The 56033-nt window shown below is 71.1% G+C and carries 54 protein-coding genes and 2 pseudogenes (2 of these 56 only partly in view); 31 read left to right on the forward strand and 25 right to left on the reverse strand.

The features are described 5' to 3' along the window. From NQ165_RS08655 to NQ165_RS08665, 3 genes are all read left to right on the forward strand, one after another. Positions 1–20, forward strand: the end of a protein-coding gene (locus tag NQ165_RS08655; RefSeq protein ID WP_257532631.1) for a glycine betaine/L-proline ABC transporter ATP-binding protein. It extends 1321 nt beyond the left edge of the window; only the last 20 of its 1341 coding nucleotides appear in the window; its start codon lies beyond the left edge, outside the window; the stop codon is at positions 18–20. Next, a complete protein-coding gene (locus tag NQ165_RS08660) occupies positions 17–901 on the forward strand; it encodes a proline/glycine betaine ABC transporter permease (RefSeq protein ID WP_257532633.1) in 885 nt (294 codons plus the stop codon). The genes NQ165_RS08655 and NQ165_RS08660 overlap by 4 nt, the downstream gene beginning before the upstream one ends. Before the next feature lie 128 nt (positions 902–1029). Next, positions 1030–1935 (forward strand): glycine betaine ABC transporter substrate-binding protein, encoded by a 906-nt coding sequence (locus NQ165_RS08665; RefSeq protein WP_257532635.1) that lies wholly within the window; start codon positions 1030–1032, stop codon positions 1933–1935. Between the two features lie 46 nt (positions 1936–1981). Here NQ165_RS08665 and NQ165_RS08670 read toward each other — a convergent pair whose 3' ends face one another. The 4 genes from NQ165_RS08670 to purL are packed head-to-tail and all read right to left on the reverse strand — an operon-like array spanning position 1982 to position 6151. Further along, positions 1982–2725, reverse strand: coding sequence for a hypothetical protein (locus NQ165_RS08670; RefSeq protein ID WP_257532638.1), 744 nt, complete (start codon positions 2723–2725; stop codon positions 1982–1984). Positions 2726–2734: 9 nt separating this feature from the next. Continuing rightward, positions 2735–3619 (reverse strand): hypothetical protein, encoded by an 885-nt coding sequence (locus tag NQ165_RS08675; RefSeq protein ID WP_257532639.1) that lies wholly within the window; start codon positions 3617–3619, stop codon positions 2735–2737. Positions 3620–3665: 46 nt separating this feature from the next. Continuing rightward, on the reverse strand, positions 3666–3797 hold the full coding sequence (locus NQ165_RS08680) for a hypothetical protein (RefSeq protein WP_257532640.1): 132 nt from the start codon (positions 3795–3797) through the stop codon (positions 3666–3668). Beyond that, positions 3794–6151: a phosphoribosylformylglycinamidine synthase subunit PurL gene (purL, locus tag NQ165_RS08685; RefSeq protein WP_257532643.1), complete on the reverse strand. Its 2358-nt coding sequence runs from the start codon at positions 6149–6151 to the stop codon at positions 3794–3796. The genes NQ165_RS08680 and purL overlap by 4 nt, the downstream gene beginning before the upstream one ends. Positions 6152–6300: 149 nt before the next feature. Here purL and NQ165_RS08690 point away from each other — a divergent pair, with 149 nt between their 5' ends. The 4 genes and pseudogenes from NQ165_RS08690 to NQ165_RS08705 all read left to right on the forward strand — a co-directional run bounded on the left by NQ165_RS08690 (position 6301) and on the right by NQ165_RS08705 (position 9129). Then, positions 6301–7248: a zinc-binding dehydrogenase gene (locus NQ165_RS08690; protein WP_257532645.1), complete on the forward strand. Its 948-nt coding sequence runs from the start codon at positions 6301–6303 to the stop codon at positions 7246–7248. Between the two features lie 174 nt (positions 7249–7422). After that, a complete protein-coding gene (locus NQ165_RS08695) occupies positions 7423–8016 on the forward strand; it encodes a fasciclin domain-containing protein (RefSeq protein ID WP_257532647.1) in 594 nt (197 codons plus the stop codon). A 120-nt stretch (positions 8017–8136) separates the two neighbouring features. Further along, positions 8137–8499, forward strand: a complete 363-nt coding sequence (locus NQ165_RS08700) for a metalloregulator ArsR/SmtB family transcription factor (protein ID WP_257532648.1) — start codon at positions 8137–8139, stop codon at positions 8497–8499. 1 nt (position 8500) lies between these two features. Beyond that, positions 8501–9129: pseudogene (locus NQ165_RS08705) on the forward strand (SRPBCC domain-containing protein). 43 nt (positions 9130–9172) lie between these two features. On the opposite strand, the gene sufU reads toward NQ165_RS08705, so the two are convergent. The 5 genes from sufU to NQ165_RS08730 form a co-directional block, all read right to left on the reverse strand. Then, a complete protein-coding gene (gene sufU / locus NQ165_RS08710) occupies positions 9173–9637 on the reverse strand; it encodes a Fe-S cluster assembly sulfur transfer protein SufU (RefSeq protein ID WP_257532650.1) in 465 nt (154 codons plus the stop codon). Next, on the reverse strand, positions 9634–10944 hold the full coding sequence (locus tag NQ165_RS08715) for an aminotransferase class V-fold PLP-dependent enzyme (protein ID WP_257532651.1): 1311 nt from the start codon (positions 10942–10944) through the stop codon (positions 9634–9636). The genes sufU and NQ165_RS08715 overlap by 4 nt, the downstream gene beginning before the upstream one ends. 249 nt (positions 10945–11193) lie before the next feature. Further along, complete coding sequence (locus NQ165_RS08720; protein WP_257532653.1) at positions 11194–12408, reverse strand: amidohydrolase; 1215 nt, start codon at positions 12406–12408, stop codon at positions 11194–11196. Between the two features lie 78 nt (positions 12409–12486). Further along, on the reverse strand, positions 12487–13545 hold the full coding sequence (locus tag NQ165_RS08725; RefSeq protein WP_257532655.1) for a LacI family DNA-binding transcriptional regulator: 1059 nt from the start codon (positions 13543–13545) through the stop codon (positions 12487–12489). Positions 13546–13570: 25 nt separating this feature from the next. After that, positions 13571–15253, reverse strand: coding sequence for a glycoside hydrolase family 13 protein (locus NQ165_RS08730; RefSeq protein WP_257532657.1), 1683 nt, complete (start codon positions 15251–15253; stop codon positions 13571–13573). 89 nt (positions 15254–15342) lie between these two features. On the opposite strand from NQ165_RS08730, the gene NQ165_RS08735 reads away from it, so the two are divergent. After that, the gene (locus tag NQ165_RS08735; RefSeq protein ID WP_257532659.1) at positions 15343–15870 is read left to right on the forward strand and encodes an adenine phosphoribosyltransferase; all 528 of its coding nucleotides are present in this window, start codon (positions 15343–15345) and stop codon (positions 15868–15870) included. A 78-nt stretch (positions 15871–15948) separates the two neighbouring features. On the opposite strand, the gene NQ165_RS08740 is transcribed toward NQ165_RS08735, so the two are convergent. Genes NQ165_RS08740 through purS form a run of 3 tightly spaced genes read right to left on the reverse strand, consistent with a single transcriptional unit; the run spans position 15949 to position 17886 of the window. Further along, positions 15949–16881 carry a 2-hydroxyacid dehydrogenase gene (locus NQ165_RS08740; protein WP_257532661.1) on the reverse strand — a complete coding sequence of 311 codons (933 nt, stop codon included), beginning with the start codon at positions 16879–16881 and terminating at the stop codon, positions 15949–15951. Positions 16882–16933: 52 nt separating this feature from the next. Next, positions 16934–17635 carry a phosphoribosylformylglycinamidine synthase subunit PurQ gene (gene purQ, locus NQ165_RS08745; protein WP_257532751.1) on the reverse strand — a complete coding sequence of 234 codons (702 nt, stop codon included), beginning with the start codon at positions 17633–17635 and terminating at the stop codon, positions 16934–16936. A 2-nt stretch (positions 17636–17637) separates the two neighbouring features. After that, positions 17638–17886, reverse strand: a complete 249-nt coding sequence (gene purS / locus NQ165_RS08750; protein WP_257532663.1) for a phosphoribosylformylglycinamidine synthase subunit PurS — start codon at positions 17884–17886, stop codon at positions 17638–17640. A gap of 255 nt (positions 17887–18141) precedes the next feature. On the opposite strand from purS, the gene NQ165_RS08755 reads away from it, so the two are divergent. The 5 genes from NQ165_RS08755 (at position 18142) to NQ165_RS08775 (ending at position 24005) form a co-directional block, all read left to right on the forward strand. Continuing rightward, on the forward strand, positions 18142–19413 hold the full coding sequence (locus NQ165_RS08755; RefSeq protein ID WP_257532665.1) for an ABC transporter substrate-binding protein: 1272 nt from the start codon (positions 18142–18144) through the stop codon (positions 19411–19413). Between the two features lie 83 nt (positions 19414–19496). Continuing rightward, a complete protein-coding gene (locus NQ165_RS08760; RefSeq protein ID WP_257532666.1) occupies positions 19497–20555 on the forward strand; it encodes a carbohydrate ABC transporter permease in 1059 nt (352 codons plus the stop codon). After that, positions 20552–21466, forward strand: a complete 915-nt coding sequence (locus NQ165_RS08765) for a carbohydrate ABC transporter permease (RefSeq protein ID WP_257532668.1) — start codon at positions 20552–20554, stop codon at positions 21464–21466. The genes NQ165_RS08760 and NQ165_RS08765 overlap by 4 nt, the downstream gene beginning before the upstream one ends. Positions 21467–21470: 4 nt before the next feature. Beyond that, positions 21471–22961 (forward strand): GH1 family beta-glucosidase, encoded by a 1491-nt coding sequence (locus NQ165_RS08770; protein ID WP_257532670.1) that lies wholly within the window; start codon positions 21471–21473, stop codon positions 22959–22961. Between the two features lie 21 nt (positions 22962–22982). Further along, positions 22983–24005, forward strand: coding sequence for a LacI family DNA-binding transcriptional regulator (locus NQ165_RS08775; protein WP_257532672.1), 1023 nt, complete (start codon positions 22983–22985; stop codon positions 24003–24005). Positions 24006–24178: 173 nt separating this feature from the next. On the opposite strand, the gene NQ165_RS08780 is transcribed toward NQ165_RS08775, so the two are convergent. Then, a complete protein-coding gene (locus NQ165_RS08780; RefSeq protein ID WP_257532674.1) occupies positions 24179–25522 on the reverse strand; it encodes a uracil-xanthine permease family protein in 1344 nt (447 codons plus the stop codon). Between the two features lie 81 nt (positions 25523–25603). Continuing rightward, complete coding sequence (locus NQ165_RS08785) at positions 25604–26533, reverse strand: phosphoribosylaminoimidazolesuccinocarboxamide synthase (protein WP_257532676.1); 930 nt, start codon at positions 26531–26533, stop codon at positions 25604–25606. A gap of 145 nt (positions 26534–26678) precedes the next feature. Here NQ165_RS08785 and NQ165_RS08790 point away from each other — a divergent pair, with 145 nt between their 5' ends. Both NQ165_RS08790 and NQ165_RS08795 read left to right on the forward strand, forming a co-directional pair. After that, positions 26679–26915: a glycosyltransferase gene (locus NQ165_RS08790; protein ID WP_257532678.1), complete on the forward strand. Its 237-nt coding sequence runs from the start codon at positions 26679–26681 to the stop codon at positions 26913–26915. Beyond that, positions 26915–27865, forward strand: a complete 951-nt coding sequence (locus NQ165_RS08795) for a glycosyltransferase (protein ID WP_257532680.1) — start codon at positions 26915–26917, stop codon at positions 27863–27865. The genes NQ165_RS08790 and NQ165_RS08795 overlap by 1 nt, the downstream gene beginning before the upstream one ends. A 17-nt stretch (positions 27866–27882) precedes the next feature. Here NQ165_RS08795 and NQ165_RS08800 read toward each other — a convergent pair whose 3' ends face one another. Then, positions 27883–29214, reverse strand: a complete 1332-nt coding sequence (locus NQ165_RS08800) for an HNH endonuclease signature motif containing protein (RefSeq protein ID WP_257532683.1) — start codon at positions 29212–29214, stop codon at positions 27883–27885. 266 nt (positions 29215–29480) lie between these two features. Here NQ165_RS08800 and NQ165_RS08805 point away from each other — a divergent pair, with 266 nt between their 5' ends. Then, positions 29481–30923 (forward strand): DHA2 family efflux MFS transporter permease subunit, encoded by a 1443-nt coding sequence (locus NQ165_RS08805; RefSeq protein WP_374940939.1) that lies wholly within the window; start codon positions 29481–29483, stop codon positions 30921–30923. Here the strand turns inward: NQ165_RS08805 and NQ165_RS08810 are convergent. After that, the gene (locus NQ165_RS08810; RefSeq protein WP_257532685.1) at positions 30920–31435 is read right to left on the reverse strand and encodes a nitroreductase family deazaflavin-dependent oxidoreductase; all 516 of its coding nucleotides are present in this window, start codon (positions 31433–31435) and stop codon (positions 30920–30922) included. The two genes, NQ165_RS08805 and NQ165_RS08810, sit on opposite strands and share 4 nt — an antisense overlap. A gap of 97 nt (positions 31436–31532) precedes the next feature. After that, the gene (purD, locus tag NQ165_RS08815) at positions 31533–32804 is read right to left on the reverse strand and encodes a phosphoribosylamine--glycine ligase (RefSeq protein WP_257532688.1); all 1272 of its coding nucleotides are present in this window, start codon (positions 32802–32804) and stop codon (positions 31533–31535) included. Positions 32805–32883: 79 nt separating this feature from the next. On the opposite strand from purD, the gene NQ165_RS08820 reads away from it, so the two are divergent. Together NQ165_RS08820 and NQ165_RS08825 are read left to right on the forward strand one after the other, a co-directional pair. Then, positions 32884–33240 (forward strand): sterol carrier family protein, encoded by a 357-nt coding sequence (locus NQ165_RS08820; RefSeq protein WP_257532689.1) that lies wholly within the window; start codon positions 32884–32886, stop codon positions 33238–33240. A gap of 40 nt (positions 33241–33280) precedes the next feature. Then, complete coding sequence (locus NQ165_RS08825) at positions 33281–33580, forward strand: potassium transporter Trk (RefSeq protein ID WP_257532691.1); 300 nt, start codon at positions 33281–33283, stop codon at positions 33578–33580. Between the two features lie 21 nt (positions 33581–33601). On the opposite strand, the gene NQ165_RS08830 is transcribed toward NQ165_RS08825, so the two are convergent. Next, entirely contained in the window at positions 33602–34210 is a 609-nt protein-coding gene (locus tag NQ165_RS08830) for a zinc-binding alcohol dehydrogenase (protein WP_257532694.1), read from the reverse strand. Between the two features lie 102 nt (positions 34211–34312). Here NQ165_RS08830 and purM point away from each other — a divergent pair, with 102 nt between their 5' ends. From purM to NQ165_RS08845, 3 genes are read left to right on the forward strand one after another with little or no spacing between them, the layout of a single operon-like run. Beyond that, on the forward strand, positions 34313–35431 hold the full coding sequence (gene purM / locus NQ165_RS08835; protein ID WP_257532696.1) for a phosphoribosylformylglycinamidine cyclo-ligase: 1119 nt from the start codon (positions 34313–34315) through the stop codon (positions 35429–35431). 6 nt (positions 35432–35437) lie between these two features. After that, entirely contained in the window at positions 35438–36898 is a 1461-nt protein-coding gene (purF, locus tag NQ165_RS08840) for an amidophosphoribosyltransferase (RefSeq protein WP_257532698.1), read from the forward strand. Beyond that, complete coding sequence (locus NQ165_RS08845; RefSeq protein WP_257532700.1) at positions 36895–38136, forward strand: MFS transporter; 1242 nt, start codon at positions 36895–36897, stop codon at positions 38134–38136. The genes purF and NQ165_RS08845 overlap by 4 nt, the downstream gene beginning before the upstream one ends. Positions 38137–38142: 6 nt before the next feature. Here NQ165_RS08845 and NQ165_RS08850 read toward each other — a convergent pair whose 3' ends face one another. Continuing rightward, complete coding sequence (locus tag NQ165_RS08850) at positions 38143–38325, reverse strand: DUF3073 domain-containing protein (RefSeq protein WP_257532703.1); 183 nt, start codon at positions 38323–38325, stop codon at positions 38143–38145. A gap of 142 nt (positions 38326–38467) precedes the next feature. Between NQ165_RS08850 and NQ165_RS08855 the strand changes: the two genes are divergently transcribed. Continuing rightward, positions 38468–38983 (forward strand): universal stress protein, encoded by a 516-nt coding sequence (locus tag NQ165_RS08855; protein ID WP_257532704.1) that lies wholly within the window; start codon positions 38468–38470, stop codon positions 38981–38983. On the opposite strand, the gene NQ165_RS08860 is transcribed toward NQ165_RS08855, so the two are convergent. Continuing rightward, positions 38984–39589, reverse strand: a complete 606-nt coding sequence (locus NQ165_RS08860) for a PadR family transcriptional regulator (protein ID WP_257532706.1) — start codon at positions 39587–39589, stop codon at positions 38984–38986. Next, the gene (locus NQ165_RS08865) at positions 39589–40557 is read right to left on the reverse strand and encodes a DUF4097 domain-containing protein (protein ID WP_257532708.1); all 969 of its coding nucleotides are present in this window, start codon (positions 40555–40557) and stop codon (positions 39589–39591) included. The genes NQ165_RS08860 and NQ165_RS08865 overlap by 1 nt, the downstream gene beginning before the upstream one ends. A 148-nt stretch (positions 40558–40705) precedes the next feature. Here NQ165_RS08865 and NQ165_RS08870 point away from each other — a divergent pair, with 148 nt between their 5' ends. Continuing rightward, positions 40706–41458 (forward strand): MerR family transcriptional regulator, encoded by a 753-nt coding sequence (locus NQ165_RS08870; RefSeq protein ID WP_257638599.1) that lies wholly within the window; start codon positions 40706–40708, stop codon positions 41456–41458. Positions 41459–41521: 63 nt separating this feature from the next. Here NQ165_RS08870 and NQ165_RS08875 read toward each other — a convergent pair whose 3' ends face one another. After that, positions 41522–41686, reverse strand: a complete 165-nt coding sequence (locus tag NQ165_RS08875) for a hypothetical protein (RefSeq protein ID WP_257532713.1) — start codon at positions 41684–41686, stop codon at positions 41522–41524. 218 nt (positions 41687–41904) lie between these two features. Between NQ165_RS08875 and NQ165_RS08880 the strand changes: the two genes are divergently transcribed. From NQ165_RS08880 to NQ165_RS08900, 5 genes and pseudogenes are all read left to right on the forward strand, one after another. Beyond that, positions 41905–42174 (forward strand): Rho termination factor N-terminal domain-containing protein, encoded by a 270-nt coding sequence (locus NQ165_RS08880; RefSeq protein ID WP_257532715.1) that lies wholly within the window; start codon positions 41905–41907, stop codon positions 42172–42174. Between the two features lie 2 nt (positions 42175–42176). Beyond that, on the forward strand, positions 42177–43148 hold the full coding sequence (locus NQ165_RS08885) for a DNA topoisomerase IB (RefSeq protein WP_257532717.1): 972 nt from the start codon (positions 42177–42179) through the stop codon (positions 43146–43148). Between the two features lie 9 nt (positions 43149–43157). Beyond that, positions 43158–43568, forward strand: a complete 411-nt coding sequence (locus tag NQ165_RS08890; protein WP_257532720.1) for a CrcB family protein — start codon at positions 43158–43160, stop codon at positions 43566–43568. Further along, positions 43565–43942, forward strand: a complete 378-nt coding sequence (locus NQ165_RS08895; protein ID WP_257532722.1) for a CrcB family protein — start codon at positions 43565–43567, stop codon at positions 43940–43942. Before NQ165_RS08890 ends, NQ165_RS08895 begins: the two co-directional genes overlap by 4 nt. A gap of 111 nt (positions 43943–44053) precedes the next feature. Next, positions 44054–47272, forward strand: a pseudogene (locus tag NQ165_RS08900) (efflux RND transporter permease subunit); the annotation flags it as partial. 960 nt (positions 47273–48232) lie between these two features. On the opposite strand, the gene NQ165_RS08905 reads toward NQ165_RS08900, so the two are convergent. Continuing rightward, a complete protein-coding gene (locus tag NQ165_RS08905; RefSeq protein ID WP_257532724.1) occupies positions 48233–49054 on the reverse strand; it encodes a galactose mutarotase in 822 nt (273 codons plus the stop codon). A 241-nt stretch (positions 49055–49295) separates the two neighbouring features. On the opposite strand from NQ165_RS08905, the gene NQ165_RS08910 reads away from it, so the two are divergent. Further along, a complete protein-coding gene (locus NQ165_RS08910) occupies positions 49296–51473 on the forward strand; it encodes a DEAD/DEAH box helicase (protein WP_257532726.1) in 2178 nt (725 codons plus the stop codon). 285 nt (positions 51474–51758) lie between these two features. Here NQ165_RS08910 and NQ165_RS08915 read toward each other — a convergent pair whose 3' ends face one another. Next, a complete protein-coding gene (locus NQ165_RS08915) occupies positions 51759–52817 on the reverse strand; it encodes an Rv2578c family radical SAM protein (RefSeq protein WP_257532728.1) in 1059 nt (352 codons plus the stop codon). A 263-nt stretch (positions 52818–53080) separates the two neighbouring features. Between NQ165_RS08915 and NQ165_RS08920 the strand changes: the two genes are divergently transcribed. After that, positions 53081–54013, forward strand: coding sequence for a M15 family metallopeptidase (locus NQ165_RS08920; protein ID WP_257532730.1), 933 nt, complete (start codon positions 53081–53083; stop codon positions 54011–54013). Positions 54014–54202: 189 nt separating this feature from the next. After that, positions 54203–55366: an acyl-CoA dehydrogenase family protein gene (locus tag NQ165_RS08925; protein WP_257532732.1), complete on the forward strand. Its 1164-nt coding sequence runs from the start codon at positions 54203–54205 to the stop codon at positions 55364–55366. A gap of 68 nt (positions 55367–55434) precedes the next feature. Here NQ165_RS08925 and NQ165_RS08930 read toward each other — a convergent pair whose 3' ends face one another. Next, on the reverse strand, positions 55435–56033 hold the 3' portion of the coding sequence (locus NQ165_RS08930) for an energy-coupling factor transporter transmembrane component T (RefSeq protein ID WP_257532734.1). The gene runs 211 nt beyond the window's last position; only the last 599 of its 810 coding nucleotides appear in the window; the start codon falls outside the window, past its right edge; its stop codon occupies positions 55435–55437.

Below are 56033 nucleotides of genomic sequence, written 5' to 3' on the forward strand. Positions count from 1 at the left end.
CGAAGGGGGCAGACCGATGATCGACCTGCGCCTTCCCCTCGGCGAGATCGCCGAGACCTTCGTCCGCTGGCTCATCGACACGTTCGGGTGGCTCTTCAACGGGCTGCGCTCCCTGTTCCTCGCCGTCTACGACGCGCTGGAGTGGACGCTGCAGACCCCGCCGTTCTGGGCTGTGATCATCGTGCTGGCGGCGCTCGCCTTCTGGGCGAAGGGCCCGTGGCTGGCCGCCGGCACCACCGTGGGGCTGCTCGTCATCGTCGGCGTCGACCAGTGGGACAACGCGATGCAGTCGCTCGCCCTCGTCATCGTCGCGTCGGTGATCGCGCTGGCCCTCGGCATACCGCTGGGCATCTGGGCCGCCCGCAGCGACACGGTCTCGACCGTGGTGCGACCGGTGCTGGACTTCCTGCAGACCATGCCCGCGTTCGTGTACCTCATCCCCGCGCTCATGCTCTTCCGCGTCGGCGTCGTGCCCGGCATCGTCGCGACGATCCTGTTCGCCCTCGCCCCCGGCGTGCGTCTGACCGAGCTCGGCATCCGCGGCGTCGACCGCGAGGTCGTCGAGGCCGGCCATGCCTTCGGCGCGTCGCCCGGCCGCATCCTGCGGCAGATTCAGCTGCCCCTGGCGCTGCCGAGCATCATGGCCGGCGTCAACCAGGTGATCATGCTGAGCCTGTCGATGGTGGTCATCGCCGGCATGGTCGGCGCGCGCGGCCTGGGCGGCGACGTGGTGCAGAGCCTGCAGAAGATCGACATCGCCCTCGGCGTCGAAGCCGGACTCTCGGTCGTGATCATCGCGATGATCCTCGACCGCATGACCTCCGCCCTCGCCGTGCGCGGCTCGAGCCGAGGCGCGCGCACCGCGCGCACGCGGCGGCCGCTGGCCGCGGCATCCGCCTGACGCCGCCGGGCCCTGGGCCCATCCGGCCCTGAGACTTGCGAGCTCATCACTCGCGGGGGGCGCGGAGACTCCGTGCCCGACCACAACGACCGCTTCGCGCACAGCATGCGAAGGGAGAGGAAGTCACGATGACCAAGAGAAACACGATCCTGGGGGCGCTCGCGCTCACGTCGGCCGCGGCCCTGACGCTCACCGGCTGCGCCGGCGGGTCCGACAGCACCGGCTCCGAAGGGGATGCCGCAGCAGACCGCCCCATCACGATCGCCGTCTTCAACGGCTGGGACGAGGGCATCGCCGCGTCCGAGCTGTGGAAGGCCGTGCTCGAGGAGCAGGGCTATGAGGTCGAGCTGGAGTACGCCGACCCCGCCGCCGTGTACAACGGCATCGCCAGCGGCGACTACGACGTGACGCTGGACACCTGGCTGCCGCTGACCCACGCCGACTACATCGAGGAGTACGGCGATGACATGGTCGACCTCGGCGCCTGGAACACCGAGGCGAAGCTGACCTTCGCCGTCAACGAGGACGCGCCGATCGACTCGATCGAGGAGCTCGCCGACAACGCCGACCTGTTCGGCAGCACGATCTACGGCATCGAGTCGGGCTCGGGTCTGGCGACCGTCACCGACTCGGCCGTCATCCCCGGGTACGGGCTCGAGGGCTTCGACCACGTGACGTCGTCGACCCCGGCCATGCTGACCGAGCTCGACACCGCGACGCGGGCGGGCGAGAACATCCTCGTGACGCTGTGGCGTCCGCACTGGGCGTACGACGCCTTCCCGATCAAGGACCTCGAGGACCCGAAGGGCCTGCTCGGCGACGCCGAGGGCATCCACTCCTTCGCGTCGACGTCGTTCGAGCAGGACTTCCCCGAGGTGTTCGCGTGGCTGAGCGCCTTCGAGATGGACAGCGAGACGCTGTACTCCCTCGAGAACGTGATGTTCAACGAGAACGACAGCGACGACTACGAGTCGATCGTCGCCGACTGGATGGCGGCGAACGAGGAGTACGTCTCCTCTCTCACCACGGAGTGAGCACCCGTGGCGCGCATCCTTTCACGGGGGTGCGCGCCACGATCACTCATGGGGCGTCGGGGGCGGGGGTGGAGCCGCGCGGGAGTTCCAGCGAGACCTTCGTCTTCAGCACGTCGATCGCCTCGTCCGACAGCGCGATCAAGCCGTTGAGCTCCTCGCGCACCCGCTTGTAGGCCGTCTGCCGTTCGGACGAGCTCGCGGCCTGATCCACCGCCACCGACAGCAGCTGCTGCGCCGTCGCGAGCCGCTTGCGCTCCCCTTCGGTGAACGAGGAGTCCCGCACCCGCCGCGCCTCGCGTTCGGCCAGGTCGAAGGCGACCTCGAACTCCGTCACCGCCGCGCGGTACTCGTTCAGCTCCTCCGCCGTGACCTTCGCCTTCGCCGACGGCGGCCGCAGCCGGTCGGCGGTCTTCTTCGCCCGCAGGAACGCCGCGGTCATCGGCTCCCGCCCGTCGCTCATCGTGGGAAACGCGATGAGCTTGGCCACATCGAGTTCGTACTCCAGCCACCGCTGCGTCACCGCGTCGTGCGCGGCGAAGAGCTGCTCCACCTGGCTCGGCTCGGGTGCCGGGCGCATGATCGCGGTGGGGACGGATGCCGTCGCCACCGGCCGCGCCCGCGCCGCGGCCTGCGCAGCCTTCAGCTCGCTCTTGGCGCGCAGCACCTCGAGCCGTCGCTTGTGCCGGCGCTTCGCCGCTTGCTCCCAGGCACGCCCGAGGCCGCCGAACACGCCCGCGAGCGGAAAGGCCAGCCACCAGTAGTTGCCGAGGAAGCGGAACAGTTCGTCCACGGTGTCATGCTAGCGGGGCGTTTCGCCGCCCGACGCCGGCCGCTCCCCTCCCGGAGAAGGGCGAGGGCTGCGGGAGGGCACCGGCCAGACCGGTGCCGAGCGCGATGCCGGAGCACCCGGGGTCGCACCATGAGTCGCGCCGGTCGCGCCGGTCGCGCCGACGGCCGGCCGCGTGCCCGATCCGGTCACCCCGGGTGCCGCCGACCGACCGCCGACCCCGGGCAGGTTCGCCCGCGCGGCCCGCTGCGCATCGCGCTCGGCGGTCGCGAACGCCGCCTCCAGCGCCCGCACCGCGCGGCGATAGGCCACGAACGTCTCCGGGCTCATCCGGTCCCGCGCCGACGCCGGCCGCAGCGCATGGGCGTCGCGCTGCGCCTGCAGAAAGGCGAGGGTGTACGGATGCCGGGACTCGAGCATCTGCGGGAACGCGAGCGCCCGCGCGGCATCCGTCTCGTACTCCAGCCAGCGCGCAGTGACCGCGTCATGCTCGGCCATGAGCCGCTCGAGAGGCAGCGGGGCTGACCGCCCGGCGGCGCTGTACCCTGCCCGCACCGCCTTGACCCTGCTGCGGCTGGCACGCAGCTCCAGCATCGCCTGCTTCTCGGCCCGCTTGGCGGCCTGCAGCGCGCGACGGGCCTCGGACATCGGCGACAGCGACGCGATCCCGTCCCGCGCCTTCGCGCTCAGCACATCGGCCTGGGCTGCCCGGACGCGGGCGCGTGCCGCCTGCCGCGCGCGGAAAGCCAGCAGCTCCTCATGGCGTGCGGCGTCGAGCTCCAGCCGCCGCGCCCGCCGCCGGCCGGTCGTCAGCGCGCCGTAGCCGATTGCTCCCGCGCCTGCGGCGGCAGGGGCGATCCACCACCACGACTCCATGACCAGGAGGACGGACTCCATCACGCCATGCTAGTCGCCGTGCCAGACGGTGCGCCGAGCGCCCTGCTCAGCCGAAGAGCAGGGCGATGACGGTCGATCCGCCGCCGACGAGGATCAGCGCGCCGATCACGATCCACGCCACGATCTTCATGCGGCGCTGACGGCCCTGGCCGAACGAGCCGTAGTCGTCGTCGCTCATGCCCGGTCCTCCGTCGCCGTCGCCGCGGCCGGCTCGGCCACCGTCGCACCGAAGAGGGCCGGCAGCGTCGCCTGCGATACCGCGCGCAGGTCGCTCGCCGTCACGGTGAACACATCCTGCACCTCGAGGGCCGGCTCGTCGCCGTCGCCGGGGGCGTCGGTCACGCCGATGCGCAGCACCGGGTAGCCCCGGCCGTCGCACAGGCCGCGGAACTTCACGTCGTCCTCACGCGGCACGGTCACCACGACGCGGCCGGTCGACTCGGAGAACAGCGCGGTCGCGGCATCCACCCCGTCGCGCTCCATGATCTCCCGCAGCCACACGCGGGCGCCGACGCCGAAGCGCATGACGCCCTCGGCGAGCGTCTGGGCGAGACCGCCGCCCGAGACGTCGTGGGCGCTGGAGACCAGCGACTGCAGGGATGCCGCGTGCAGCAGGTCGGCCAGGCGCTTCTCGGCGGCGAGGTCGACCTTCGGCGGACGGCCGCCCAGGTGCCCGTGGATCGTGCCCGCCCACTGCGAGCCGCTCAGCTCGGTGGCGGTGACGCCGAGGAGGTAGATGTTCTCGCCGGCATCCTGCCAGCCGCTCGGGATGCGCCGGGCGACGTCGTCGATGATGCCGAGCACGCCCACGACCGGGGTCGGGTAGATGGGGGTGTCGCCGGTCTGGTTGTAAAACGACACGTTGCCGCCGGTGACGGGCACGCCGAGCTCGAGGCAGGCGTCGGAGAGCCCGTCGACGGTCTGCGAGAACTGCCACATGACCTCGGGGTTCTCGGGGCTGCCGAAGTTGAGGCAATCGGTCACCGCGGTGGGAACGGCGCCGGTGACGGCGACGTTGCGGTACGCCTCGGCGAGGGCGAGCTTCGCGCCTTCGTAGGGGTCGAGCTGGCAGAAGCGGCTGTTGCAGTCGGTGGCGATGGCGAAGCCCAGGCCCGACTCCTCATCGACGCGGATCATGCCGGCGTCGTCGGGGAAGCTCAGCGCGGTGTTGCCCATCACGTAGTAGTCGTACTGGTTGGTCACCCACGACGTGTCGGCGAGGTTGGGGCTCGCGACGAGCGTCAGGAACTGCCGGCGCAGCTCTTCGGGGTCGTCGGTGCGCGGCAGGGCCGAGGCGGAGTCTTCGCGGAGCGCGTCGATCCAGGTGGGGTAGGCCACGGGGCGGTCGTAGACGGGCCCGTCGACGGCGACCGTCGAGGGATCGACGTTGACGATCTCCTCGCCGTGCCAGAAGATCTGCAGCCGGCCGTCGCCGGTGACCTCGCCCAGCACGCTGGTCTCCACGTCCCACTTGCCCGTGACGGCGAGGAACGCGTCGAGCTTCTCCGGCGCGACGATCGCCATCATGCGCTCCTGGCTCTCGCTCATGAGGATCTCCTCGGGCGTGAGCGTGGGGTCGCGCAGCAGCACGTTCTCCAGATCCACGCGCATGCCCGACCCGCCGTTGGCGGCCAGCTCGCTCGTGGCGCAGGAGATGCCGGCGGCGCCGAGGTCCTGGATCGCCTCGACGAGCTCGCCCCGGTACAGCTCCAGGCAGCACTCGATGAGCACCTTCTCGGCGAAGGGGTCGCCGACCTGCACCGCGGGGCGCTTGGTGGGTCCGCCGTCGGCGAAGGTGTCGGATGCCAGGATCGAGGCTCCGCCGATGCCGTCACCGCCGGTGCGGGCGCCGAAGAGCACGACCTTGTTGCCGGGGCCGGACGCGTTGGCGAGCTTGAGGTCCTCGTGGCGCAGCACGCCGACGGCGAGGGCGTTCACGAGGGGGTTGCCCTGGTAGACGGCGTCGAAGACCGTCTCGCCGCCGATGTTCGGCAGGCCCAGGCAGTTGCCGTAGAACGAGATGCCCGACACGACGCCGTGCACGACACGGGCGGTGTCGGGGTTCTCGACGGCGCCGAAGCGCAGCTGGTCCATGACGGCGACCGGCCGCGCGCCCATCGAGATGATGTCGCGCACGATGCCGCCGACGCCGGTGGCGGCGCCCTGGAAGGGCTCGATGTAGCTGGGGTGGTTGTGGGACTCGACCTTGAAGGTCACCGCCCAGCCTTCGCCCACGTCGACGACGCCGGCGTTCTGACCCATGCCCACCATGAGGCGGGTCTTCATCTCGTCGGAGACCTTCTCGCCGAAGCGGCGCAGGTAGATCTTGCTCGACTTGTAGGAGCAGTGCTCGCTCCACATGACGGAGTACATCGCCAGCTCGCCCGAGGTGGGGCGGCGGCCGAGGATCTCGCGGATCTTCGCGTACTCGTCGGGCTTCAGCCCGAGAGCGGCGTACGGCTGCTCCCTGTCGGGGGTGGCGACCGCGTTCTCGACGGTATCGGCGACAGAGGTCGAAGAGGGCGTGGTCACGCGGCTGGACTCCAGAAGACGAGGGGATGCCGGACGGGGTCCATCCTAGTCTCCCGGTGCTTTTCCCCGGTGCCCATCGCAGCCCCCTACCCGGGCTCTGCGTAGCGTGAAGGCAAGCCCGAAAGGGACGCGAACATGAAGGAGCAGCCATGAAAGCCTGGCAGTTCACCGGAACCCATGAACCCCTCGTGCTGAACGAGGTGCCCGAGCCGACCGCGGGGCCGGGTGAGGTGCTGCTGAAGATGACGGCGGCGGGCCTCTGCCACTCCGACGTGGGGGTGCTCGGGGACGAGGGCTGGCTCTCGATGCTGGCGAAGCTGCCGATCACGCTCGGCCACGAGAACGCCGGCGTCATCGAGGCGCTGGGCGAGGGGGTGACCGGCTACGCCGTGGGAGACCGCGTCGCCGTGTGCCCGACCACGGCCGCCGGAGCGCCCGGTTACGGCTACGACGGCGGGTTCGCCGAGAAGATGGCCGTCGCCGCCGAGGCGCTCGTGCCGATCCCCGATGAGGTCGACGACGTCTACGGCGCGGCGGCGACGGATGCCGGCATGACCTCCCACGCCGCCGTCATCACCAACGGCGGGGTGAAGGCGGGAGACACCGTCGGCATCATCGGCCTGGGCGGCCTCGGCCAGATCGGCGCCCGCGTGGCGGTGCTCGCCGGTGCCACGGTGTACGTCGCCGAGGTCAACGAGGCGGTCTGGCCGCTGGCCGAGGAGATCGGCGCGGCGGGCGTCGCGGCATCCATCGCCGACTTCGACGGTGTCGTGTTCGACGTGATCGTCGACTTCGCCGGATTCGGCACGACCACCGCCCAGGCGGTCGACGCGATCCGTCGGGACGGCACCGTCGTCGTCGTGGGCATGGGGCGGCTCGAGGCGACCATCAGCACGAAGTCGCTCATCCTCAGCCAGTGCATCCTGCGGGGCTCCAACGGCGGCACCAAGGAGGACATCGCCGGCGTCTACGAGTACATGAAGACGGGGCAGCTGAAGCCGGAGGCCACGACGATCCGCTTCGACGAGATCGGCGAAGGGCTGCAGCGCCTGCACCGCGGCGAGGTGAAGGGGCGTCTGGTCGCGACGTTCGACTGAGGCTCACCCGGGGGCGGCGCAGTCGCGCCGCCCCCGGGCACTTCCCCTCGCCGTGTGAGCAGCCACATCACCGCGTGGCCGTGCTGCATCCAAACGGCGTGCTCGACCGGAATACCTTTCTGGCGCCCGACGGCTGTCGCCGAGCGTGACTCTTCTCACCGAAGGAGCAGGAAGATGAACCGGAAGCTCTCCATCGGCGTCGTGGCGATCGTCGCCGCAGCGCTCACGCTGACAGCCTCGCCGGCGTCGGCATACGGCGGCGCGAAGCCGACCGGGTCGATCGTCGATGTGGCTGTCGCCGCATCGGGCGGCGGAACACCGGACAGCAACGGCCGCGACTACGACCTGCTGGTGCAGGCGCTCGTCGCCACCGGGCTCGATGCCACCCTCGCCGACACGAGCACCACCTTCACGGTGTTCGCGCCCAACGACCAGGCTTTCCTGCGCCTCGTCACCGACCTCACCGGTGCCGCCCCGGCGTCGGAGGCCGCGGCGCTCACCACGATCACCTCGACGTTCTCGGCGGAGCAGATCTCGAACATCCTGCTGTACCACGTGGTGCCGGGCAAGAAGCTCGGACCCCTGCAGGTGCTGCTCTCGCGCAACCTGACCATGGCCAACGGCGGCACCATCCAGCCGCGGGCCACCACGCTGCGTGACGAGACCCCGTCGCTCAAGGACCCGCGTCTGGTGCTCTGGGCGATCAACATCCCGGCCACGAACGGCGTCATCCACACGATCGACCGGGTGCTGGTCCCCGCTTCCTGACCAGCGGCGGTCAGGCAGACGAGGCCGGGGGCTCACCCCCGGCCTCGTTGCGCTGCGTGGCGGTGGTGGCGGAAGAGCAGGTCTTGACGAACCAGCCGGCCGGTCGTAACGTGCAACCAAATGGTTGTACGAATGGAACTCACTGATGACGAGACCGACCGCGTCTTCCACGCGCTGGCGGCAGCCACGCGCCGTGACATCCTGCGGCGCACGCTCGAGAGCGAGCAGTCCGTCTCGGCCCTCGCGGCCGGGTACGACATGTCGTTCGCGGCAGTGCAGAAGCACGTCGCCGTGCTCGAGGCGGCCGGACTCATCATCAAGCGCGCTGAGGGCCGCGAGCGGCTGGTGCGGGCGGATCCGGACATGATCGCCCGAGCCCGCACCCTCCTGGCTGCCTACGAAGCCCTCTGGCGCGCACGCATCGATCGGCTGGACGACCTTCTGGCCGCGCCGGCCCCGCCACAGAACACGCAAGGAGGGTGACATGCCCGTCACCGAAGTCACGACCGACCCCGAAGCCCTCACGATGACCCTCATCGCCGACTTCGCCGCCCCTGTCGAGCGCCTGTGGCATGCGTTCACCGACCCGCGCGAGCTCGAGCGCTTCTGGGCTCCGCCGACGCCCTCGACGCCGTGGTCGCGATGGGCGCGATCGAGGCTTCCACGATGGCGATGAACCAGCTCGACCGGGTGCTGCTCGGTCTGCGGGAGTACGCGCAGGGCAAGGGAACGCAGGTGGAGCTGCTCGACGACGTCCACGTGCGGATCACCCGGCTGATCGAGGGCTCGCGGGACCTCGTCTGGCGCGCGCACCACGAGCCCGAGCAGGACGGCAGACCCGAGACGCGCTTCGGCTTCGAGGGCCGCACCCTGCTGTCGCAGCCGCCGCGCCGCGAGGTCACCACCGAGCGCATGATCGGCACCGAGGGCCCCGACGTCATCAACGACCTGAACCTCGACGAAGAGGACGGGGCGACGCTTCTCACGCTGCTGCTGGAGTACCCCGACCGGGCGACGCGGGACGAGATCCTCGCGACCGGCATGGCCGACGGCATGGAGGACAGCTACGCGCGACTGGAGTCGGTGCTCGCCACCGACATCCCCGTGCGCTGACGCGGCGCTGGCGTCGGGCGTGACGCCCGCCGTGGCGGACGACTCAGGCGCGGGGCAGGGCGTCCTCGAGCGCGACCCATGCGAGCATCGCGCACTTCACGCGTGCGGTGAACTTCGACACTCCCGACAGCGCCGTGGCGTCGCCGTAGACGTCTTCGTCGAGCTCCTGCTTGCCCCGCGAGCGCAGCACCTCGCGGAACCCGCCGATCAGGTCGATGGCCTCCTGCCGGCTCAGGGGGTCGCCGGCCTCGATGCGGTCGTCGACGAGGGAGGCCAGCATGGATGCCGACGCCTGCGAGATCGAGCAGCCGGCGCCCTCCCACGTCACCGAGGTGAGCGTCTCGCCGTCGTCGGACACCCGGGCGCGCAGGGTGATGTCGTCACCGCAGATCGGGTTGTGCTGGTGCGAGGTGGCGGTGCGCCCCTCCTCCGAGGCGAGCCCGCGGGCGTGCGGGTGCTTGGAGTGATCGAGGATCAGCTCCTGGTACAGCGATTCGAGGGCGCTCATGCCGTGGCTCCTTCCGCGCCGAAGTACGACCGCACGCCCGCGACGGCGTCGAGGAAGCGGTCGATGTCGTCGTCTGTCGTGAACACCGAGGCCGACGCGCGCACCGACGCGGTCAGGCCGAACCGGGCGTGCAGCGGCTTGGCGCAGTGGTGCCCGACCCGCACGGCGATGCCCCGGGCATCCAGGAACTGCCCGACGTCGTGCGCGTGCACGCCGGCGACGTCGAACGACGCCAGCCCCACCCGGTCGACGTCGGCGCCCGGGTCGCCCAGCACCCGCACGCCGTCGATGGCGTCGAGCCCGGTGAGCAGGCGCCGACCGATCTCGCGCTCGTGCGCGTGCACGGCATCCATGCCGATGCCGTCGAGGTAGCGGGCCGCCGCAGCCAGCGCGATGGCCTGCGAGACGGGCTGCGTGCCCGCCTCGAACTTCTGCGGTGCGGGCAGGAACCCCGCCTCGTCGAGGGTGACGGTGGTGACCATCGAGCCGCCGGTGAGGAACGGGGGCAGCGCCTCGAGCACCTCGGTGCGTCCGTAGAGCCCGCCGACGCCGTAGGGGCCGAGCATCTTGTGGCCCGAGAAGGCCGCGAGGTCGACGCCCAGGGCGGGCAGGTCCACGGCGAGGTGCGGCACCGACTGGCAGGCATCCATCACCGTGAGCGCGCCCACGGCACGGGCGAGCGCGACGAGATCGGCCACCGGGTTGACGATGCCGAGCACGTTCGACACGTGCGTGAACGCCACGACCTTGGTGCGCTCGCCGATGAGCGCCGCCGCGGCATCCATGTCGAGGGTGCCGTCATCGCGCACCGGGATGTGGCGCAGCACCGCGCCGGTGCGGGCGGCGAGCTCCTGCCACGGGATGAGGTTGGCGTGGTGCTCCGCCTCGGTCACGACGATCTCGTCGCCGGCGCGCAGGGCGAAGCGGGCGGATGCCGGGGCGCCCCGGCCGGCGGTGGCGTTGTCGATCGCATAGGCGACGAGGTTCAGGGCGAGGGTCGCGCCGCTGGCCCAGACGAGGTTCTCGGGCTCGGCGCCGACGAAACCGGCGACGGTCTCGCGGGCATCCTCGAACAGCTCCGTCGCCTCGGCGGCGAGGGTGTGGGCGCCGCGGTGCACGGCCGAGTTGGCGCGGGTGAGGAAGTCGATCTCGGTGTCGAGCACCACCTGCGGCTTCTGACTCGTCGCTCCGGAGTCGAGGTACACCAGCGACTCCCCGTTGACGCTCTGGTCGAGGATCGGGAAGTCCGCGCGCAACGCGGCGGCGTCGACGACCCGGGCGGGGTCGGATGCGATGGGGGCACTCACCCTTCCAGGCTACGCCGCCCAGCCTGCGCGGGGCCCGAGGTGTCCGACGGGCTCGGACCGCGCGGTGCGGACCCACCCGGCCCCGCATCTCCGGTCGTGTCGGGCGGAGCCCCCTCCGGTCGGGCGGCTCCTGGTGGGGCGCCGGGGCGCGGGCATATCCGGGTCGCCCGAAACGAGGAGATCTGCCCGAATGCGGTGGTGAGGGATGCCGGGGCGGGGGATTCCGGGGCGCGGATGCCAGGACGTGCGTCAGCCGAGGAACTCCCGCGCCGCCACCACCAGGTTCTCGACGCCGCGCTCGATGGTGGGGTGAAGCACCGGCGCGAAGAACGGCGAGTGGTTCGTGGGGATGTCCGCGTCGATCGTGCCGGCGGCGGCCGCGGCTGCATACGCCTCGGGGTCGACGCCGCCCCAGAACCAGAACACCAGCGCAGCGCCGCCGTCGCGGGCGAACCACGACACGTCCTCGCTGCCGGTGAACATGCCGGGGTCGACCACGGCGCCCTCGCCGAAGCTGCGCTCGAACGCGGAGACCAGACGGGCAGTGGCATCCGCGTCGTTGATGGTCGGCGGCAGCGTGTGGGCGATCGAGATCACCGGCGGCTCCTCTGCGCCGGACGCCTCGGCCTCGGCGCGGACGACCCGCTCGACCTTGGCCATGACGCGCTCGCGGGCCGCCTCGTCGGTGTAGCGCAGGCTCAGCTCGAGACGCGCCTCGGCGGGGATGATGTTGTTCTTCAGCCCGGCGTGGATGGCGCCGACCGTGACGACCGCCATGTCGCGCGGGTCGATCTCGCGCGACACGATCGTCTGCAGGCGCATCACCGTGGCGGCCGCCATGACGACGGGGTCGATCGTGGCGTGCGGACGCGACCCGTGGCCGCCGCGGCCGAGCAGCGTCACGCTCAGTCCATCGGACGCGGCCATCTGCGTGCCGCTGCGCACCCCGATGAGTCCCGCCGGCAGCGGGGTGAGGTGCTGGCCGAGCACGATGTCGGGGCGCGGGAAGCGGTCGAGCACGCCGTCGGAGATCATCGCACGTGAACCGGCGCCATACTCCTCGGCGGGCTGGAAGACCGCCACCACGGTGCCCGACCAGGCATCCGTCGTCGCGTGCAGCCGTTCGAGGGCGCCGAGCAGCGCGGTGACGTGCATGTCGTGGCCGCAGGCGTGCATGACCGGCACATCCTGCCCCGCGGGGTCGATGCCGCGCGCGGTGCTGGCGTAGGGCACGCCCGTGCGCTCTTCGACGGGCAGGGCGTCCATGTCGGCGCGCAGCCACACGACGGGGCCCTCGCCGTTGCGGATGACCGCCGCGACGCCGGTCTTGCCGATCCCCTCCTCGAACGGGATGCCGAGCTCCTGCAGCGTCCGTGTGACGACCCCGGCGGTGCGGGTCTCCTGGAACGAGAGCTCGGGATGCCGGTGCAGGTCGATGTACAGCGCTTCGAGGTCGATGCTCATGGCCAGAGCCTACGCGGACGGCTGCGGCTGCCCGCGACGGACGATCGCTGCCGCATCCCCGGTGCGGTCGCGCGACCGTCAGCGGGGCGTCGGCGCGCCCGTGGAGGCGCGCACCACCAGCTCGAACGGCAGGGAAGCGAGCGACCCGAAGGCCTCGGCGCCGGCAGCGCCGCCCCCGCCGCCCTCGCCCTCGGCGCGCTCGCCGAGGGCGGCGAGCACCTCTCTCGCCGCGCGCAGTCCCTGGTCGTGCGGGAACTGGTCCACCGTCGTGAGCCCGAAGAAGCCGCTCAACTCGTGGCCGTCCACACCGACGATCGACAGGTCGCCGGGCACCGACAGCCCCAGGTCGCGCGCGGCGATCAGCGCGCCGAACGCCATCTCGTCCGAGGCGGCGAAGACCGCGGTGGGCGGGGCGTCGCTCGTCAGCAGTCGCATGGCCGCCGCATGGCCGCCCTCGATCGTGAAGTCCGCCGCTGCGTGGCGGGCGGCGGCGCGGGGGATGCCGGCGGCATCCAATGCCAGCTCGAAGCCCCGCCGCCGCAGCGAGGGGATGTGCTCCCGCTCGGTGCCGTCGTCGACGTCGTGCAGGATGCCGATGTGCGCCAGCTCCCGGTGCCCCAGGTCGGCGAGGTGCGCGGTCGCGAGCTTCGCGACCGCGATGTCGTCGACCGCCAGGCTGGGGAGCTGGCGGTGCTCCGCGCCCAGGGCCACGACCGGCATGCCGAGCGCGGCGAGGCGGTCGGCCTCGGCGGTGTCCAGCGACATGGCGATGGCGATGACGCCGTCCACGCGGCGGCGGCGCAGGAACGTCTCGAACACCGCCGCACGCTCCGTGGGATCCTCGGTCAGCGCGTAGAGGGTGATGTCGTAGCCGGCGCTCTGCAGGCCCGATGCGATGCCGGCCAGCACCGTCGAGAAGTACCACCGGTCGACCACCGGCAGCAGCACGCCGATGTTGCGGGCGCGCCCCGACGCGAGGCTCGATGCCGGTGCCGACACGACGTAGCCCAGCGCCGCGGCGGTGTCGAGCACGCGCGAGCGGGTGCCGGCCGATACCTGCCCCCGCCCGCTCAGCGCGCGCGACACCGTCGCAGTGGAGACCCCCGCCGCGCGTGCCACCTCATCGATGCTCACCATGGCGTGGGGTCTCCCGTCGCGTCGATCAGACCGTGCGCAGCCACACGGTGACGTCGGCGGGCAGCATGCCGTCGGTCAGCGGCTCGCTCGCGACCAGCACGTCACCGGCGGGCAGTGCCACCGGCTCGGAGCCGATGTTCGACAGCACCGTGACGTCGCCGTTGGTGAAGGCCAGCACGTCGTCGCCGAAGCCGTCGATCCAGCGCAGCGTGCCCGCTCCCAGGCCGTGCGCGCGGCGCTCGGCGAGCAGGGTGCGGTACAGCGACAGCGTGGAGGTCGCGTCGTCGACCTGCGCAGCGCGCGCGAGGGTCGCCCACTCGGCCGGCTGCGGCAGCCACGACTGGCCGGTGGGGCTGAAGCCGTAGGCGGGGGCGTCGGCCTCCCACGGAATCGGCACGCGGCATCCGTCGCGGCCGTAGCGCTCGCCCTCGGTGCGGAACCAGGTCGGGTCCTGGCGGGCGTCGCCGGGCAGGTCGATGACCTCGGGAAGCCCGAGCTCCTCACCCTGGTAGATGTAGGCCGATCCGGGGAGGGCGAGCATGACGGCGGATGCCGCGCGCGCACGGCGCAGGCCGAGCACGGGCTCGGGCTTTCCGGGCGAGTCCGGCCCGATGCCGTGGCCCTGCGGGTTCTCGGCCGTGAGCGCGAGGCGCGAGGCGTGGCGCACCACGTCGTGGTTCGACAGCACCCAGGTGCTGGGGGCTCCCACCGCGGGGTAGGCGCGCAGCGACTCGTCGATGACGGTGCGCAGCTCGGCGGCGTCCCACGGCGTCTCGAGGTAGGCGAAGTTGAACGCCTGGTGCATCTCGTCGGGGCGTACCCACTTGGCGGTCATGTCGACCGTCGGCAGCCACGCCTCGGCGCAGAGCGCCCGGTCGCCGTCGTACTCGGCGAGCACGCGGTTCCATTCGCGGTAGATGTCGTGCACGCCCTCCTGGCCCCAGTACGGCACGTCGGCGGCGTCGCCGCCCATGGAGCCGGCCTCCGGGTCGGGGGTGTAGTCGGGCAGGCCCGGGGCCTTCACCAGGCCGTGGGCCACGTCGACGCGGAAGCCGTCGACGCCACGGTCGAGCCAGAACCGCAGGATGCGGCGGAACTCCTCGTGCACGACCGGGTTGGACCAGTCGAAGTCGGGCTGCGACGAGTCGAACAGATGTAGGTACCACTGGCCGGGGGTGCCGTCGGGCTCGGTCACCCGGGTCCAGGCCGGGCCGCCGAAGACGGACTCCCAGTTGTTCGGGGGCAGCTCGCCGTTGTCGCCCTTGCCGTCGCGGAAGATGTAGCGGGCGCGCTCGGGGCTGCCCGGCGCGGCGGCCAGCGCCTCCTGGAACCACACGTGCTGGTCGGACGAGTGGTTCGGCACCAGGTCCGCGATGATGCGGATGCCGCGGGCGTGCGCCGCCTCGATCAGGTCGTCGAAGTCGGCCAGCGTGCCGAACAGCGGGTCGACGTCGCAGTAGTCGGACACGTCGTAGCCGGCATCCTTCTGCGGGGAGCGCTGGAAGGGGCTCAGCCAGATCGCGTCGATGCCCAGCGACTTCAGGTCGTCGATGTGGGAAGTCACGCCGGGCAGGTCGCCCACGCCGTCGCCCGAGGCGTCGGCGAACGAGCGGGGGTAGATCTGGTAGATGACGGCGGTGCGCCACCACTGGGAGCCGGGGCGGGAGTCCGCAGCGGCGGCGCCGGGGAGGGTGTCGGGAAGAGTCATGACAGCATGGTACTGCAAGCGCTTGCAGTCGCGGGCCGCGAATGCGCCCCTCCCAGGAACGACGCGGGTGCCGCCGGTAGAATCGGCCGGTGATCCCCCAACCCGACACCGCCCTCGTGCGCGCCGACTCGCTCATCCGCACGATTCCCGACTACCCCCAGCCGGGGGTGCTCTTCCGTGACATCACGCCGCTGCTGGCGGATGCCGCGGCACTGCGCACCGTCGTGGATGCGTTGATCGCGCCGTTCGCGGGGGAGTTCGACGTCGTCGCCGGCATCGAGGCGCGCGGGTTCCTGCTCGCCGGCGCCATGGCCACCGTCGCCGAGGTCGGACTCATCCCCATCCGCAAGGCGGGCAAGCTGCCGCGCCCGGCGGCATCCGTCTCGTACGCGCTGGAGTACGGCACCGCCACGATCGAGGCGCACGACGACATCGCCGACGGCACGCGCGTGCTGCTGGTCGACGACGTGCTGGCCACCGGCGGAACGCTCGTCGCCGCGCACGAGCTCGTCGGCCTGCTCGGCGGCAAGGTCGTGGGCACCTCGGTGCTGATGGAGCTCGAGGGACTCGGTGGCCGCGAGGCCGTCGGCGACGTCTTCTCGGTCTTCACCGCCTGAGCCGTCGCGCTGCCCCCGCTGCTCGCCACGTGACGGGAGTAGGAGATGGGGCGGGCGTGTGCGGCGGGGCGAGGGGCGTCAGCTGCGGACGACGACGTTCGCCGGCTCCTCGCCCGCGAGCATCCGCTCGACCTGGCGTGTGATCAACGCGGCGATGCGCGGGCGCATGGCGCTCGACGCGCCGCCGACGTGCGGGCTGATCAGCACCCCCGGCGTGCCCCAGAGCGGATGCCCCTCCGGCAGCGGCTCGGGGTCGACGACGTCCAGCGCCGCCCGCAGCCGACCCGATGACACCTCGGCCACGAGCGCGTCGGTGTCGATGAGCGAGCCGCGGCCGACGTTGACCACCAGCGCGCGGTCGGGCAGCAGTGCGAGCGTGCGGGCATCGAGGATGCCGCGGGTCTCCTCCCCTCCCGGGAGGCTGAGCACGACGATCTCGGCGTCGGCCAGCAGGGCGTCGAGCTCGTCGATCGCGTGGACGGTCATGCCGTCCTCGTCGCGGGCGCTGCGCGCGACGGCGGTGAGCGCCGCCTCGAAAGGCGCCAGGCGGGCGGCGATCGCCTTGCCCACGCCGCCGTAGCCGATCAGCAGCACCCGGCGGTCGGCGAGGCTCTGTGCGAACTGCGGCTTCCAGACGCCGGCGCGGGTGTCGACGGCGAAGTCGTCGATGTGGCGCTGCGCGGCGAGGATGAGCCCGACGGCGAGCTCCGCCGTCGACGTCTCGTGCACGGTGGCGGCGTTGGCGAAGACGAGACCGGAAGGAAGCTTGTCCTCGACCCCCTCGTACCCGATCGACTGCCCCTGCACGAGGCGCGGGCCGACGCTCGCCAGCGCGTCATACGGCGTGGCCCCGTTCATGTACGGCGGCACCACGATGTCGATGTGCGCGCGCGGAGCATCGCCTGTCATGTCCCACACGACCACCTCGACCCCGTCGGGCAGCGGCTCCAGGTCGGCGGCGAGCTGCTCGGTGGGCACGCTGAGGACGAGATCGTGGATGCCGGAGGTCATGCTCCGACGATACCCACCCCTCTGAGGGGGCGGCCCGTGTGCGGGTCGCGGATCAGGCGGCGGCGCCCACCACGGCGGAGATCGCCGAGGTGAAGAAGGCCAGTCCGTCCACTCCCGACCGCATCGCCTCAGGGGCGTTCGGGCCGAACCCGGGCTCGACGGCGTGCTCGGGGTGCGGCATGAGCCCCACGACGTTGCCGCGCTCGTTGGTGATGCCGGCGATGTCGCGCAGCGACCCGTTGGGGTTCACCCCGAGGTAGCGGAAGGCCACGAGGCCCTCGCCTTCGAGCCGGTCGAGCTCCGACTCCGAGGCGATGTAGCCGCCGTCGGCGTTCTTCAGCGGGATGACGATCTCCTGCCCCGCCTCGTAGTCGCTCGTCCAGGCGGTCGACGCGTTCTCGACGCGCAGCCGCTGGTCGCGGCGGATGAACTGCTGGTGGGCGTTGCGGATCAGTCCGCCGGGCAGCAGGTGCGCCTCGACGAGCATCTGGAACCCGTTGCAGATGCCGAGCACGGGCATGCCGCGACCGGCGGCATCCTTCACCTCGGTCATGATCGGCGCGCGGGCGGCGATGGCCCCGGCGCGCAGGTAGTCGCCGTAGCTGAAGCCGCCGGGCAGCACGAGGGCGTCGACCCCTTCGAGGTCGTGCGAGCCGTGCCAGAGCGCGACGGGCTCGGCGCCGGCGAGGGCGATCGCGCGACGGGCGTCGCCGTCGTCGAGCGAGCCGGGAAAGGTGATGACGCCGACGCGCACGGTCATTCGACGACCTCGATGCCCACCACGTCCTCGATCACGGCGTTGGACAGGATGTCGTCGGCGATACGGCGCGCGGTGGCGAGAACCTCGTCGGTGACCTCGCCGTCGACGGTCAGCTCGAAGCGCTTGCCGATGCGCACGTCACCGAACCCGGCGATGCCGAGGCGGTCGAGGGCACCGGCGACGGCCTTTCCCTGCGGGTCCAGCAGCTCGGCCTTGGGCATGACGTCGACGACGATGGTGGGCATGTTCGGGCTCCGGATGTCGCGGGAAGGGTGCCGTCCCAGTCTATGGGTGCGCGCGGCCCGCCTCATCTGGCGCACGGCGAGCGCTTCGGGCGGCGGTCTCCGGGCACGTTATCCAACCGTGACAAAGAATGGGAGCGCTCCCTTTGCGTTCGTGGGAGCGATCCCATACATTGTTGGCAACCGGTGAGAGCGCTCCCACCCGGAGGGTGCGACGGCCGGGGTCCCGCACGAACCACCACCACAAAGGAGTGACACGTGAAAACACGCGCACTGCGACGCACCACCGCCCTGCTGGCCGGCGTCGCGACCACAGCAATCGTCCTCGCCGGCTGTGCCGGTGGCGGCGACGCCGCGTCGAACGACGGCGATGGCGACGCCACCGCCACCCTGACGCTCGCGACGTTCAACGACATGGGCTACTCGGACGAGCTTCTCGCGGAGTTCACCGAGGAGACCGGCATCAAGGTCGTCCACAACAAGGCGGCGACGTCCAACGACGCACGCGCGAACTTCTTCCAGAAGCTCGGCAAGGGCGGTCTCGCCGACGTCGAGGCCGTCGAGGTGGACTGGTTCACCGAGATGATGAAGTACTCCGACCTCGTCGTTCCGGTGCCCGACGACCTGAAGGGCCGCTGGCTGGACTGGAAGGAGGCCGCCGCGACCGACGCCGACGGCAACCTCGTGGCCTACGGCACCGACATGGGCCCGCAGAGCATCTGCTACCGCGCCGACCTGTTCGAGGCGGCCGGCCTTCCCACCGACCGCGCAGAGGTCGCCGAGCTGTTCCCGACCTGGGACGCGTTCTTCCAGGTGGGTTCGGAGTACGTCGAGAAGACGGGCACCCCGTTCATCGACTCGGCCAACTCGCTGCTGCAGGGCTTCGTCAACCAGCTCGAGCTCGCCTACGAGGAGCCGGACGGCACGATCATCGCCGCCGAGAACCCCGACATCCGCGCCGCCTACGACCAGGTCATCGACAACGGCCTGCCGATCTCGGCCTTCGCCGGTCAGTGGAGCGACGACTGGTACGCGGCCATGGCCGGTGGCGAGTTCGCCGCCATGCTGTGCCCGCCGTGGATGCACGGCATCATCGCCGGTGAGGCGCCCGAGGTCGAGGGCTGGGACATCGCCAACGCCTTCCCCGAGGGTGGCGGCAACTGGGGCGGCTCGTACCTCGTCGTCCCCGCCGACGGCAAGAACACCGAGGCTGCCCAGAAGCTCGCCGACTGGCTGACCGCTCCGGAGAACCAGATCAAGGCCTTCGAGAACGCCGGCACGTTCCCGAGCCAGGTCGAGGCGCAGGACAGCGACGCGGTCACCTCGTACACCAACGAGTACTTCAACGGCGCTCCCACCGGACAGATCGGCATCGACCGCGCGAACGCGATCGAGGTGTCGACCTACAAGGGTGAGAAGTACTTCCAGTACCACGACGCCCTGCAGAACGCGATCACCCGTGTCTTCGACGGTCTCGAGGACAAGGAGACCGCCTGGAACACCTGGCTGACCGAGATCAGCGGTTTCTGATCCCGGCACCAGCCCATTGATCCACGGGGTGCGGGTCGCACCGTGACCCGCACCCCGTGATCATCCGAAGACGAAAGGCGATCGTGACCGCTACTGAATCCCGCCCGCAGACGCGTGCTGCTTCCCCTGCGGCGCCGCCTCCGCGCCAGCCGCGGGTCATCTCCTTCTCGCACCGGCTGAGCCGGTGGGATCTGAAGGTTTCGCCCTACCTGTACATCTCGCCGTTCTTCATCATGTTCGCGATCGTGGGCCTCTTCCCCATCGCGTACACCGCCGTCATCTCCTTCATGGATTGGGACCTGGTCCGCAATTCCGGTGAGTTCGTCGGCTTCGACCAGTACGTCTGGATCCTCACGCAGCCGCACTTCTGGACCGCGCTGCGCAACACCTTCAGCATCTTCGTGCTCTCCAGCGTCCCGCAGCTGCTGCTGGCGATCTTCATCGCCTCCGTGCTGGACCGCAACATCCGCGCCAAGACCTTCTGGCGCATGAGCGTGCTGGTGCCCTACGTCGTCGCCCCCGTGGCGGTCGGCCTCATCTTCAACGCGATGTTCGCCGACAAGTCCGGCCTCATCAACAGCTGGCTGCAGCTGATCGGCATCTCCGCCATCCCCTGGCACGTCGAGCCCTTCTGGAGCCACGTCGCGATCGCCACGATGGTCAACTACCGCTGGGTCGGCTACAACACGCTCATCCTCCTGGCCGCCATGCAGGCCGTGAACCGGGACTTCTACGAGGCCGCGACCGTCGACGGCGCGGGCCCCATCCGGCAGTTCTTCAGCATCACGATGCCGTCGCTCAAGCCGACGCTGATCTTCGTGATCATCACCTCGACCATCGGCGGTCTGCAGATCTTCGACGAGCCCCGCGTCTTCGACCAGTTCGGTCGCGGCGGCTCGGCCCAGCAGTGGCTGACCATCACGCTGTACCTCTACGACATCGGCTGGGGGCAGTGGAACTTCGGCCGCGCCGCGGCCATGGCCTGGATCCTGTTCATCATCATCCTGGGCATCGGCTTGCTCAACCTCCTGCTCACCCGCACCCTCGTGCGAGATGAGGGCCTGCGGTCCGAGCTGAGCAAACGCGAGCAGAAACGGGCCGCGCGAGCGACCAAGAAGACGGTCAAGGAGTCCCAGCGATGAGCATCGGCACGCCCACACCCCTCGCGGTCGTCGAAGAGGGCATCCCCAACGCGGCCCAGCGCCGCCGCGGCGCGAAGACCATCCGCATCCGCGGCTCGCGGCCCGGGTTCTGGGTCTACGGCACGCTCGGCGCCGTCTTCCTCTCGGCCGTCTTCCCGCTGTACTGGTCTTTCGTCATCGGCTCGGGAGACGCCACCACGCTGCGCGGCGCCTTCCCGTGGGTGCCGCTGGGCAACTTCATCGAGAACGCCACGGCGGTGCTGAACAACCCGGCGGTGAACTTCTGGCCGGCGCTGTGGAACTCCATCTACAGCTCGTTCCTCATCGCCGCCGCCGTCGTGGTCACCTCGACCCTCGCCGGCTGGGCGTTCGCGAAGCTGCGCTTCCTCGGCGGGCCGGCGCTGCTGGTGTTCGTCGTGGCCACGATGGCCGTTCCCCAGCAGCTGGGCGTGGTGCCCCTGTACATCCTGTTCTCCGACCTCGGCTGGACCGGACAGATCGGCGCGATCATCATCCCCGCGCTCACCAGTGCTTTCGGGGTGTTCTGGATGACCCAGTACCTGCGTCAGGCGGTGCCCGACGAGCTGATCGAGGCGGCGCGCGTCGATGGTGCGTCCATGATCCGCACCTTCTGGACCGTGGGTGTGACCGCGGCCCGTCCGGCGGCAGCGATGCTGTTCCTGTTCACCTTCGTGGGGTCCTGGAACAACTTCTTCTGGCCGTTCATCGTGCTCGACCGGCAGAACCCCACCCTCCCGGTGGCGCTGTCCCTGCTGCAGTCCAACTACTTCGTCGACTACTCCGTCGTGCTCGCCGGCGTCGTGCTCGCCACGGTCCCGCTGCTGCTGCTGTTCATCTTCGCGGGCAAGCAGCTGGTCAGCGGCATCATGGCCGGCGCGGTCAAGGGCTGAGACAATGAGCACCATCTCACAGGAGGAGTCTGCCCTCATGGCATCCACTCGACCTTTCCCCGGCGACTTCCTGTTCGGCGCCGCGACGGCGGCCTACCAGATCGAGGGGGCCGCCCACGAGGGCGGACGCACCGACTCGATCTGGGATGCCTTCTGTCGCGTGCCCGGAGCGGTCATCAACGGCGACAACGGTGACGTGGCGTGCGATCACTACCACCGCTACCGCGACGACGTCGCGCTGATGAAGCGGATGGGGCTGCAGACCTACCGGTTCTCCACGTCGTGGTCGCGCGTGCGGCCCGACGGTGGCGCGCTCAACCTCGAGGGCGTCGACTTCTACAAGCGCCTCGTCGACGAACTGCTCGACGCCGACATCCTGCCGTGGCTGACGCTGTACCACTGGGACCTTCCGCAGGCGCTGCAGGAGCAGGGCGGCTGGATCAATCGTGAGACGGCCGAGCGCTTCACCGAGTACGCACTCGACATGCACGATGCCCTCGGCGACCGCGTCGCGGTGTGGACGACCCTCAACGAGCCGTGGTGCGCCTCGTTCCTCAGCTACACGGGAGGCGAGCACGCGCCCGGTCACCAGAGCGTGGCCGAGGGTCTGCTGGCATCCCACCACCTGCTGCTGGGCCACGGCATGACGGTGCGGGAGCTGCGCTCGCGCGACGCTTCGCTCGATCTGGGGATCACGCTGAACCACACCGTCGCCGACCCGGCGGACCCTGCCGACCCGCGCGACGTCGACGCCGCCCGGCGCCTCGACGGGCAGTTCAACCGGTGGTTCCTCGACCCGCTGTTCCGCGCCCAGTACCCGGCCGACATCGTCGCGGACATCCGGGAGGTGGATGCCGGCGCGGTGGCACGGTTCGAGGAGGCCGTCCGAGGTGGGGACCTCGAGACGATCTCCCAGCCGCTGGACACGCTGGGCGTGAACTACTACCACGGCGACCTCGTGTCGGCCACGCCGCCGGCCGTGCCGCCGGTCTCGGGAGCGCCGCTGAGCAGCCGGGCGACCCGCAGCCCGTACCCGGACGACCGCGACATGCACACGGTCGAGCGCGGGCTGCCGCGCACGGCGCAGAACTGGGAGGTGCAGCCCGAGGGGCTCACCCGCCTGCTGAGGCGCATCTGGGACGACTACGCCCAGGAGGCGGGCGTGGTGCTCGCGGTGACCGAGAACGGCGCGGCCTTCAACGACGCTCCCGTCGTGGAGGATGGTGCGCTGCGCGTGCCCGACGGCGACCGGGCGGCGTTCCTCGCGGCGCACCTGAACGCCACGCTCGACGCCATCGACGCCGGCGTGGCCGTGCGGGGATTCTTCTACTGGTCGCTCATGGACAACTTCGAGTGGGCCTGGGGGTACGACAAGCGCTTCGGCATCGTGCGCGTGGACTACGACACCCTCGAGCGCACGGTGAAGGACAGCGGCCGCGAGTACAGTCGGATCATCGCCGCGCGGGCGCTGGACAGCACTGCCGCGGCGGGCTGACCAGACGGCCCGGGGAGCGACATGAACACCCACACCACCCGTGAAGCGCCCGGGGCGGTGACGATCGAAGAGGTCGCCGCCGCGGCCGGCGTGTCGCGCTCCACCGTGTCGCGCGTGGTGAACGGCTCCACCGCGGTCAGCTCCTCGGCGCTGGCGGCGGTCAACCGCGCCATCGCCGAGCTGAACTACGTGCCCAACCGCGCGGCGCGCTCCCTCGCGAGCCGTCAGACGCTCGCGATCGCGCTGGTCGTTCCCGAGGACACCACCCGCTTCTTCGGCGACCCGTTCTTCGCGGCCGTGGTCTCGGGCATCAACGCGCGCATCAGTCGCTCGGACTACGTGCTCAACCTGATGATCGCGAGCGACGACCCGCGCGACAAGACGACGAGCTACGTGCGCAGCGGCGCGGTGGACGGGGCCATCGTCATCTCCCACCACACCAGCGACACGTTCATCGACCGCATCGCCGCCGCGGTGCCGGTGGTCTACGGTGGCCGCCCGGTGCGCGAGCGCGAGAACGACTACTACGTCGACGTGGACAACGTCGCGGGCGGGCGGCAGGCCACCCAGTACCTCATCGATACCGGCAGACGCCGCATCGGCACGATCGCCGGACCGCTGACCATGCCCGCGGGTGTGGACCGGCTGCGCGGGTTCCGCGAAGCACTGGCGGCGGCGGGTCTCGAGGAGGCGGTCGTGCTCGGCGGCGGCTTCACCGCCGACGGCGGCGCGGCAGCGGCCTCGCAGATGGTAGAGCAGAAGCTCGACGTCGACGCGCTCTTCATCGCCAGCGACCTCATGGCCCGCGGCGCGCTCGCGCGGCTGGGTCGCGCCGGCATCCGCGTGCCCGAGGACATCGCCATCGTCGGCTTCGACGATTCGCCGGTGGCGACCGCCGTGAGCCCGCCGTTGACGACGATGCGACAGCCGTCCCACCTGCAGGGCGAGACGATGGCGTCGATCCTGCTGGACCTGCTGGCCGGTGGTCGCCCGCGCCACGTCACGATTCTCGACACAGAGCTCGTCGTCCGCGGCTCCGCCTGACGCGGCTGGCCGCGGTCTCTCCGCCGTCGCTTTCCCGCGCCCCCGTGCCCCCGCTTCTCCGCTGAAACTGCAACTGGCGGCTGAGACTGTGGGTAATACCCGCTGTCTCAGCCGCCAGATGCAGTCTCACGGTCCGCGGAGCCCGCGCGGCGCATCGCGCGGCCCGCGGTGCGTCAGTCCTGCATGTCGCCGCCCAGCTGGCCGACGGCGGGAATGGGGCCGCCGTCGTCGGCGCCGGTGCGGCGCCACCGGGCGATCGCGTTGCCGCCGTGGTAGATCGCCAGCGCGGCGACCGTGCCGAGCACGATCGCACCGAACTGCAGCGAGCCCCAGTCCATCGTGAAGCCGGCGATGGCGATGATGAACGACACCGCCACGGTGTACTGGTTGACCGGGCGCGAGAAGTCGACGCGGTTGTCGACCCAGATCTTGATGCCGATCACGCCGATGAGGCCGTACAGCGCGGTCGTCACGCCGCCGAGCACGCCGGCGGGGATCGTGTTGAACAGGGCGCCGATCTTGGGTGAGAAGGCCAGCAGGATCGCCACGGTGCCGGCGACCCAGTACGCCGCCGTCGAGTACACGCGCGTGGCGGCCATGACGCCGATGTTCTCGCCGTAGGTCGTCGTCGCGGAGCCGCCGAAGCCGCCCGCGAGCATCGTCGCCGCGCCGTCCGCGATGAGCGCGCGGCCCGTGTGCTTGTTGATCGAGGGGTCCTCGGTCATGGTGGCGACACCGCGCACGTGGCCGACGTTCTCGGCGATCAGCACGAGCACGACGGGCAGGAACATCGGCACGAGCGCCCATGCGGCGGGGTCGGTCACCGCGGCCAGGTGGAACTCGGGCAGCCCGATCCACGCGGCCTCGTTCACCGAGGTGAAGTCGATCTGCCCGGTGAACGCCGCCACGAGGTAGCCCACGATCACGCCGAGGAAGATCGAGATGCGGCCGAGGAACCCTCGGAACAGCACGCTGAACAGCACGACGGCCACCAGGGTCACGGTCGCCAGCTCCGGCTGCAGGCGGAAGTTGTTCCACGCCGCGGGGGCGAGGTTGAACCCGATGAGCGCGACGATGGACCCGGCCACGACCGGCGGCATCAGCTTCTCGATCCAGCCGGTTCCCACCGCCTGCACCACGAAGCCGACGCCTGCCAGCAGTGCTCCGGCCACCACCACACCCACGAGCGCCTGCGTGAGCTGCTCCGGGCTCGCGAGCGGGTCACCGCCGTTGAGGGCGGTGATCGGCGCGATGAACGCGAACGACGATCCCAGGTAGCTGGGAAGGCGGTTCTTCGTGATCAGCAGGAACAGCAGCGTGCCGAGGCCCGAGAACAGCAGGGTCGTCGACACCGGGAAACCGGTGAGGATCGGCACGAGGAAGGTGGCGCCGAACATCGCCACGACGTGCTGAGCGCCGATCGCGATCGTCGCGCCCCAGCTCAATCTCTCTTCGGGCTTGACGACGGCTCCGCGTTCGACGTGACGGCCGTCACCGTGCAGGCGCCAAATGGCCATGGGACTCCTCGGGTCAAAGGACAAGGGGGAAGACGAATCCCATTATCTGGGAAAAACCTGTGAGGCCCTGCGTGTGTGACGTCAGTCGCCCGTGAGTTTCTCCAACAGTTCCCGGTAGCGGTCGGCGGTGCGCTCGACGATGTCGCCGGGCAGCGCGGGCGGCGTGCCCTGCTTGTCCCAGTTCGCCGCGAGCCAGTCGCGCACGATCTGCTTGTCGAATGACGCCATGCGCTCGGCGGGGGTGGTGCCCGATTGCCAGGCCGCGGCATCCCAGTAGCGCGACGAATCGCTGGTCAGCACTTCGTCGGCGAGCGTGAGCATGCCCTGGTCGTCGAGACCGAACTCGAACTTCGTGTCGGCGAGGATGAGGCCGTTCCGCTCGGCCGTCGCCGCGGCGCGGGCGTAGATCTCCAGCGACGTGGTCCGCAGCTCCTCGGCACGCGCGCGCCCCACCAGCTGCACGGTCTGCTCGAAGGAGATGTTCTCGTCGTGCTCGCCCATCGGCGCCTTGTAGGCGGGGGTGAAGATCGGCTCGGGCAGACGGTCGCCATCCCCGAGGCCCTGCGGCAGCGGGATGCCGCACACGGTGCCGTGCGCGCGGTACTCCGCCCAGCCCGAGCCGGTGAGGTAGCCGCGCACGACGCATTCGACGGGGAGCATGTCGAGCGAACGCACGACCATCGCGCGCCCGGCGACCGCTTCGGGTACGAGGGAGTGCGGTTCGTCGTCGTCGCCGAGCACGGCGGTCGCTGCCAGATGGTTCGGGATGCCGCGCCCGCCGTCCGCGCCGGCGAGCTGGTCGAACCACCAGAGGCTCAGGGTGGTCAGCAGCACGCCCTTGTCAGGGATGCCGGGCTCGAGCACGACGTCGAAGGCGCTGACGCGGTCGCTGGCGACGACGAGCATGCGGTCGGCCACGACCTCGTCGCTCGCCGCGGCATCGGGCACGTAGAGATCGCGCACCTTGCCGGAGTAGACGTGGCGCCAGCCGGGCAGCTCGGGGGAAGTCACCTGCCCATTATCGACGGCTCACCGCCCCCGCCCGCACCGTCCCCCTCCACCGCCTGGCGCTCGCTACGCCGACGGCTAGCCCGGTGCTTCGTCGGCCGCAGGAGTACGTTGGACCCGCGTCGACGATCTCCCGAGGGGGCGCAGGGTGAGACTTCTGCTCGCGACCGCCGGTTCCCGCGGCGATGTGGAACCGTTCATCGCACTGGGCGAAAGCGCAGCGGCGGCCGGACACCGCGTGCGCCTGGTGGTTCCCGAGGCCCTCGACGTCGCTGCCGGCGTGGACATCGTGAGCATGGGCGCGGACTTCACCCGCCTGATCCGATCGCAGGGGGCTCGCCGGCCCGGGCGCTGCGCAGCTTCCGATCAGTCGTGCAGCCGCTGATGCGACGCGTGATCGTGGAAGGGGCTCGCGCGGCACTCGAGTACCGGCCCGACCTCATCGTGTACCACCCGAAGGTCCTCTCCGCGCCCCTCGTCGCGGATGCGCTCGGAGTGCCGCACGTCCTGGTCGAAACAGTTCCCGTCCTCACCGAGACCGCCGCGTTCCCGGCCGCCGGCACGATCACTCGCAGCATCCGCCCACTCAATAGATGGACATATCGAGCCGGGCGGGCAGCGACCGCCATGTTCCGCTCAGAGCTCGCGGAGGCGCAAGCCCTCGTCGGCGGCTCACGCCGGCGTCCGTCGGAGCCGATTGCGACCCTTCTCCCTGTCAGTACCGCCATCCTCCCTCGACCCGACGATTGGCCGGAGACGGTCCACATGACGGGCCCGTGGTTGCGCGGGCGAGCCTCGGAGGATGTGAGCGCCGATGTCGCTGAGTTCATCGAAGCCGGACCCTTCGTGTACGCGGGGTTCGGCTCGATGGGCGCACCCGGGGCGGCGGCTCGGGGGCGCGTCATCATCGATTCCGCACGTGACCAGGGCTTCCGCGTACTCGTCGCCACGGGGCTCGGTGGCATCGAGGTGCCGCCGGACCGCGCAGGGGGCGACGTGCTGGTGATGCAGAGCGTGGCCCATCGGACGGTGCTGCCGCTCGCGGCGGCCGCCGTCCACCATGGGGGCATTGGCACCATCCACGCGGCGACGCTCGCCGCCGCGCCTTCGGTGATCGTTCCGTTCATCGCAGATCAGCCCTTCTGGGGTGCGCGGTTGCACGCGGCTGGACTCGCCCCCGCCCCGATCCGATCGCGGGCGTTGACCGTGCGCACGCTCCGCACCGCGCTGGATGCGCTCGACGACTATCGCGTCCGTGTCACGGAGGCCGCCAGGATCATGTCCACGGAAAACGGAACGACAGAGGCCCTCCGCATCCTGGATGCGCTCCGCTGAACCACCCGAAGGCCCGGTCAGCTGGCGAGGTCGTAGCGATGTCGCCCGCCGAGACGCCGGGTCTGCGCCGGATCGAGCCACTTCGGTGGGACGAACCACACCTTCGCCCGCGTCCCGACGCCCTCGACCTCGATCCCCCAGCCGTTGTCATGGATGCGATGGTGGCATCCGACGCAGAGGAGGATGCCGTTGCCGAGGTCGGTTGACCCGCCGTCTCGCGCCCACCATCGGATGTGATGGACGACACACCGGGCGGACGGAGCGCCGCACGAGGCGCAGCCACCGTCGCGTTCGCCCAGTGCCAGCTTCTGCGCCGCGGTGAAGAGCCGCTTGGCACGTCCCCAGTCGAGGATCTCGCTGTCGCCGCCGAGGACGCAGGGGATGATCTCCGCGTCGGCTGCGAGCCGTCGGGCGGCGGCTGCGGAGAGCGGCTGGTCGATCCCATCGATGCTCGCGGTGCCCACGCCGTCCGTCAGCGCGTCCAGGTCCATGCGCACGATGACGGTGGTCGTGGGGAGCGTCGGCAGCTGCGTGCACCCGAGCGCGTGACGGCACACGTCGGCCAGGGCATCCGCCTGCATCTGACGCACGCTGCGTCGGTCCTTCTCGGCATCGTCGGCGTGCTCATTGCGGCGGAGGACTCCGGTGACGATCCCCTCGATGGCGGCTTTCACGGGTGCCGCCGTCTCGGCATCGAGCTTCGCCGTCAGCACGACCATCCCGTCCCGCTCCTGGATCACCAGGCTGCGCTCGCCGCGTCGCTCGGTCTCACGCGGCTCGACGCCGTCGGGGTCGAGGTGGGCCTCGGCGCGGGCGAGCAGCGTTCCCAGCTGATCGGGGCGCAGGCCCGGCGCCATTTCGGCGAGCCGCTCTTCCATCGCGTCGAGGACGGCGGCGTCGGCGCGGAGCGACACGCGGTCCAGGAGGGTGATGATCGCGGATGCCGCCCACATGCCGAGCTTCCCCGATGCCACCGCGCCGGCGACGTGCGGGTGCTTGGCCGGGAGGCGCTCGCCGGCGAGCGTCATGCGGGGCGCGGTGGCCTCGCCGACCTGCACCAGGCGCACCGCGTCTGCGGTGGTCGATCCCGTCGTCGCCGAGATCAGCGCTGCGGGAGAGCGGTGACCCTGCTTCTTCGCGAGCGAGTCCTTCCCCAGCTCGGAGCGGGATTGGCGGGCGATCTCGGCGGCCACCGGGGCGAACGCGGCATCCACTCGACGGCGCAGTGCGCCGAAGGCGTCGTTCACCGCGATCAGCTCGCCCGGTGTCAGTGACCCGGGAGGCCGGTCGGCACCTGCGGCGACCAGCAGGTCGAGTGCTGCGGCGATGTCGCGGAGTCCGTTCTCCATGGCACCGAGTATAGTACATATGTACGATAACGAGAAGCGCTGTGCACATCTATCTGCGAGCGGAAGTGCGCCCCCATTCGGCTTTCGCCGCCCCCGGTGTCGGCCAGCAGGCGTAGAGTCTCCTCCGCACCGCGAGGACCGCAGAGGGAGAGGCTGACGGCGTGACCGACTCTGACACCCGCGCTCGCCGCGGCGCAGGACGTGCCACGGGCGCGCCCGCCACCGGCCCCTGGCCGGCCCTGTGGGCGCTGGTGATCGGCTTCTTCATGATCCTCGTGGACACCACGATCGTGTCGGTGGCCAACCCCGCCATCAAGGCGGCGCTGGATCCCGACACGGCGGACCTCGACAACGTCGTGTGGGTCACGAGCGCCTATCTGCTCGCCTACGCCGTGCCGCTGCTGGTGACGGGGCGCCTGGGCGACCGGTTCGGCCCGAAGAGCATCTACCTCGCCGGACTCGCGGTGTTCACCCTCGCCTCGCTCGGCTGCGGACTGTCGCCGACCCTCGGCACGCTCATCGCGTTCCGGGCGCTGCAGGGCATCGGCGCCTCGCTGATGACCCCGCAGACGATGGCTGTGATCACCCGCACCTTCCCCGCCGCCCGGCGGGGCGCGGCGATGGGCCTGTGGGGCGCGACCTCCGGTGTGGCGATGCTGGTGGGTCCGCTCGCCGGCGGCCTGCTCGTGGACGGCCTCGGGTGGGAGTGGATCTTCTTCGTCAATCTGCCCGTGGGCGTGGTCGGGTTCGTGCTCGCGTGGATGCTGGTGCCGAAGCTGCCGACGCACCCGCACCGCTTCGACATGCTGGGCGTGGTGCTCAGCGCCGTCGCCCTGTTCCTCATCGTGTTCGCCCTGCAGGAGGCGGAGCACTACGACTGGGGCGCCATCTGGGGGCCGGTGACGGTGTGGATGCTGCTGGCCGCGGGCCTGGTGGTGCTGGCGCTGTTCGTGGCTCAGCAGGCTCGCACGCGCAGCGAGGCGCTCGTGCCGATGTCGCTGTTCCGGGACCGCAACTTCTCCGTCGCCGGCATCGGCATCACGGCGGTGGGGTTCATGGCGGCGAGCATGTCGCTGCCGTTCATGTTCTTCCTGCAGCTGGCGCGCGGGCTGAGCCCGACCGATGCCGCCCTGCTGCTGGTGCCGACGGCGGTGGCGGCCGGCATCCTCTCCCCGCTGGCGGGACGTCTGCTCGACCGCACCGACCCGCGGTTCCTGCTCGTGCCGGGGATGATCGCGGTGGCATCCGCGCTCGTCTGGTACGCGTCGCTGATGACCCCCGACACCCCGACGTGGATGTTCCTCTTCCCCGCCGCCCTCATGGGGATCGGGCAGTCCGGGCTGTGGGGCCCGCTGGCGACGACCGCGACGCGCAACCTCGACCCCCGCCAGGCGGGTGCCGGCTCGGGCGTCTACAACACGATGCGCACGATCGGCTCGGTGCTGGGATCGGCCGCGATCGCTGCGGTGATGCAGGGGCGTCTGGAGGCCAACCTCCCCGGTATGGCGGGGGCGGGGCTCGGCTCAGGCGCGTTGCCGCCGGAGGCGGCGGCCGGGTTCGCGGCGGCGATGGGGCAGGCGATCCTGCTGCCGGCGGCGGTGCTCCTGCTCGGAGTGGTCGCCGTGCTGTTCCTGCGCCGGCCCGCGCCGGTGCGCGCGCCCGGAGGGACGCCCGCGCCCGCGGAAGCGCCCGCGCCCGCGCAGCGCTAGAGGCGCCCGGTGAACGGCGACGGGGCGGTGTCGGTCGTCAGCCGGAACAGCCGCACCGTGCGCCCCGAGTCCCGCTCGTACTGGCGGTAGCCCGGCCACTGCGCTTCGATCAGCGCCCACGCGGCGTCGCGCTCGTCGTCGGGGATCGGCACGGCGTGCACCCGGTACCGTCGGCCGCGGACGTCGGCTTCGGCATCCGGGTGCGCCCGCAGGTTCGCCGTCCACGCCGGATGCTGCTCCCGCGCGAAGCTCGTTCCCGCGACGATGCCACCGCCGTGCCCGTCGGGCGTGTACATCAACTGCGTCTCGCGCGGCTGCCCGCTCTTCGCGCCGGTCGTGTGCAGCACCAGCGAGGGCACCAGGATGCCGGAGACGATGAGCCGGCCCCCGGTGACCCGCTTCAGCACCCGCTCCGCCACCGGAAGCGCCTTCGGGGCGACCCGGCGGAAGGTGCGGGTGCGCGTCACCGGGGCGAGGGTGCGGCGCAGGGTCCTCACGACGATGTTGGCCATGTCACGAGCATGGCACCGCGCGCCGCCGCGGGGGTGGTGCGCTGCGCGGCGTTGCGAACGGATGCCCGTGCGCGCGCGGCCGATCCGTCGCGGGGCGTCAGTCCTCGACGGCGCGGCGGGCGATGTCCGTGCGGTGGTGCGAGCCCTCCAGGTGGATCCTGCCGAGCGCGTCATAGGCGCGCTCGCGCGCTTCGAAGAAGGTGTTGCCGAGCGCCACGACGTTGAGCACCCGGCCGCCGGTGGCGATGAGCTCGCCGTCATGCCAGGCGGTCGCCGCGTGGGCGAGGTGCACGCCCTCGACGGATGCGGCGTCGTCCAGCCCGGTCAGCACGCGCCCGGTGACCGGGGCGGCGGGGTAGCCCTCGCTGGCGAGCACGACGGTGACGGCGGCCGCTGCGGCGAAGGCCGGTGCCGGCTCGTCCTCGAGGTGACCGGAGGCTGCGGCCATGAGCAGCGACGAGAGAGGCGTGGCCAGCCGCGCGAGCACGACCTGGGTCTCCGGGTCGCCGAAGCGGGCGTTGAACTCGATGACCCTGACGCCCTGTTCGGTGAGGATCAGGCCGGCGTAGAGCAGGCCGATGAAGGGGGTGCCCTCGGCGTCGAGCTGGCGGATCACCGGCTCGGCCACCGTGCGGGTGACCTCCGCGACGAACTCGTCCTCGCCGCCGAACGCGCCCGCCAGCCACGGCAGCGGTGAGTAGGCGCCCATGCCGCCGGTGTTGGGACCGGCGTCGTCGTCGTGTGCGCGCTTGTAGTCCTGTGCCGGTGACAGCGGCACCACGCGGTCGCCGTCGGAGACGAAGAACAGCGACACCTCGGGGCCGGAGAGGAACTCCTCGACGAGCACCGCCCCGTCCGGGAGGTACTCCTCGGCGTGGGCCAGCGCGGCATCGCGGTCGTCGGTGACGATGACGCCCTTGCCTGCGGCCAGGCCGTCGGCCTTCACCACGTGCGGGGCGCCGAGCTCGGTCAGCGCCGCTTCGACCTCCGCTCGCGTGCGGGCGCGCACGGCGCGGCCGGTGGGGACCCCGGCGGCATCCATCACCCGCTTGGCGAACGTCTTCGACCCTTCGAGCTGGGCTGCGGCCTTGCCCGGGCCGAACGCCGGGATGCCGCGCTCGCGCAGCGCGTCGGCCACGCCGGCGACCAGCGGGGCCTCGGGCCCGATGACGACGAGGTCGACCGCGTTCTCGTTCGCGAACGCGGTGACCGCCCCGGCGTCGGTCGGGTCGAGGTCGACGAGTGTCGCGTCGGCGCCGATGCCGGCATTGCCGGGGGCGGCGAACAGCTCGTGCCCGGCGTCTTCGGCGCGCAGGGCGAGGATGATGGCGTGCTCGCGCGCGCCCGAACCGAGGACGAGGATCTTCACCCGGCCAGCCTAGCGAGACACCTCCCTCCCGCTCCGCCTGCCGATTCACGCCGGCGCCGCGCGCGGGTAGCGTGGCGGGATGCCGCGCAAGATCTCCACCGACGCCGGCCGTGCGGCGCTGGCCGCGCTCGCCGCCGCCGATGCCCCCTCCCGCACCGATCGCGCGACGGCGGTGCGCTATCTGCTGCAGCTGCTGGCCGAGAAGGCCCCGGGCAACAGCGTCGAGGTGCGCGTGCCGCCCTTCGGTGCCGTGCAGGTGCTCGAGGGGCCGCGGCACACCCGGGGCACCCCGCCGAACGTCGTCGAGACCGACCCCGACACGTGGGTCGCCCTCGCGACGGGCGCCGAGGCATGGGCGGATGCCGTGACGGCGGGCCGTATCCACGCCTCGGGCACGCGCGCCGACCTGTCTGCGCTGCTGCCGCTGCGCCCCTGATCCCGGCCTGGGTGCCACCGCGCGGTGAGACAATGGAGACATGACCGAGACCGCGCGCCTGCGCCGCACCCCCAAGTTCGCGGTGTTCCTCGGGTTCGGGGCGGCGCTGGGGCTGCTGGCGGCCCTGATCCTCACCTTCGCGTTCGGCGACGGTGGCGAGGTGAGCACCGACACCGGCGTGGTGTACTCCCCGATGCAGGTGTTCGGCTTCCTGGCGCTGTTCGGCGTGCCGATCGGCATCGCGCTGGGCGGCATCGTCGCCCTCGTGTTCGACCGCGTGCTGAGCGCCCGTGCCCGCGACGTGCAGATCGAGCACGAGCACATCCGCACCCAGGACTGACACCGCCGCCCGGGGCCCTCTTCAGGCCAGCTCGGCGATGATCGGGTGGATGGCGGCGTCGAAGGCCACGACATCGCCGCGCAGCCCGTCGGTGACGGCGATCGTGAGCGACCCGATCCACCAGACGCCGCGCTGCGCGAGGGGCAGCACCTGCACATTCAGTTCGAACGAGTGCGCGCGCCGGCCCACCTGCCGTTCGTGCTCGGCGATCGCCCCCGCGTAGGCGCGGTACGACACCCGGGAGCCGGTGCCGGCATCCGCCCGGTACCGCTCCTGCGCGCGTGCCGCGTAGTCCACCGCCGTCTCGGCGTGGGGGAGCATCGCGGTGCGCAGCTCGTCGAACCCCTCGGTGGGCAGCGCCACGAGGATGCCGAAGCCGTCGACGAGGTCCAGCGGCACCGGCGAGGGGTGCGCCAGCGGCTCCACCGTCAGCGCCCAGTACTCGCGCCACTGCCGCTCCAGCGCCGCCTGGCGGTCGTCGTCGCGTGGCGGGGAAAGCGTCGGCAGGTTGCGCAGCGACGGCAGCTCGGCGGGCGAGCGGATGCCGAGGAGCTGACGCACGCCGAGAGCGACGAGAACCGCCTGGCTCGCGTCTTCACGGACCACCCACTCTGGAGCCCCCCCGACCATGCGGCCATTGTAGGCGTGCGCCGTCGCGGCGGGCGGGCCGTTCCCGCGCCCCTCAGGCGGGCGCGACGCGCCGCCCCTCTCGCGCGCCGCTAGGGTTGAGCCGTGGCTTCTGCTCCCCGCGATCCTTATGCCGCCGCCGGTGTCGACACCGCCGCAGGCGACCTGGCCGTCGAACTGATGAAGGCGGCCGTCAAGCGCACCCACGGCCCGGAGGTGCAAGGCGGCGTCGGCGGATTCGCCGGCCTCTTCGACGCCTCGGCGCTCACCGGGTTCACCAAGCCCCTGCTGGCCACCAGCACGGACGGGGTGGGCACCAAGGTCGCCATCGCCCAGGCGATCGACAAGCACGACACCATCGGCATCGACCTCGTGGGCATGGTGGTCGACGACATCGTCGTCGTGGGCGCGAAGCCGCTGTTCATGACCGACTACATCGCGTGCGGCAAGGTCGTGCCCGAGCGCATCGCCGCCATCGTCCAGGGCATCGCGCGCGGGTGCGCCGAGACGGGCACGGCGCTGGTGGGCGGCGAGACCGCTGAGCACCCCGGATTGCTGGGACTGAACGACTACGACGTCGCGGGAGCGGCGACCGGCGTCGTCGAGGCGGACCGCGTGCTGGGCGCCGACCGCGTGCGTGCGGGTGACGTCGTGCTGGCGCTGGCCTCCAGCGGCCTGCACTCCAACGGCTACTCGCTGGTGCGCCACATCGTCGCGGGAGCAGGCATCGGCTACGGGGACAACGCCGCCGATTTCGGCTCCACCTGGGGTGAGGTGCTGCTCGAGCCCACACGGCTGTACACGACGCCGCTGCTGCGCCTCGCGGCGGACTTCGGCGACGCGCTCCACGCGCTCAGCCACGTCACCGGCGGCGGCATCGCGGCCAATCTCGCCCGCGTGCTGCCCGTGGGCACCTGGGTCGACGTCGACCGTGCCAGCTGGAGCCCGCCGCCGGTGTTCCGCGTGCTCGCCGACCTCGGCGACCTCGACCTCACCGAGACCGAGGGCACCTGGAACCTCGGCGTCGGCTTCGTCGCGGTGGTCTCCGCGGAGCGTGCCGATGCGGCCGCCGCTGCGCTGACGGCCGCAGGCATCCCCACGTGGCAGATCGGGGTCGTGCACGACTCCGCCCTGCCTGAGGGGCATTTCGAACAGGGCGCCAAGGGCGTCGAGGGCGGCGCTGTGCGCCTGGTCGGCTCGTACCGCGAGCAGGGAGCGAAGTAACACCCCATGTGCGGAATCGTCGGCGTCGTCGGCCACGCCCTGGTCAATCAGGACATCTACGACTCACTCCTGCTGCTGCAGCACCGAGGGCAGGACTCCACCGGTATCGCGACCGCGGAGCCCAGCGGTGTCGTGCACATGAACAAGCAGCGAGGGATGGTGCGCGAGGCGTTCCGCACCCGCGACATGCGCACCCTGCTCGGGACGATCGGTCTCGGCCACGTGCGGTACGCCACCAAGGGCACCGCCTCCAGCGAGGAGGAGGCCCAGCCGTTCTACGTCAACGCCCCCTACGGCATCGTGCTGGTGCACAACGGCAACCTCACCAACACCCGGGAGCTGTCCGAGGAGCTGTTCCGCACCGACCGGCGCCACCTCAACACCAGCTCCGACACCGAGCTGCTGGTCAATGTGCTGGCCAACGAGCTGCAGCAGACCATCCACGGCGACCGGCTCACCCCCGATGACGTGTTCACCGCCGTCACCCGCGTTCACGGGCGGGTCGAAGGCTCGTACGCGGCGATCGCCCTCATCGCCGGCTACGGCCTGCTGGCCTTCCGCGACCCGTTCGGCATCCGTCCCCTCATCCTCGGGCGCCGGAGCACCGCCGCCGGCGAGGACGAGTGGATCGTCTCGAGCGAATCGCTCGTGCTCGAGAACGGCGACTACGAGGTGGTCCGCGACGTGCGGCCGGGCGAGGCGATCTACATCGACCTCGATGGACGACTCCACTCCCGGGAGTGCGCTGCCGAGACGAAGCTCGCTCCCTGCTCGTTCGAGTACGTCTACCTCGCCCGTCCCGACTCGATCATGAACGGCATCGCGGTGTACGAATCGCGCCTGCGCATGGGGGAGCGGCTGGCCGACACGATCGCCAAGCACACTCCGGAGGGGTCGATCGACGTCGTCATGCCGATCCCGGATTCGGCCCGCCCCGCCGCCATGCAGGTCGCCCGCAAGCTGGGGCTCGAGTATCGCGAAGGCTTCTACAAGAACCGCTACGTCGGCCGGACGTTCATCATGCCGGGTCAGGCCGTGCGCAAGAAGAGTGTGCGACAGAAGCTCAACGCCATGTCGAGCGAGTTCAAGGGCAAGAACGTGCTGCTCATCGACGACTCGATCGTGCGGGGGACGACCTCGAAGGAGATCATCCAGATGGCGCGGGATGCCGGCGCCAAGACGGTCACCTTCGCCTCTGCCGCCCCTCCCGTGCGCTATCCCCACGTGTACGGCATCAACATGCCCTCCCGGCTGGAGCTCGTCGCCCACGGGCGCACGATCCCCGAGATCGCTGAAGAGCTCGGGTGCGACCGCCTCGTCTACCAGGAGGTCGAAGACCTGAAGGCCGCGATCCTGGAGGGGTCGGACCTCGACGACCTCGACATGAGCTGCTTCGACGGCCGCTACGTCACCGGCACGGTCTCGGACGAGTACCTCGCCTGGGTCGAGGACACGCAGGCCTCTTGACGCGCTCCCCGGCGGACGGCCCCTCCTTCCACCCGCCACGATCGGGCGGGGCGCTGGCCGTCGTGGGGATCGTGCTCTTCGCGTTCTCGCTGCGCAGCGCGGTGGCTTCGCTGTCGCCGCTGGTGGGCCTCATCGCGCAGGATTTCCCGCTGCCGGCTGCCGTGCTCGGTCTCATCGGGACCGTGCCGCCGGTGTGCTTCGCGGTGTTCGGTCTGCTCGCGCCGCTGTTCGAGCGTCGCTTCGGGCTGGAGAAGGTGGCGGTGGCGGCGATCTCGGTCGTCGCCCTCGGGCTGGTCACCCGGGGATTCGCGACGGGGTCTCTGACGCTCCTGGTGGCGACGGCGATGGTGTTCGCGGGGGTCGGGGTGGGCAACATCCTGCTGCCACCGCTGGTGAAGAAGTACTTCCCGCGTCGCGTCGGGCTGCTGACCACCGTCTACAGCACCACCATGGCGGTGGCGACGTTCACCCCGCCGCTCGTGGCCGTGCCACTGGCCGATCTGGCCGGGTGGCGGGTGTCGCTGGGTGCGTGGGCGGTCTTCGCCGTGGTGGCGACGCTGCCCTGGGTGCTCATGCTGCGGCGCGCCAGGGACGCAGCGCCCGTTGACGTGCCCGCGCCCACGCCCCGGCTGTTCGCGCGCCTGTGGCGACTGCCTCTGGCCTGGGCGCTGGCGGTCGCCTTCAGCGTGTCGTCGACGCTGGCGTACACGTCGTTCGGCTGGCTGCCGACGATCCTCGTCGACGTGGCCGACGTGACCCCGCGCACGGCCGGGGCGCTGCTGTCGCTGTTCGCCCTCATGGGGCTGCCGGCGTCGTTGATCGTGCCGTTGCTGGTGGCGCGCCTGCGGGCGGAGCGGGTGCTCTTCGCCGTCGCGGTGGTCGCAGGGCTGGCGGGGCTGGGCGGGCTGCTGCTCGCGCCGGCGGCCGCCCCCGTGCTCTGGGTGGCGCTGGTGGGAACCGCGCCGCTGCTGTTCCCCATGATCCTGGTGATGCTGGGGCTGCGCACGCGCAGTCACGAGACCGCCGTGGCCCTGAGCGGCTTCGTGCAGAGCATCGGCTACGCCATCGCCGCGGTCTTCCCGCTGGCGACGGGGCTGCTGCACGACGCCACCGGGTCGTGGACGCTGCCCCTGTGGGTGCTGATGGGCGCGGTCGTCGCCGCGATCCCCGCCGGCTACGTGGTCACGCGGGCGCGCACCATCGAGGACGAGTGGGAGCGCAGGTACGGTGCGTGGTGACCTGCGCTATGCCTTCTCGTCTTCGTATTCGTCTGTGTACTGGTCTGCCCACTTGTCGACGTAGTCGTTCTCGTCGTCGTCCGGGTGACCCAGTTCGCGTTCGAGCGCGGCGTAGTTCACGCTCGGGCTGAACGACTTGAGTTCCCTGGCGATCTTGGTGTGCTTCGCCTTCTGACGGCCACGCCCCATGCGAGACCCCCTCATTTGTCTGAGCCGCGGGCTAAGCGACTGAGCCCGACGTAATCACGATCCGGCAGAACACCGGGAAGAGTAGCATTCAGGATATCACGGAGCCCCGGGCCCGGCCTGAGGGGGAAGGGGCGACGACGCCATGATCGAAGAGTCCGAGACCACACCGCAGCACGCTGTGCTGGTGGGCGCGATCCCGGGGCAGCCGCCGCGGGTGGTGAAAGAGGCCGCGCAGTACGCCAAGCTGCTGGGTGCACCGCTGGTGGTCGTGCATGTCGACGTGACCCGCTTCGTCACCTACGAGGACCCCGACGGCTACGTGCACTCCGCGCCTCTCGACCTGAACATCGCCACCGGCGAGGGGGATCTCGAGGCGGTGACGGATGCCGCCACGGCGGCGTTGAAGGGGCTCGATATGCCTTTCACCGTGCGCCAGCTGGTGGGCGATCCCGCCCTGGCGATGAAGCACCTCGCCGAGCAGACCGATGCGCGACTCATCGTCGTGGGAACCCGTCGGCGCGGCATCGGCGAATCGATCCGCGAGTTCTTCACCGGATCGGTCGCCGCCCGCCTCGCCCACCGTCAGCACCGGCCGATCCTCGTCGTGCCGCTGGACGAACCGGCGCGCGACGACGAGGAGCTGTGGCCGGAGGGCTGATCAGCGCGACAGTGCGCGGGTGACCGCGGCGGCGGTCGCGTCGAGCGCCGTGGTGAGCTCGTCCACCACGGTCGCCGGCAGTGTGCCGCCGCGGGCGACGTGCACGCGCAGTTCGCTGCGCACGCGGGCGCGGAACTCCGTCAGGGCCGTATCGGCTCGGTGCAGCTCCGCGCGACTGCGGGTGCGCTCGTCGTCGACCGGAGCCTGCTTGGCGGTGGTGCGGTCGGTCTGAGCAGCGGCGGCGAGGTCGGCGCGCAGGCTGCGCATGGCCTCCCGCACGCTGCCGCGCACCTCATCGGCGATGAGGCGCACGCTGTCGTCCAGCCCCGCCTCGATGCCCTCGAGGTCGTGGGCCCGCGAGGCCACCTCGGCGCGTCCCGCTTCGGTGATGCGGTAGACCGTCTTGCGGCCATCGGCGTACTTGGTCACCAGGCCCTCCTCCTCCAGCTTCGCCAGACGCGGGTACACGGTCCCGGCGCTGGGGGTATAGGTGCCCCCGGTGCGGTCCGACAGTGCCTGGATCAGGTCGTAGCCGTGGCGAGGCGACTCGTCGAGCAGGTTCAGCAGGTAGAGGCGCAGGTCGCCGTGGGAGAAGACGGGGGGCATCACCACTGCTCCTCGGTCGCGGCCCCGCCATCGGGTCGCGCGTCCGTGACGGGTGCAGCGGCCGCGGCATCCGGTCGCTGCTCCGCGGGAGGCATGGTCGTCACGGCATCCGGCCGGGCCTCGGCGACGGGCGTCGCCGCTTCGGCGGGGGCCACCTCGGCGCGACGCAGCACGGTCACCGCGCCGGAGACGCTGTGCGCGCGCAGGTCGACGAACGAGCCGCTGAGCTCTCCGACCGAGCCGGTGTAGTTCACGCCCACGCCGCTGCCGCCGGAGTGGGTGACCCCGTCGACCATGACCGTGCCGCTGACGCTGCGGATGGCGAAGTTCGCCGGCAGTCCCGGGTCCAGTCGCACGGTGGCCGCTCCGGCGACGGTGTTGATGCTGATCGTGTCGGCCTCGCCGGTGGCATCGATCATCGTCGCCCCCGACACGGTGTCCACATCGGCCTTGCGCAGAGCGCCGGATGCCGCGATGTCACCCGAGACGCTGTTGGCGCTGAGTCCGCCGACGAGGCCCCGGATCTGCGTGTCGCCGGAGACGGCGTTCACCGACACGTCGCCGATCATGCCGTCGACGATGACGTCGCCGGAGACGGTGTTCAGGCGCGCGCCGTTCTGCAGGCCCGCCACGAGGGCGCTGGCGCTCACCACTCCGAGGGTCAGGGCGACGTCGCGCGGAACGGCGATGCTGATCTCCGCCTTGGGGCCGCCGGCGCCGAAGTTGCGGAACGACTGCAGGACGTTGTCCCAGCGCAGCTGTGCGTGGTCGATCTCCAGTGCGTCGCCCGAGGTCTCGATGCGCAGGTCCTTCACGGTGACGCCGTGCACTTCGACGCGCACGCCGGGCTCGTCGTGCCCGATCACGTCGACCTGCCCGCCGACGAGGCCGACCTTGAGGGTGCGTACGCCATCGACGTCGATCACCCGGTTCTCGCCCGGGTGGATGAGCCATTTCTCGAAGGTCATGTTTCTGCTCCTGATGGTGTGATCGAGATATATCGTGTTCGGAAGATAACACGATATATCTCGATGTGGAAGAGAGGGGGCGACGAGTGCCGCTTGACCTTTACGCAACGTCAAGATCTACGGTCGGATGGAAAGACGGGAGCAGGTCATGGAGTGGTCGATCCAGCAGGTCGCTCGGCTGACCGGGACGACGAGCCGCACCCTGCGCCATTACGACGACATCGGGCTGCTGCGGCCGACGCGGGTGGCCGCGAACGGCTACCGCCACTACGACGAAGCGGCACTCGTGCGACTCCAGCGCATTCTGCTGCTGCGCCAGCTCGGCATGGGGCTGGAGCACATCGGCGAGGCGCTCGACCGTGAGCGGTCGCCGGTGGCGGCCCTGCAGGCGCACCTTCACCGGCTCCGGCAGGAGCAGGAGCGCCTGCAACGGCAGGTGGCCGCCGTCGCATCGACCATCGAGACACTGAGAAGAGGGGAGCAGCTCATGGCACAGGACATGTTCGACGGCTTCGACCATGCGAGGTACGAGCAGGAGGTCACCGAGCGGTGGGGGGCGGCCGCCTATCAGCGCAGCGACGCGTGGTGGCGCAGCATGGGCGATGCGGAGCGCGAGAGGTGGCAGCAGGCGACCGCGCGCCTCGGCGCGGACTGGACGGATGCCGCCGCGCGCGGCATCCCCGCGGACTGCGATGAAGCGCAGTCCCTCGCCGCGCGCCATGTCGCATGGCTGACCGGGGTTCCCGGGGCACCGACGGAGCGCGACCGCATCGTCGGGTACGTGACGGGACTCGGGGAGATGTACGTCGCGGATCCCCGCTTCGCAGCGAACTATGGCGGCCAGGCCGGGGCAGAGCTCGTGCGCGACGCGCTGCGCGTGTATGCGCAGCGCGCGCTGTGACCCGCCCGAGACGGCAAGAGGGCCCGGCGCGATGCGCCGGGCCCTCTCACATGGGGTCTTTCGTTACACCCTCTTGTTGCCGCTGATGACGCGGAAGAGGAAGGCGATCAGTGCGATGACACCGACGATCAGTGCGACCCACAGCAGCCAGCTGAGGGCGGTGTTCATGCCACCGACGATGGCGAGCACGATCGCGACGACGATGATGATCAGGAGTGCGATGTTCATGGGGCTCCTTCTTCTGTACTCCCATCACCCGCCGGGGAGCGGGTGTTGGCGCGGTTCAGCGCTCGTCGATCACGCTAGCCATCCTGTGTGTCTGCTTACGACCTCTTGACTCTGCTTCGCGAGGGGTGGTAGAGCGTGCGCGCGCCCGATGTCAACCCCCTGCGCCGTTTTCCTGCACGTTCTAGCGTCGGGAGGACTGCGAGCGAGGAGGCCACGCCATGCCCCAGGGAAGAGGCTCGAACAGCCTGAAGGATCCCGACCTGTACGAGGAGCTGCGCAAGGACGGCGCGTCGAAGGAGAAGGCCGCCCGCGTGTCCAACGCAGCGGCGCGGGACGGCCGCGGCGCGGTGGGCCGTCGCGGCGGGAAGTCGGGCGACTACGAGGACTGGACGGTCGCACAGCTGCGCGTTCGCGCCAAGGAACTCGGCCTCGCCGGATACTCCGGAAAGCGCAAGGCGGAGCTGATCACCATGCTCCGCGACCACTGACCGTGCCGCGTCTGCGACGCGTGCGTCCCGGGGTGGACCCCGGCTTCCGGCGCGTGCGCGCCGGCTCCGGCCATCGCTATCTCGACACCGCCGGTCGCGCGTGCGGCGATGCCGACCGTGAGCGCATCCAGGCGCTGGTGATCCCGCCGGCATGGCGGGACGTGTGGATCAGTGCCGCGCCCAATGGGCATATCCAGGCCGTCGGGGTCGACGACGCCGGACGCACCCAGTACATCTACCACGCGGACTGGGCGCCCAAGCGGGACAAGAACAAGTACGCCCGCGCGCTGCTGCTGGCCGAGGCGCTCCCACGGGCACGTGGGCGGGTGACGGCGTCGCTGCGCCAGGACGGCCTCGACCGCGATCGCGTGCTGGCGGCCGCCTTCCGCCTTCTCGATCAGGCCGCGGTGCGCATCGGCTCGGAGCGGCATCTCGCCCGCACCGGCAACCGAGGGCTCACGACGCTGCAGCGCCGGCACGCGCGAGTGGACGCGCCGGTGATCACGCTCGACTTCCCCGGCAAGAGCGGAAAGCGGCAGGTCATCGAGCTGGAGGACCCGGATCTCGCCGACGTCATCGCGCTCCTGACGGCGGGGCGGCCGACGGCGGCGCTGCTGGCCTGGTCCCGCGGCCGGCGCCGTGTCGCGCTGACTCCCAAAGAGGTGAACGACTACGTGCGATCGCTCACCGGCGGCGACTTCACCGCGAAGGACTTCCGCACCCTGCGGGGCACGATCATCGCCGCCGACACCCTCGCACGCGTGGGGACGGTCGACACCAAGCGCGACCGCAAGCGCGCGGAGGTGCTCGCCGTCCAGCGCGCCGCGAAGGCGCTGGGGAACACGCCGTCGGTCGCGCGAGGGTCGTACATCGACCCGCGCGTGTTCTCGCGGTATCGGTCGGGGCACCTGCTGGACGCGTCGGTCTCGTCGGAGACGGCGATCCGTACGCTGATCCTGCAGACCGTTCCCTAGCCTGAGCCCGTGGCGCGGTTCTCCTGGCTGACCCTGGTCTTCGTGGTGCTCGGCGGCGCCATCGGGGTCGCCGCGCGCGCCGCTCTCGTGCTGCCGTGGGGACCGGCAGCGCACCCCCTCGCCCTTCCGCTGGTGACGGCGGCGATCAACGTCACGGGCTCCTTCGCCCTGGGGTTCGTCGTCGGCCGGCTCGGGCAGAGCCGACCGCGGCTGCGCGCGTTCCTGGGCACCGGGGTGCTCGGAGGATTCACGACCTACAGTGCGTTCGCCGTGCAGACGGTGCAGCTGTTCGGTGCGGCACCGGTGACCGGCATGCTCCTGGCCGCGGTGAGCGTGGCCTGCGGGGTGGCCGCCGCCGCGTGGGGCGTGGTCATCGGCCGGCGTCAGGCCGCGGCGCGCATCACGGAGGTGCCGGCATGAACCTCGCAGAGCTGGGCGTCCTCGCAGCGGCCGGCGGGCTGGGTGCCGGTGTGCGCTACCTGGTGGATGCCGCCGTCATGCGCGGGCGCAGCGACGCCTTCCCCCTCGGCATCCTGCTGGTCAACGTCATCGGGTCCCTTGTTCTGGGCGTGATCGTCGGGGCGGGGGCATCGTTCGCGCCCGTATGGGGCATGGTCGTGGGGGTCGGCCTGCTGGGTGGGTTCACCACCTTCAGCACCGTGAGCGTGGACTCCGCACTGATGGCGCAGCGCGGCCGCCGCGACTGGGCCGTGGTCAACCTGATCGCGACGCTGGGCACCGCCGTCGTCGCCGCGGCGATCGGCATGGTGATCGGTGGCCTGCTGCCACGGTGAGCGGCGCGCCGCGCAGTATGCCGCATGGGATACTGAACCCGATACATCCGCGTATCGGCCGCGCTCGTGGCGACCCGTCCCCCCGCATCGACATCTCGCAAAAGGCAGCCCGTGTCTCACCTCGCCGTCCTGAGCCTGAAGAACCGCGCGCTCATCGCCCTCGTGACGATCGTCGCCGCCGTGTTCGGCGGGCTGGCATTGACCAACCTCAAGCAGGAGCTCATCCCGTCGATCGAGTTCCCGGCGCTGACGGTCGTGGCGACCTACCCGGGCGCCTCGCCCGAGGTGGTGTCCAACGATGTGTCGCTCCCCATCGAGACGGCCATCCAGGGTGTGCCCGGGCTCGAATCGACCACCGCGACGAGCACGACCAACGCCTCGATCATCCAGGCGGCCTTCACCTACGGCACGGATCTGGCCACCGCTGAGCAGAAGATCACGCAGGCGATCAACCGCATCAAGGGTCAGCTGCCCGAATCCGTCGATCCGCAGGTCTTCAGCCTGTCGATCGATGATCTCCCCGTCATCCAGCTCGCCGTCACCGGGTACGACGACGAGACGTCGATCCAGCAGCTCCTGGAGTCCACGGTCATCCCCGACCTCGAGGACGTCCCCGGGGTCAACTCCGCCGAGGTGGTCGGCGGCGCCGGCCAGCGCATCACCATCACGCCCGACCAGGCGGCGCTCGCCGCAGCGGGGTTCAGCCAGCAGGCGATCAGCGACGCCCTCGACCAGAACGGCGTCCTCTTCCCCGGCGGCGGCATCACGGAGGACGACCGCACCCTGACGGTGCAGACCGGCGCGAAGATCACCTCGGTCGAGGACATCGGGGCGCTTCCGCTGGTTCCGACCGACCCTGCCCAGTTCGGCGCCGGCGTCGTCACCATCTCCGATGTCGCCACCGTCGAGGCCGACCAGGACCCGCAGACCTCGATCTCGCGCGTCGACGGCGAGCCGGCGCTCACGATCGCCGTGACGAAGCTGCCTGCCGCCAACACCGTGGACGTCTCGAAGGGCGTGCTCGCCGCGCTGCCGGACCTCGAGCAGGCACTCGACGGCGCCGCCGAGTTCACCGTGGTGTTCGACCAGGCGCCCTTCATCCAGGAATCCATCGCGGCGCTCGCCGAGGAAGGGCTCCTCGGGCTGGCGTTCGCGGTGCTCGTGATCCTGCTGTTCCTGCTCTCGGTGCGCTCGACACTGGTCACGGCGATCTCGATCCCCACCAGCGTGCTCATCACGTTCATCGGCATCCAGGCGTTCGGGTACTCGCTGAACATCCTGACCCTGGGCGCCTTGACGATCGCGATCGGTCGCGTCGTCGACGACTCCATCGTCGTGATCGAGAACATCAAGCGCCACTATGTCGGGTCCGCCGACAAGCTGCGGTCCATCCTGCTGGCCGTGCGCGAGGTGGCTGCCGCCATCACGGCATCCACCATCACCACCGTCGCGGTGTTCCTGCCCATCGCCTTCGTCGGCGACGTGACCGGTGAGCTGTTCCGGCCGTTCGCGCTGACGGTCACGATCGCGATGACGGCGTCGCTGTTCGTGTCGCTGACGATCGTTCCCGTGCTGGCCTACTGGTTCCTGCGCCCCGGCAAGGCGCTCATCGGACCCGATGGTGAGCCCATCGACCCCGAAGACCCCTCTGCGCCGCCGTCGCGGCTGCAGAAGGCGTACCTACCGGTGCTGCGGTGGACGCTGCGCCACTCGGCGGTGACCCTGCTGCTGGCCCTGCTGGTCCTCGCGGGCACGGTCGCGGCGGCGCCGTTCATGAAGACGAACTTCCTCGGCGACACCGGGCAGAACACCTTCACCGTGACGCAGGATCTCGGTCCCGCCGCCTCGCTCGACGCAAAGGACGCCGCAGCCGCCGTCGTCGAAGAGGCGCTGCTGGGCGTCGACGGCATCGAGACCGTGCAGGTGTCGATCGGCTCGAGCGGATCGGCTCTCGTCGACGCGTTCTCGGGCGGGTCGAGCGGGGCGACCTTCTCGGTCACCACCGACCCCGAGGCCGACCAGATCACCGTGCGTGAAGACGTGCTCGACACCGTCGACGGGCTGTCCGACGTCGGCACCGTCGCACTGTCCGCACAGGGCGGATTCGGGTCCAGCGACATCGAGATCGACGTCACCGCACCCGACCAGACGACACTGCAGGAGGCGACGGATGCCGTCGTCGCCTCGGTCGAAGGACGCGACGGGGTCGAGCAGGTCACCACCAACCTCGCCGCTTCGCTGCCGTACATCGCCGTCGTGGTCGACCGCGACGCCGCCGCTCAGCGCGGGCTGTCTGAAGTCGCCGTCGGCGCGCTCGTGTCGGGGACGATGCAGCCGCAGCAGATCGGGTCGGTCGAGATCGACGACACGACGCTCACGGTGTACCTGGCCGCCTCGCAGGTGCCGGCGACGCTGGAGGACCTGAAGAGTCTGCAGGTGCCGACCGCCACGGGTCCGGTGGCGCTGTCGGAGGTCGCGACGGTCGAGGAGAGCGAGGGCCCGACCTCGATCACCGCCGAGCGCGGCCAGCGCACCGCCACCGTGGTCGTCACCCCCTCGGGAGACGACCTCACCGCCGCGTCGGCCGTCGTCACCGAGGCGCTCGCCGACGCAGACCTGCCCGCTTCGGCCGACGCGAGCGTGGGCGGCGTGCTTTCTCAGCAGCAGGATGCTTTCTACCAGCTGGGCCTGGCCCTGCTGGCGGCGATCCTGATCGTCTACATCGTGATGGTGGCGACGTTCAAGTCGCTGCGCCAGCCGCTGCTGCTGCTGGTGTCCGTGCCCTTCGCGGCGACGGGCGCGATTCTGCTGCAGATCGCCACCGGGGTGCCGCTCGGCGTCGCATCGCTCATCGGCGTGCTCATGCTCATCGGCATCGTGGTGACCAACGCCATCGTGCTGGTCGACCTCGTCAACCAGTACCGCGTGAAGGGGCTTTCCGCTCACGACGCCACCATCGCCGGCGGCGCGCGACGTCTGCGTCCCATCCTCATGACCGCGCTGGCGACGATCTTCGCGCTGACGCCGATGGCGCTGGGCATCACCGGCAGCGGCGGGTTCATCTCCCAGCCGCTCGCCATCGTCGTGATCGGCGGGCTGATCTCGTCCACCGTGCTGACTCTGCTCGTGCTGCCGACGCTCTACAACCTCGTCGAAGGCGCGCGCGAGCGTCGTGAGGCCAAGCGCGCCGCGGTGCCGACCGAGGCGCCCGCGCCCGCGGTCGCCGTGGCGGTGGCCGGCGCGGCGACTGGTGGTCCGACGACGGGTGTGCCGACGACGGGTGTGCCGACGACGGGTGTGCCGCTCACGCGGCGCGAGTTGCGGGCACTCGGGTCGACGAACCCGATCGCGGTCGCCGGCGCGGCCACCGGCGGTGCGGCGACCGACCTCGACGCGCCGGCGACGCAGGAGCCGGATGCCGCTGAGCGGCCTGTCGGGGCCGTTGAGCCCGACGCTGAGGTCGACGCCGACCCGTCCGGCGATGAGTCGTCTTCTGCGGAGTCGAACTGGTTCGATGAGGCTGCCGGATCCGCTGTCTCACCCCGCGAGAGCGCTGAGTCCGGCGAGAGCGCTGAGGCCGACGAGCGCGCGGAGTCCGGCGAGCCGGAGGTCGAGGGCGTGGAGCCCGCAGCGGAGGCTGCCGAGCTGCCGCCCGAGGTGGAGTCCGGCGAACAGTCCGAGGCGGAGTGGTCCGAGCACGACGTGGCGGAGCCGGCGGAGACGGGCGAGCAGGCCGAGGCGGAGCCGAGCGAGCACGCCGCGGGACAGCCCGGCGAGCGGCACGACGCCGAATCCGGCGAGCACGCCGCGGAGGAGCCCGATGAGGGCGCCGAGGTCGAGCCCACCCACGGTCACGAATGGCAGCCCGCCGAGTTCTCCGAGGCGCAGCCTGCCGAGGGTGAGGATGGGCGGCCGGCCGAGTCCGACGCGGCGCAGCCCGCCGAGCTCTCCGACGCGGACGAGCCGTCCGAGTTCAGCGGGGCGCAGCCCGCCGAGTTCGACGAGGCTCAGCCCGCGGAGGGTGACGAGTGGCGACCCGCCGAGTCCGATGAGGCGCAACCGTCCGACATCGACGAGGCTCAGTCCGACGAGACCGATGTTGCGTCCGGTGCGGCCGAGGCCGGCGACTCCGACGCGGCGTCCGACTCATCCGAGACCCACGACGGCGGATCCGACACCCAGCGCTGACTTATGGGGTGCGGGCGGCCGTACCCCAGGACAGCTGCCACTCCTCGCCGGGGGCGAGCCGGCGCAGCCCTCTGCCCGAGTTGAAGGCGTCGGCCGGCGCCGTCATCGGCTCGATCGCCACGGCGAGCCGCTCGCCGGGGAACCGGTCGGTCGTGAACACCTGCACGTAGTCGAAGCCCGGACCGGCCCAGACCGCGAGTGAGCGGCCATCCGGTGCGGTGAGAGGGTCGCGCGGACGAGGTCGTCATCGTCGCGGCTGATCGTGCCGTACGCGGTGTCGAGGTCGAGGTCGCCGAGTCGGCGCGGGGTGCGCAGGTCGGTCGCCTCGTCGACGGGCTCTTCCGCAACCGGCAGCAGCCGCTCGTCGACGGTGAAGCGCGTCGCGGCATCCAGGTGCAGCGTCAGCCCGGCCGTGTCGGCGCCGCCGATGCAGAAGTAGGGATGGGCGCCGATGGCGACGGGTGCGTGTTCGGCCCCCAGGTTGATCACCCGGTGGGCCACCGTGAGGGAGCCTTCCGCCACGGTGTAGGTGACCTCCGTGGCGAGATGGAACGGATAGCCGATCTGCGGGTAGACGTCGGCACCGAGGGTGACGGAGTCCTTCGCATAGGCGACGGGCTGGTAGCCGGTGAAGCGCAGCAGCCCATGCGAGGCGTTGCCGGTCTTCGGTTCGCTGATCGCCAGCCGTTGCGTCGTCCCCTCGTGCACCCAGACGCCGTCGCGCACGCGATGGGTCCAGGGGGCCATGACGATGCCGGCGCCGGCGGGCGTCGGGAGGTGATCGCGGTAGCGGGGGACGAAGTCGACCCCATCGACCGAGAATGCGCGCAGCGCACCGCCCACCTGATTCACCTCGACGGTGGTGTCGCCCGCCTCCACGGTGAAGCGGCGGCCGGTCGGGTCGTAGGGAATGTGGGTGGTCATGCCGTCATGGTAGGCCGATGGGCGGTTTCCCAGCGTCGCACCCGTATACTCGTCTGGTCGGCTTCGGACACTGCGCGTGGTGCGCGTGGATGGGTTTGTGAGTCCAAGGGGCCGATGGTGGGCGTCGATCGACGTGCATGACCACTATCGATAATGGCCCCGGCCGACGGATGTCCGGGTTATACCTGCGTGCCAGCGGGTGCTGTTCTCGTGTGAAAGAGAACCCAGAAGGACATTTCCCATGCCCAAGAGCAAGAAGCCCGCAGGCGGCCGACCGGCCAAGAACTTCGAGCCCCGCTACGGCGCGAAGACCAGCTTCCAGGACCGCAAGCGTCGTCCCGGCGAGGCATCGACCGGTACCACCGGCTCGAAGAGCCCCAGCCACCGCGGCTACCGCGCCCCCGAGCAGACCACGGATGCCGCGCCCAAGCGCCGCTGGACCGCGCAGGAGAAGGTGGGTCGCGACGCGTCCCGCAGCATCCGCAGCCACTCCGAGGATCGCCCCCGTCGTTCGTTCGACGACCGTCCCGCCCGTTCGTTCGACGACCGTCCGGCCCGCTCGGCCGGCGACCGTCCCCAGCGCGACGGCTACCGCGGTGCCCAGGGCGACCGCCCGGCTCGTTCCTACGGCGACCGCCCGCAGCGTGATGACCGTCCCGCGCGTTCCTACGACGACCGCCCGAAGCGTTCGTACGGTGACCGCCCGCAGCGTGATGACCGTCCGGCCCGCTCCTACGATGAGCGTCCGGCCCGTTCGTACGGCGACCGCCCGCAGCGCGATGACCGTCCCGCCCGCTCCTACGACGAGCGCCCGGCTCGCTCGTACGGTGACCGCCCGCAGCGCGATGACCGTCCGGCCCGCTCCTACGGCGACCGCCCGGCGCGTTCGTTCGACGACCGCCCCCGTCGCGATTCCGCTGACCGTCCGGCCCGTTCGTATGGCGACCGCCCCGCGCGTTCGTTCGACCGTCCGCAGCGCGACGACCGTCCCGCCCGTTCGTATGGCGACCGCCCCGCGCGTTCGTTCGACCGTCCCCAGCGCGACGACCGTCCCGCCCGCTCGTTCAACGACCGCCCCGCGCGTTCGTTCGACGACCGCCCGCGTCGCGATTCCGGTGACCGTCCGGCTCGCTCGGACTGGAACGCCGAGTCCAAGACGAAGGCCCAGGAGGCCCACGTCGACGTCGTGCACGAGCGCCTGCAGGCCGAGGCCGTGCAGGCCGGCGAGGTCGCCGATGTGACCTTCTCGAGCCTCGGACTGGGCGACAACATCGTCCGCGTCCTGCAGGACCTCGGCGCACCGACCCCGTTCCCGATCCAGGCGGCGACCATCGCCCCGATCCTCGAGGGCAAGGACGTTCTCGCCCGCGGCCGCACCGGCTCCGGCAAGACCATCGCCTTCGGCGCTCCGCTCGTGGAGTCGCTGCTGCGCTCGCAGGCCGGCAAGCGTCGCGAGTTCGGTCGCCTGCCCAAGGCGCTCGTGCTCGCCCCGACCCGTGAGCTCGCGCTGCAGATCGACCGCACCATCCAGCCGATCGCGCGCAGCGTCGGCATCTTCACCACGCAGATCTACGGCGGTGTGCCCCAGGCGCGCCAGGTCGGCGCGCTGAAGAAGGGCGTCGACATCATCATCGGCACGCCCGGTCGCATCGAGGACCTCGTCGCACAGGGCAAGCTCGACCTCTCCGAGGTGCAGATCGTCGTGCTCGACGAGGCCGACCACATGTCGGAGCTCGGATTCCTCGAGCCGATGCAGCGCATCCTGCGCCTCGTCGCCGACGGTGCGCAGAAGCTGCTGTTCTCCGCGACACTCGACCGCGAGGTCGCCGCGCTGGTCGACGAGTTCCTCGTCGAGCCGGCCGTCTACGAGGTCGCCGGTGAAGACCAGGACTCCAGCACGATCGACCACCGCATCCTGGTGATCGACCACCGCGACAAGGCCGAGATCCTCACCTCGCTCGTGGACCGCGAGGGCAAGACCCTCGTGTTCGCCCGCACCCGCGCCTACGCGGAGATGCTCGCCGAGCAGTTCGACGACGCCGGCATCCCGGCCGTCGCGCTGCACGGTGACCTCAACCAGGCCAAGCGCACCCGCAACCTGCAGCGCCTCACCGAGGGACGCGTCAGCGTGCTCGTCGCCACCGACGTCGCCGCCCGCGGCATCCACGTCGATGACATCGACCTGGTCATCCAGGCCGACGCGCCCGACGAGTACAAGACGTACCTGCACCGCTCGGGCCGCACCGGCCGCGCGGGTCGTGCGGGCCGCGTCGTCACCCTCATCCCGCGTCAGCGCCGCCGGCGCATGACCGAGATGCTCGACCGCGCCGAGATCGAGGCTCCCTTCGACGAGGTGCGCCTTGGCGACGACCTCCTCGAGGAGATCGCCGGCCGTCAGCTGGCCGACGTCGACGCGTAAGCACGCTCCCGAAGCGCCGGTCGCCCCCACCCGGGCGGTCGGCGCTTCGTCGTTCCCGGGGCGGTCGGCGCTTCGTCGTTCCCGGCGTAGGAGATGTCGCGGGCGTAGGCGGTTCCGGCGCGGATTCGTCCTGCGCTGGTCGCATCTCCTGCGCTCGTGACGGGGCGCCGAGGGTGCCGCTCCGTGGGTGGGGTGCCGGGGTGCTCCCGCGCTGACGGGGTGCGGGGGTGCCGCTCGTGACGGGATGCCGCGGGCGCGCGTCGCCGCAGGGCGGGCCTGCCGCCGTCAGAACAGCGCCGGTGCCGCCGTCGCGGCCGCGGCCGCCCGCCCGCGAGCGGTCGTGACCACGGGGCCGGGGCGTGCGGGACGGCGGGGCTCGTCGTCCTCTTCGCCACCGGTGAGCCGGTGAAGGCGCAGCAGCGGCCGCACCCGTCGTGCGAGCCAGGTGCGGTACGCCTTCGGCGCCATCACGGATGCCCCGGGGTAGAGCCCGTGGTACGACGACACCAGCTCCGGATGCTCCCGCGCGAGCCACTGCAGGAACCAGGGCTTCACGCCGGGGCGGAGGTGCATCGCGCCCCACACCACGCGCCCGGCACCCGCGGCGGAGATGCGGCGCAGCGCATCGTCGAGCACCGCGACCGAGTCCGTGAGGTGCGGCACGATCGGCATGAGGAAGACCGTCACGCGGAACCCCGCCTCGCGGGCCGCGCGCACGGTGTCGAGCCGCGCCTGGAACGACGGCGCCCCCGGCTCGATCGCGGCACGCAGTGACTCATCGGCCACGGCGATCGACATCGCCAGCGAGACCCGCACCTGCTGGGCGGCGTCGCGCAGCAAGGGCAGGTCGCGACGGATGAGCGTGCCCTTGGTGAGCACCGAGAACGGCGTGCCCGATTCGGTGAGCGCGCCGATGATCCCCGGCATGAGCCCGTAGCGGCCTTCGGCGCGCTGATACGGGTCGGTGTTGGTGCCGAGCGCGACCGTCTCGCGCGCCCACGACCCGCGCCGCACTTCGCGCGCGAGCACATCGGCGACGTTGATCTTCACGACGATCTGCGAGTCGAAGTCGCGCCCGGCATCCATGTCGAGGTACTCGTGGGTGCCGCGCGCGAAACAGTAGACGCACGCGTGGCTGCAGCCCCGGTAGGGGTTGACCGTCCAGTCGAAGGGCATCGCCGACACCGCCGGCACGCGGTTCAGCGCGGACTTGCACTGCACCTCATGGAAGGTCATCCCCGCGAACTCGGGCGTCGTGACCGAGCGCACCAGGCCGTCGATGCGCTCCATTCCCGGAAGCGCATCGGCGTCCACCACCCCGAGCTCCTGACCCTGCCACCGCATCGTTCCATGGGAACAGATCTTCGACACTCTGTCAATGCGGCGGCGCGGCGCACCTCGAACACTCCCGCGCGGCCGATGCTGTCGGGAGCGCCGCGACGGGGGACAATGAAGGGGTGACGGACCCCCGACCGCCCGAATCGCGACGCGCGCTGCGCACGGCGCGAGGTTCGGCGCGCGGTGGAACGGCGACCGCGACGGCGACGGCCCCCGTGGCCCCGGGCCCACGGCGCCGGCGCCGAGCGGCGCGGCGACGCGGCGCCGTCGTGCTCACGCTGCTGACCGTGCTGATCGTGTGGGGAGGCGTCTCGCTCGTGACGCTGCTGTCGGGCTCCGGCGACGGCAGCGGCGACGCGCTCTCACCGACGCCCGCCGCGGCTCCCGCGCCGCGGGTGACGGCTCTTCCCGTGCCCGCGCTGACCCCGCCGCCCGTCGCGGATGCGGTCGCGGACACGCCGCCGGCGCCGGCGGCCGTCGAGGGCATCTGCGCCGAGCCGGCCGTCTCGGCGGCGCTCGAAGCCGGCGACGATGCCGCCGCGATCGCCGCCGCGGGCGGTGCCGCCGTCTTCCGCGAGGCCGTCGCCCGCGGGGCGGCGCTGTGCATCGACCTGTCCGATCCGGCGCGGCTGTGGGCCGTCGTGAACAAGCAGCGACCCTATTCCGTCCCCGATCACGTTCCGGCGTCGCTCGTGTCCGCCGGCTCCATGCAGGGCGGCAACCAGGTGATCCTCCGTGAGGACGCGGCCGCGGCGCTGCAGGCGATGGCCGATGCTGCGCGCGCGGCGGGCGCGGAGTTCGGGGTGCAGAGCGGGTACCGCTCCTTCGGCATGCAGCAGTCGATCCATGACGCGCAGGTCGCCCGGCTGGGCGCCGCCGAGGCCGAGCTGGTCAGCGCCCGGCCGGGATACAGCGAGCACCAGTCCGGCCTCGCGGCCGACGTCGTGTCGTGCGTGGACGGGTGCGGCACCCTCGACGGCCTTGCGGGCAGCGCCGCCGACCGCTGGATCCGCACGCACGCGTGGGAGTACGGCTGGATCGTGCGGTACGAGGACGGGTACGCGCCCGTCACCGGATACGCGTACGAGCCGTGGCACCTGCGCTACCTCGGCCACGACCTCGCCCGCGCCTACCATGACGGCGGATTCCACTCGCTCGAGGAGTTCTTCGAGCTCCCTCCGGCGCCGGCATACCCGGGCTAGCGTCACCCTCCAGAGTCCGGAACTCAGTTCCGCACTTCACGGCATCCGATCCCACAAACGCGCACCTCGAGACCGGCCCAGAGCCTAGACTCGGGTCATGGCGGCGCCGCCCGAGCGGGCGCAGCGTCGCACCCGGATCCACAGAAGCACGGCGGCCGCGGCGCCGACCGACACCGAAGGAGGCGCGCCATGGAGCGTGACATCTACGACGAGGACCACGAGGCATTCCGCGAGGTCGTCCGCGAGTTCATCAAGCGCTACGCGACGAACGAGAAGCGCGAGAAGTGGGATGCCGACGGCGAGATCGACCGCGAGACCATGCTCGCCGCGGGCGAATCCGGCCTCATCGGGCTGTCCGTCCCCGAGGAGTTCGGCGGCGCCGGCATGCTGCAGGACTACCGCTTCCGCACGATCGTCAACGAAGAGGTCATCGGCGCCGGCGCCGGGTCGCTCGCGGGCGCGTTCGGCATCCAGGACGATCTCGCGGTGCCCTATATCGTGCACATGGGCACGCAGGCGCAGAAGGAGAAGTGGCTGCCCCGCATGGCCACCGGCGAGGTGCTCGGCGCCCTGGCGATGACCGAGCCCGGCGCCGGCAGCGACCTGCGCGGCATCAAGACCACCGCCAAGAAGGTCGACGGCGGCTACATCGTCAACGGCGCGAAGACGTTCATCTCCTCGGGCAAGACCGCCGACATCGTGGTGACGTTCGTGAAGACCGGCGAGGGCACCCGCCCCGACGCCTTCAGCCTGCTCATCCTCGAGAACGGGATGGAGGGCTTCGACCACGGCAAGAAGCTGCACAAGATGGGCTCCCACGGCCACGACACCGCGGAACTGTCGTTCACCGATGTCTTCGTGCCCGAGGAGAACCTCATCAGTGGCACCGAGGGCCAGGGCTTCGTCCAGCTGATGATGAACCTGCCGCTCGAGCGTCTGTCGATCGGCATCGCCGCGGCATCCGCCTCGCAGGCCGCCCTGGCGTGGACGGTGGAGTACACCAAGAGCCGCGAGGCGTTCGGTGAGCGCATCATCGACTTCCAGAACACTCGCTTCAAGCTGGCGGACGTCGCCACGACCGTCGACGTCATGTGGGCGTACCTCGACAAGGCGCTCATGTCCTACAAGGAGGGCAAGCTCACCGGCGAAGAGGCCGCGAAGGTGAAGTTCTGGACCACCGACCGCGAGTGGGAGATCCTCGACACCTGCGTGCAGCTGCACGGCGGGTACGGCTACATCACCGAGTACCCCATCGCCCGGGCGTTCCTCGACGCGCGCGTGCACCGCATCTACGGCGGCACGAACGAGATCATGCGCGACATCGTCAGCCGCAAGATCGCCGGCAAGCGCTGACCTGCACCTGACGCACCCGGATGCCGCGGCCCCACCGGGGGTCGCGGCATCCGTCGTTCGCGGGGAGGTCAGCCCCGTGGCCAGAAGACGACCAGCAGCGCCCCGGTCACGATCCAGAAGGCGACGACGAAGACGGTGTCGCGGGTGCGCCAGGGCACGAGATGCCGCTCGGTGCGGTCGGGGTAGGCCCCGAAGGCGCGGGAATCCATCGCCAGCGCCACCCGCTCGGCGTGACGGATGGCCCCCGCCAGCAGCGGCACGAGGTATCCGGCACCGCGGGCGATCGCGGCGAACGGCCCGCGGCCGCCGTGCGAGCCGCGCACCCGGTGTGCCTGGCGGATCACGTCGAGCTCGTAGCGGAACCGCGGCACGAACCGGAAGGCCGCCAGCGCCGTGTAGCCCACCCGGTACGGCACGCGCAGCTGCTGAACGAGCGCGCGCACCAGGTCGGGGCCGGTGGTGGTCAAGCCGGCCATCAGTGCCAGCGCGACGATCGCGCCGAGCCGCAGCGCCGTGGCCATGCCGATCTGCAGCGCGCCGGCATAGAGCGTCCAGCTGCCCGCCTGCAGCACCGGGGCGGTGGCGGCGACCCGGTCGGCATCCACCCAGACGCTCATCCCGAAGCCGATGAGCAGGATGCCGAGGGGCACGGCGGCCAGCAGCGTCG

Origin of the sequence: Microbacterium sp. zg.Y1084 (assembly GCF_024623595.1) — a bacterium.
In the GTDB taxonomy this organism is placed as follows: domain Bacteria; phylum Actinomycetota; class Actinomycetes; order Actinomycetales; family Microbacteriaceae; genus Microbacterium; species Microbacterium wangruii.

Excerpts from the sequence above, each read along its gene's own strand:
- NQ165_RS08810 (WP_257532685.1), bottom strand. The coding sequence starts at position 31,435 with ATGGCCAACATCGTCGTGAGGACCCTGCGCCGCACCCTCGCCCCGGTG.
- sufU (WP_257532650.1), bottom strand. The coding sequence starts at position 9,637 with ATGAGCGCCCTCGAATCGCTGTACCAGGAGCTGATCCTCGATCACTCC.
- NQ165_RS08915 (WP_257532728.1), bottom strand. The coding sequence starts at position 52,817 with ATGCGGTGGCAGGGTCAGGAGCTCGGGGTGGTGGACGCCGATGCGCTT.
- NQ165_RS08875 (WP_257532713.1), bottom strand. The coding sequence starts at position 41,686 with ATGAACATCGCACTCCTGATCATCATCGTCGTCGCGATCGTGCTCGCC.
- NQ165_RS08660 (WP_257532633.1), top strand. The coding sequence starts at position 17 with ATGATCGACCTGCGCCTTCCCCTCGGCGAGATCGCCGAGACCTTCGTC.
- NQ165_RS08895 (WP_257532722.1), top strand. The coding sequence starts at position 43,565 with ATGAACCTCGCAGAGCTGGGCGTCCTCGCAGCGGCCGGCGGGCTGGGT.
- NQ165_RS08730 (WP_257532657.1), bottom strand. The coding sequence starts at position 15,253 with ATGACTCTTCCCGACACCCTCCCCGGCGCCGCCGCTGCGGACTCCCGC.
- NQ165_RS08725 (WP_257532655.1), bottom strand. The coding sequence starts at position 13,545 with ATGGTGAGCATCGATGAGGTGGCACGCGCGGCGGGGGTCTCCACTGCG.
- NQ165_RS08820 (WP_257532689.1), top strand. The coding sequence starts at position 32,884 with ATGCCGCGCAAGATCTCCACCGACGCCGGCCGTGCGGCGCTGGCCGCG.
- NQ165_RS08905 (WP_257532724.1), bottom strand. The coding sequence starts at position 49,054 with ATGACCACCCACATTCCCTACGACCCGACCGGCCGCCGCTTCACCGTG.
- purS (WP_257532663.1), bottom strand. The coding sequence starts at position 17,886 with ATGCCCACCATCGTCGTCGACGTCATGCCCAAGGCCGAGCTGCTGGAC.
- NQ165_RS08925 (WP_257532732.1), top strand. The coding sequence starts at position 54,203 with ATGGAGCGTGACATCTACGACGAGGACCACGAGGCATTCCGCGAGGTC.
- NQ165_RS08695 (WP_257532647.1), top strand. The coding sequence starts at position 7,423 with ATGAACCGGAAGCTCTCCATCGGCGTCGTGGCGATCGTCGCCGCAGCG.
- NQ165_RS08720 (WP_257532653.1), bottom strand. The coding sequence starts at position 12,408 with ATGAGCATCGACCTCGAAGCGCTGTACATCGACCTGCACCGGCATCCC.
- NQ165_RS08770 (WP_257532670.1), top strand. The coding sequence starts at position 21,471 with ATGAGCACCATCTCACAGGAGGAGTCTGCCCTCATGGCATCCACTCGA.
- NQ165_RS08825 (WP_257532691.1), top strand. The coding sequence starts at position 33,281 with ATGACCGAGACCGCGCGCCTGCGCCGCACCCCCAAGTTCGCGGTGTTC.
- NQ165_RS08860 (WP_257532706.1), bottom strand. The coding sequence starts at position 39,589 with ATGCCCCCCGTCTTCTCCCACGGCGACCTGCGCCTCTACCTGCTGAAC.
- NQ165_RS08765 (WP_257532668.1), top strand. The coding sequence starts at position 20,552 with ATGAGCATCGGCACGCCCACACCCCTCGCGGTCGTCGAAGAGGGCATC.
- NQ165_RS08700 (WP_257532648.1), top strand. The coding sequence starts at position 8,137 with ATGGTTGTACGAATGGAACTCACTGATGACGAGACCGACCGCGTCTTC.
- NQ165_RS08865 (WP_257532708.1), bottom strand. The coding sequence starts at position 40,557 with ATGACCTTCGAGAAATGGCTCATCCACCCGGGCGAGAACCGGGTGATC.
- NQ165_RS08775 (WP_257532672.1), top strand. The coding sequence starts at position 22,983 with ATGAACACCCACACCACCCGTGAAGCGCCCGGGGCGGTGACGATCGAA.
- NQ165_RS08850 (WP_257532703.1), bottom strand. The coding sequence starts at position 38,325 with ATGGGGCGTGGCCGTCAGAAGGCGAAGCACACCAAGATCGCCAGGGAA.
- NQ165_RS08690 (WP_257532645.1), top strand. The coding sequence starts at position 6,301 with ATGAAAGCCTGGCAGTTCACCGGAACCCATGAACCCCTCGTGCTGAAC.
- NQ165_RS08780 (WP_257532674.1), bottom strand. The coding sequence starts at position 25,522 with ATGGCCATTTGGCGCCTGCACGGTGACGGCCGTCACGTCGAACGCGGA.
- NQ165_RS08800 (WP_257532683.1), bottom strand. The coding sequence starts at position 29,214 with ATGGAGAACGGACTCCGCGACATCGCCGCAGCACTCGACCTGCTGGTC.
- NQ165_RS08740 (WP_257532661.1), bottom strand. The coding sequence starts at position 16,881 with ATGACCTCCGGCATCCACGATCTCGTCCTCAGCGTGCCCACCGAGCAG.
- NQ165_RS08805 (WP_374940939.1), top strand. The coding sequence starts at position 29,481 with ATGATCCTCGTGGACACCACGATCGTGTCGGTGGCCAACCCCGCCATC.
- NQ165_RS08675 (WP_257532639.1), bottom strand. The coding sequence starts at position 3,619 with ATGGAGTCCGTCCTCCTGGTCATGGAGTCGTGGTGGTGGATCGCCCCT.
- NQ165_RS08680 (WP_257532640.1), bottom strand. The coding sequence starts at position 3,797 with ATGAGCGACGACGACTACGGCTCGTTCGGCCAGGGCCGTCAGCGCCGC.
- NQ165_RS08910 (WP_257532726.1), top strand. The coding sequence starts at position 49,296 with ATGCCCAAGAGCAAGAAGCCCGCAGGCGGCCGACCGGCCAAGAACTTC.
- NQ165_RS08795 (WP_257532680.1), top strand. The coding sequence starts at position 26,915 with ATGCGACGCGTGATCGTGGAAGGGGCTCGCGCGGCACTCGAGTACCGG.
- NQ165_RS08855 (WP_257532704.1), top strand. The coding sequence starts at position 38,468 with ATGATCGAAGAGTCCGAGACCACACCGCAGCACGCTGTGCTGGTGGGC.
- NQ165_RS08880 (WP_257532715.1), top strand. The coding sequence starts at position 41,905 with ATGCCCCAGGGAAGAGGCTCGAACAGCCTGAAGGATCCCGACCTGTAC.
- NQ165_RS08830 (WP_257532694.1), bottom strand. The coding sequence starts at position 34,210 with ATGGTCGGGGGGGCTCCAGAGTGGGTGGTCCGTGAAGACGCGAGCCAG.
- NQ165_RS08665 (WP_257532635.1), top strand. The coding sequence starts at position 1,030 with ATGACCAAGAGAAACACGATCCTGGGGGCGCTCGCGCTCACGTCGGCC.
- NQ165_RS08870 (WP_257638599.1), top strand. The coding sequence starts at position 40,706 with ATGGAGTGGTCGATCCAGCAGGTCGCTCGGCTGACCGGGACGACGAGC.
- purF (WP_257532698.1), top strand. The coding sequence starts at position 35,438 with ATGTGCGGAATCGTCGGCGTCGTCGGCCACGCCCTGGTCAATCAGGAC.